Origin of the sequence: Neolewinella persica DSM 23188, assembly GCF_000373105.1 — a bacterium.
In the GTDB taxonomy this organism is placed as follows: Bacteria; Bacteroidota; Bacteroidia; order Chitinophagales; family Saprospiraceae; genus Neolewinella; species Neolewinella persica.
On record NZ_KB890450.1, the window covers coordinates 1 to 55666 of the forward strand.

Consider the following 55666-nt stretch of genomic DNA (forward strand, 5'->3'; position numbering starts at 1 on the left):
AACTCCATCCGGCCGCTGGCCCTGGGCCGGAAGAATTATTTATTTGCCGGATCCCATAAGGGCGCTCAACGGGCGGCGATGATGTACAGCTTTTTCGCCAGTTGCAAATATGCTGGCGTTAATCCTTGGGAATGGCTGGCTGACGTCTTAGGCAGGATCGGTGCTCATCCGGTTAATCGGTTGGAGGAGTTGTTGCCGGAGCGGTGGGCGGAAAAACAAGGCGGCGGCCTGTAGTTGCTCGGACGGTTACCAGCCTGGTAGACTACAACATCCGCGAAGCAAAGGGCATCTACCTCGATATCCGGATGATCGGCGGTATGTCTGGCAACGTAGCAGCGTAGGCTATGACGACCGAAGAACGGCAAGCAGCGATTGAGGTGGCCACTGAGCACCTCGACAGCATCGAAATCTATGTGGGCATGATCCGTCAACATTTGGATCCAATCGATCGGTACCTCACGCAGGCCCAGGAAGAACTCCGGGAACTGCAGTCAGCAGGTACCAGCTCAGAAGCGATCCCGCACCACGTCAAGGATAAGTGATTCCCTAAAGAAGTTAGCAACCCGTTTTTACCGAAGCGTTCGTGCCTATTTGGTGCGGGCGCTTTTTTGATTGGGTGGTATATCAAATGCAAAACTGAGTCAACTATCTTCAATTTTTTTTCCACTAAAAACGCGTATGTTTGGGAGAATAGATAGTTGCTATTTGCGCAAGTTGGTGGGTGTTGTGAAATTGCGCTCAATAACAATAAATAGCCACATGTCCATTCAATCGTAGCCCTTATTAACCACGACCTTCACTATAGGTCAAGCCCTCATTAAATACACATTCGATATGCTTCCAGATTATTCATTTGTTTTCAACTATTTTCAAAACAAGCTCCGCGATCTTAAGGACGAACACATGTTAAGCACCTTAAGCAACAACCCATGCTCCATAAAGACTAAGGATGACATTAAGAATTTTGTCAAAAAAATAGCAGAGGATCTATTCGAAGAGGAGGATTACTATTTCATCGAAAACGAAAACTCAGTAAATAGATTAGACTTTAATTATTGCGGCCAAGACATGTTTCTAGAGATAGATGAGAGATTCAATCACATCGAACTAGATTTCCATCAAACAATAAAGTTCATGGCATCCCTCTCAAATAAAATGCTTGCATCAGTAAACCCAACAGGGACAAATGTTGCAGGAGATATTGAAGACATGAGAGATGCCTGGTTTAAAGGTCTGCCAATTCATATTCCAGAAGTCAACTTTAGACATAGACATATGTCTGGTAGGTTTTTCAAGGAAGATGAACTCAAATCATTTTTCATCGTCGAAGGCAAAACATCACTATTTGATTATGAAAATGATTTAATCTTAGGAATTAATAAGTTTTTAGAAGAAAAAGGTTCTACTATCAGATATTCACCTGATCAAATTAAGGCTTATCAGGAAAATCATAAAGTGATTGGTGCCTTTCTAAATGGAGACTATTGCAAAACTATAAGAATAGAAGAACAAAGGATGATAGTCGGGAATGGGTTTGAAAATCAAATATTCCTGACTAGATACCTCGATAGAAATCCCAAAACCCGGGTTTTATTTAAAAAAGAAAATGACGATACTGGAATAGAAGTCAATTCCTTCGTTGAGTTTATTCACACTTTAGGTAAGAATACCTAAAAAACGCGTGCTTCCCCTACAGCTGGTATCGACTTTCCGCTCTCACTATTGAAAGAAAGCCCTATCAGCACTCATCTGCGCCAGCGAAATCCCCCCAGCCAGTATGTAACTCTTAAAAGTAGCCTCCCGCTTCCAGCCCCCCGCCTGCATGATCTCCGGCACCGGCATCCCGTCCAGAAGCATATTGGTAGCCGCGCTGCGCCGGGCCGTGTGCGTGGTCAACAGTGCCGACTTAGCCAGGTAGGGCTCACCGGGCGTGGCCTGATTAGCCACCAGGCCGGCCATGCTGGCAATGATCTTCAGTTTGCGGTTGGCTTCCTGGTTGGTGTCTCCAGAAAGATCGTAATCATGCTTTTTAAGGATGGCCATTGCTGCCGGCTTGATCGGGATGATGCTGATCGTACCCGTTTTCTCCGCAACGTTCCGGTAAAAGGACTTATCCCCGTGCTGTAGGACGTTGCTGCGGTGGATGGCGATACTGTCCCCGAATCTCAGCACCAGGTAATAAGAGATAAGGAAGCGATCGCGTTCTTTCTGCAGGTCTGGCCGGCTGGACAGATTAACGCTCTCCAGCTGCTTAATTTCCTCACGACTCAGGTAGATCTTATCCGTCGGGCGGATCCTTTCGGCGATAAAGCCTTTCGCCTTGAAACTGGTATTCGTATGCAGCTCCCGATCGAGGCCAATCCGCATAAACATCTTCAGGTGTTTGATGTGCTTGCCGGCACCGGCGCGGCCGCAGCCGTTGTCCTGGAGGTAAGCAATGAAGTTTCGGTAAAACTCCATGTTGACTTCCGTAAAAGAAATATCTTCCTTTCCCAGGTATGCGGCAAAAGCACGTAACCGTTTCAGATGGCTCCGGTATTGTTTCCAGGTGCTCTCCCCTACCGGCTGCTTACCGGCTTCGCATTCTTCCAGGTAGATCTCCACGAGCTGGAGCAGCGAGTTAGTAACACCCATCAGGCCTCCCAGGGCTTCGTTCTCCAGGCGGGTTAATATGGCATTGATCCGCTTGGCCAGTGGCGCGGTCGGCTTCAGCCGGCCCAGGTCATTGTCCCAATCACCAGGACGTGCATGGTGTGGCGTAGCAGCATAATTCTTGTCGCCTTCGTGGTAGGTGTAAATTTTGATGTTGCAGGTACCGTTCTTACGTGGACGGTGCGTCCAAAGCTTTGCGCGGGCGGTCATGGTCAGAAAAGATTTTTGAGGTCAGAAATATGTCTGAATCTAGCCCCAAAATATTTCATTTAACCACGATAAAAAACAAACCGTTTGTTTTATTGTAAAGAAAAAACACCCGCAAGCCCAATAGAACCGTATAAAACGCAAAAAGCCGCTCCAAAATGGAACGGCTTAAGCGGTCTGGACGGGACTCGAACCCGCGACCTCCGCCGTGACAGGGCGGCATTCTAACCAACTGAACTACCAGACCAGTAGTCTCAAACACCCAGAAAATCACTGCATTTCAGTGACCGTATTTCCAAATGCTGTGCAAATATAGAGGCATTCGGAGCACCCTTGCAAGCCTTAGGCAAAGAAAGAACCTCTTTTTTTTACGCTGCGGGGTTTAGTACGCTGAAAACCAGCAAAAAAGGAGGCAAAAAAAGTTTCAAAAAATATGAAAAAGAAGCCCCGACAGCGGGCTTGCTGCTGGGGCTTCTGGTTCAGGTTCTGCCTACTTCATCAAAACCAACCGCTGCGTATAAACGCTGCCTTCCACCCGCATGCGGGCGAAGTACATACCCGCAGGCACTGCAGACTGCTGCGCGTCCCAGTACCAGGAGTAAGTATTGTTGCCAGTGGGGCTGATCACATCACTGGTGATGACCCGACCGGAAAGGTCGAGGATCTCGACGCCGACACGGGTATTGACGGGCAGTTCGAAAGAAATCGTCGTACCAGCCGTGAAGGGGTTCGGCGTGGCCCGGACAGCGCTGAAGTCAGACGCATCCTGACTGGTTACGCTGGTGGGGAAACAGCCCGGGGGGGTAATCACCGTGAGCACCTGGGTACAAGTACTCGTGAGGCCGGCAGCGTCGGTCGCTGTCCAGACAATGTTTAATCCGTCGCTAATTCGGCGGGCGGTACCGCCCTCAAGCGTGGCAGTATTGGTCCCATTATTAAAAAGGGTCGCGGTACCGCAGTTGTCTGTAGCGACAGGATCAAAGGAAGCATCTGGGAAAATAAACGTGCAATCAGTTGCGGAGTCAACCTGCACCGTAATGTCCCTACAGGTAATCACGGGTGGCGTAATGTCATTGACGGTCACGTTAAACGTACACATGGAGCTCTTGCCCGACTCATCCGTAGCAGTTACCGTCACCGGCGTTTCGCCGACGGAGAAGGTGGAGCCGCTGTCCTGAGAGTAGGTGATCGTAACGGTGCTGGAACAATCATCCGTAGCTGATGCCTCGAAGGTAGCTACGCCCGAACAGTTGTCGTCTGCGTCGATCATGATGGGGTCCGGGCAAGAAACAACCGGAGCTTCCGTATCCTGGCAGACGATGGTGCCCGCAGAGAAAGAAACGTTATCAATGAACACCCTTTCGGTACCTGCATCAAAATCAGCCTGGAAGATCAGTTGAATAGGCTCGGTATAAGTTCCGGTGATGGTGTAATTAACGGTAGTCCATACCCCGGTCACCAAACCAGGTAGCCCGTTAGAGCCGTCACCAGCTGTCGAAAATATCTGTTCCAGCGGGGTAAACCCACGGGCTATGCCCGCTGCAAAGGCATCAGCTCCGGTACCTGATGCTTCGTAGGTGGTTGAATTAACAAAATAATCGAAGGAAACCACCACGTTAGTTAGCCCGGTAATGTCTACAGGCGTCAGGAAAACAACTACGGTACCGTCAGTATCCTCCAGTACCAAACCCTGATTACCGTCAGGGAAAGCAGCATCGCTATCGTTACTGACCCCTACAGCATCACCATCCGTCAGGCCGGCTTCGCCGCTTGTGCCCGTTCGGGTAGGAATAAATTGCGTGGTAAAACCAAGTTCCTGTGCCTTAAAAGAATGCGCTACCGCAGGCTGTCCCTGGTTGTTTATTAGTTCATGGATGGCTGCAGGATCTCCCGTATCAAAATAATCACCTGAAGAACCCAACGGCTCTTCAAAGCTGGTTCCCGGCGTGGCGTCAGGTATACAGTCTCCCGCAGCGTTCGTGGTTAGCGTCAGCGCAACCAGGTCGCCTGCAGTAGCACAGTCCCCTTCCCCACGCACGTAATAAGTAGCTCCTGAAACGGCACCATCAAAAAAGTCGTAGGAACTACCGGAAGTAGCCGCTATCTGGTTCGTACCCGCCGCATCGTCGTAGATGACCCACTGGGTAGCATTGTTTAGGTTTCCAGCAAAAGTCAGGCGAAAAGGAACACCCGGGCAGACACTTGCCGGGAACTGCCCAACGGTTGGGGCAGATGGCTCCACGCACATTGGCCAACCTGCTGTTACAGTCCCGGAAGAGAAGGAGATATTATCGATGGCCATTTCTTCGGACGCTGAGTTAGTATCGAATTCTACCACCAATTGCATCGTCTGGCCCGCCATGGCCGATAGATCGGCAGTAAGCGTTTGCCACATCTCGCTGTTTTCCATCGCATCATTAGCGGCAGTCAGGAGCGTAACCCTTGTGCCATCCGCCATATTGACCAGATAGATCTCTACCCGGTCATCCGCTCCGTCACTGTTTTCGTAGCTGGTATTGTGGATGATGTAGTCGATGGAAAACATTGTAGTAGCCTCCACTACCACCGGGTTGAACCGCAGGCTTGTCAGTCCGTCCGGGTCGTCCAGAATATAGACATTATTGTTGCCGCCAGTAGGTGGGTTAGCCACAAAATCGATGGCCAGGGTGCCCATGTCATTGTCCGGAGCACTGGGGACCGTTACGTCAATGGCGCCAAACAGTTCACCATCCGTAAGGCCAAGGCTTGGCATACGGGTTGGCGTGAAAACAACCTGGTAGCCCAGGGCAGAACCTGACGTAGCCGCATTAGGCGCCGTTTGCGGAGCCATATTATTGACTAATATATGCTGAACAGATCCCGATCCGCCATCTACATAGCTGGTGGTACCGATGGTGCTGGTGGAGAAATCCTGAGAGGCTTGTCCCATTGCAACGCCTGAGATGGCCATAAAAACCAAAGAGAACAGGCAGCATACTGTAGTCCGGAAATAAGTGTAAGTGTTTTTCATACCGAGTATAGAAGGGTGAAAACATCCTGTACGGGCAGCGCAAAAGAAGGAGAAACCTATGGGTTAGTGGTGGCCCACCGGTAAACTATTGCTCAAAACCCGATTGTTTTGGTGTAGAATGCCTTTAAAATTATTTACCCCTACAAGGTAACTCTAGCGGGAAAGACTTCAAAACCAATGTTCTCAACTGCAGCCGTTTTACTGGTGATCAGGCATTGAAACGGGGGGATTCCTCGGGAAAAACAGGTATTTTTACTTAGGGGTCGCTGTGCTCAGGTTGCAGGTTGCAAGTTGCAGGTTGCTGCGCTCCGTTGCAGGGGTTACCAGGTCGCTGTTGTTTTTATTTTATTCGAACGAAGTGAACTGCAACGTGCGGTAGCTGCAACGCACCGAAGGTGCTCTGCAACGGGAGCGCAAGCGACCTCTGCAACGGGAGCGAAGCGACCCTACTGCAGCGAAAACTTAACCGGCAGGTTATATCGTACCCGAACCGGCAGCCCACCCTGAATGCCGGGCTTAAAGCGGGCATCCTCCTTATTGATGGCGTTTACTGCTTTCAGGGCGGCTGCGGTACAGCCGCCGGCCACTTCCCTGGCCGCGGCAACGTCGGAAATGGAGCCGTCCTTTTCTACGGTAAACGAAACCACTACGGTGCCTTGGATACCGTTTTCGCGGGCCAGCGCCGGGTAATTTACGCGGGATTGAACGAAGGAGAGCAAGGCACGGTCAGAGCAGGTTTTCCGCTGATCGCCTTGCAGGTCGAAACATTCCTTACCGAAGACTGGCATGCGTTCGGCAAAGATGAGGGGCCCATCGTCGATAACGGGTTTCGGGGGCGGCGGTGGTGGTGGAGGGGGCGGGGTCGCAGGTGCAACGGGCGTTGGAGGTGCAAGGTTGGCAATGATCGGATCATCTGGCTCAATGTCCCGGGTTTGGAAAACTTCCGGTTCGATCTCCGGCTCGTCCACCGCCTCAATTACGGGTGGCGGTGGAGGCGGCGGCGGTGGCGGTTCGTGGAGAGTTATCGGGATGTCAACTTCGAATATATCGTCCTCTTCGACGATGTAGCCTAAGATCGCTCCTTCCGGAGTAAATTCCGTCCAGTTGATCGCCAGGATGCTGGCCATGATGGCCACACAAAGGGACAAACGGTGCAAAGGCCGGGTAAAACTGAAGGCAGCATGTTTTACCCGCTTGCCGTTCGTGATGGTCTCCGCACGGAGTCGGTTCCGGAGCGTAAGAATGGTCAGGCCGACCAGCAGGCACAGGCCGCCCAGCCCCAGCAGCACCGCAGTGCCGCTGAAAGTAAATATCAGCATAAAAGTAAAGGTTGTGGGAAGGCTGATTGATCAGCTTCCCGGTGGATAAGACCTCCGGCCGGTAGGTATATCCATTAGATGTAAACCGATAATGATTTGGTGGGTGGGCGTTCTTTTACCTTTGCTCCGTTGCCCTTTCCTTTGCACCTGCGACCGCGCCACATTCTATTCTGACCAGTTTTATTGCGCCTGCTGAAAATCAGAGATAGGGCTTCATCCTTTCCTCAATCTTCCTGCGGGGTATCACCCCACTGATGTGATCAACCACCTCCCGGTCTTTAAGAAAGATGGTGGAGGGGATCGCTGCGACCCCCAGATCAAGGCTCAAGTCTTGTTGTTGTTCGATGTCAACCCAGTGGACTTCAACGTCGGGATAATTATGCTGAACACGGTCCATAAACCCACGCAATATCTCCACGCTGCCCGCCCATTCCGCGAAGAATACGACAATAATCAAGTGGTCATCACTACTGTCTAACCAGGTAGTCAGTAGGTTACTTTTCTTGGAGTTGGGGTCAGACGAATGGTTCAAAATTCAATTGGAAAGGCTAAAAATAATGTATTCACGTTGGTGCAACGGAAGCCGAATCCCCAATGTTTAGCCTTACAGAAGAAATTTCAATCGTTATTTTTTCTTAGCCATAAAAACTCAATAGCTTATGATCAGGCTGGCGCCAGGGCTATCTTCCAATTGAACTTGATTGATGCTCAGGATCTTGCCCTAAAGTACCAGGGGTGTCACTGTCCTGGCTACCCGCTGAGCGAATCGTTGCCTCCATCGGAAACGACCTGGTTGGGCGTCCGGAAGGCACCTCTGATGGTTGCGGTACATTTTCCATAATATGAGCGGTGCCGCTCATTTTTACACCGTCAGGCTTTCGTGCGCGTCCCCTTCGAATAGCCCCTTCCAATATTTTACGGTCCGCTGCCAACTGGAGGTTAAATGTTGGCATTGATTTCTGGAGCACTTCTTCCAAAAGAAAGCACTTCTGCTGGAATTCGGTTTGGTACAAAGCCGCCGCTCCATGTTTCATTACCGCGGTGTCAGCAACACTGTATTCCTGTGACGCGTCAAGGAGGAAAACCAGTGGAGAGTGCGTATGAAGGTCCTTAATGTAGAATAGCAGGTCGATGTCCGTGAAGGAAGGCTGACCAAATCCCACCAGGATCAGGTTGTAATTCATCCACTTCAATCTAATCTCAAGTTTTTTCCTGCTATCGGCCCTGGTGATTATGCAGTTTGGTGCCCAGGTAAGACACTGATGCTTAAACAACTGAAAGTTGGCATCATCCTCTTCAAAGATGAGGACGTTAATTACTTTTCTCATGTAACTGTTTAAAACAGCGGCCTTAATGATTGAAATGCCGCTGACCGTTGAAAGTTGATGACTTTGCAACGAAAGGTAGATATGGACATTGAAGATAAGGTAACGAATACCTTACCCCCTTAATACTTTGTATGAAAATGCGCATGCGGGGCAATCAGAAACCGGACATAGACTAAGTTTGCCGAATGCAATCAGTCAAACTAGTTCCCCTTAAGAAATCGGGGGCTACTGGAATTATCCAACAACTTGCGAAGGAATTCGAACTTCCGACCCAAGTTGATTGCCTAAGGCATGAGGTCGTTTTACCGGATAGCTTTGCTACCGAAGGACGGTTTGTAGCTTACGAAGTAGACAAGAGCCTGGATGCATTGATCATTACGGGCAAATTCCCTAAGCCTATTGAGTTGTTACTTCAGGGGGAATTTCCTCCGCCCATTGCGTTTTATACCGTTGGCAAAGGTACCCTCAAGGTCAGTTCCAAAAGAACCTCCTTTGAAGTAAAGCCGCTACAAGGATCAATTCACGGTGGGAACATCAGCACCGCTGAAACCATCAGTATTCCCGGAAACGAAGACTTTCTGGCGATGATCATTTACCTGCACCGTGACCAGTTTTTCAACAACCTCGATTGCGAGCAAGTGAATCTTCCTTCGGAGCTTCACGAAGTTGTGGCTGGTTTAGCAGACGTAGATTCAGATTTCCTTTTTCAGGAAATTTTTCACCTGCCGGCAGTGAATGCCGTCACCGATATCCTGCTTCAGGAAAATACCGGAATGCTCAATTCTACCTTCGCCACGGCAAAAATCCATGAGACGCTGTTTTTACACCTCAATGAATATAAAAAGTCAGAAGCGAATAATAATAGCCGGTTCTATCGTCGTGAGGAACAGTTAAAAAGTATTCAGGATGCGGAAAGCATTCTGACCAGCAGCCTGCAGGAGCCCCCGACTATCCCGGAGTTGGCCCGTATGGTAGGCATTAACCAGCAAAGCCTGAAACAAGGGTTCCGCCAGGTTTACGGAGACAGCATCAATAAATACCTCACCGATAAGCGGTTGGAACAGGCAGGGATATTGATGCGCAGCGGAGAGATGCCCATAAATGAGGTTGCCAGTATCATAGGGTACAATAGCGCTGGATATTTTTCTAAACGATTTAAGAAAAAATACGGCGTTTCTCCCAAAGAATTTCGACAAGGGAAGCTTTAGCGTATGCCCATACTACTGGATATTTTTCGAAATTGAGGGGAGGACGCTCGCAGGACCTCATCAATTTTCGCCTCCGGCTCAATCAATGAGGACGCTACGAGGTCTAGTATCGGGCGACCAGGACCTTGTAGCGTCTCGTAACCAAAGCGGAGCGGAGGATTTTCGAGTCCTGCAAGCGTTCTGTTCGGGAAGATGTCCAGTAGTGTAGCGCATACCTCAATCATTACACGTATTTGCCCAGCGCCCGCAATAGTTTCGTTGTGCCGGTTTCGGGGCCAATGAACTCAAGTAGTTCATGATTTTTGAACATCAAAACAGATACCTCCTCCTTTACGCCCATTTTGGCAGCGAGTTTATAATTTTCGTTAATCGGCCTGAAGTCGGTTTGGAATTCTACCTGTAGCATATGCAACCGTTCCAGCACTTTACGGACTTCAACCAATTGATTTAAATCCTCAACATACCAAACCACAAACAAAAATTTTCTTTCGCTAATTCGGAGCCACTCTTTGAGAACAGCATCTTCGGGAGTTAGTATATTATCAGACACACACGGTACTTTTTTTGACAGTTTCGCCACACTACAGGTGGAACGGAGTCAAAAACGTGATGTTCATAAACCATTGACAATTAATTAATAAGGTATTCTACTTTCCTGATGTCCAGCTTCCTCATCTTCGAAACAAGTGTCCGGTCGTTAAGTCCCAGCAAAACTCCGGCCCCATGAGGGCCGGTGACCCGACCATCCGTTTTCCGGAGTGCTTTTATGATGTGTTGGCGTTGAGCCTCTTCGAAGGAAAGAAAAGCCTTCTTACCCGTCTCCATCCACTTATTGTTGGCTTCAAGAGGAATACTCAGCACTTCTGTCTGATTCAAGACGACGGCTCGTTCAATCAGGTTTTCCAGTTCTCTGATGTTACCAGGGAAGGAGTACCGTTTGAGGGCTTTAAGGTCCTGGCTATTAATCTTAGTGATATTCTTACGCTGCCTGCGGGCAAACTTGTGCGTAAAATGATCGACCAGAACCGGAATATCTTCCGGACGCTCCCGAAGCGGGAGGTTCACTATGGGAAAAACGTTTAACCGATAGTAAAGATCTGCCCGGAACGTTCCTTTCTGAACCATTTTCTGCAGGTTCCGGTTGGTAGCTGCAATTAGCCTGACGTCAACATTGATCGTTTCCGTCCCACCCAGGCGCTCGAATTCATCTTCCTGGAGAACCCGCAAAAGTTTAGATTGCAGTTCCAGCGGTAATTCTCCGACTTCATCGAGGAAAAGAGTGCCTTTGTGCGCCATTTCAAATCGCCCGCGCTTACGGGCATAAGCTCCGGTAAAGGCTCCTTTTTCGTGGCCGAACAATTCGCTTTCTATCAAATTTTCGGGTAAAGCTGCACAGTTGACTTTTATTAACGGCTCATCCGCACGCTCGCTAAGCTGGTGGATCGCCTGGGCCAGAAGTTCCTTACCCGTGCCTGTTTCACCCGTAATCAGTACGGTAGTGTCCACATCAGCTACCTGACCAACTTGTTTAAGCACTTTTTGGTACTTGGGGCTTACGGTAATAATGTTGTTGATATTGTAGTTGATACTAACCTGCTCGCGCAGAGAAGTATTTTCTTCTTTCAGGCGGCTGGACAATTGACTGATTTCCAGGTTAGCGGCTTCCAATTCATCTTTCCGATCGGCGATTGCGGTGATGTCTCTTCCCGTGATCATGTAGAAATGCTCGCGGCCCTGGCTAACTTTTATAATATTGAGGTTAAGCCAGTGCTCCGTGTTATCTGGTGCCGTTACCCGAACATCCATAACGCCTTCTTCTTCAATAACTTTACGGTCAAGCTGCGGCAAAAGCTTTCCGTACGATTTCCCTTTAACATCGATGCCCTTTTGGCCCACAAGTTCCAGTAAGGTGCTATTTACGTAATGTACCTTAAATGCTGCATCCAGCCAGAGCACACAGTCTACTGACATATCGAGCGCTTCCCTTGAAAGCAATAGCTGGAGGTCCCGTTTTTTCTTTTTGGTCAGATCCCGGAGGTAAACGCAAGTAAACTCTTCGCCTTCAAACGATAGATATTCTGTTCTGGAGGCCACCATGACCTGCTCTCCGGTGCTGGTCACCAATGCAACTTCATTTTCCAGCGCTTCCCCGCTTCTCAACCTTGCCCACACTTTTTTTCGGTAGTCCCCCGTAAGGTGTGGAAAGAAAACCTTAGCGTCGGCATCGATAACTTCCGTAGCCGGATATCCCGTACGCTCAAGAAAAGTAGTATTTGCGAAATGGATGTGCCCGTTGGATCGCGTCCAAATGATCATATCCCGCGAGTTATCTACGGTAAACTCGGTCAATAACTGCCGCCTTTCCTCCTGCAGTACCCCCGTTACGTTCCGGCAAAAGCCACAGGAAAATTCCTCCTCCCCAAACCGCAGGTAATTGACACTGGCATCGATTTCAACGATGCTTCCATCTTTAGCTTCCAGTTTCCAAAGAGAACGGTCGAATTTTTCTTTACGGAGCAGGCGCCACCAGGCGTCTTTGACTTCTTCGGTGAAATTAGAGTTAAAAACCTGTGCGGGCTTACCTACAATCTCCTCCCGGGAGAAGCCGAGTACATCTAAGACCATCTGGTTGGCATAGGATACTGTTCCGTCCGGACGGGTCCAGAAGATGAGTTCCTGGGCCTGGTCGATGGAGAAGGCGGCGAGTTCTCCGGAAACAGCGTCCTGATCATCGGTCCCGATCACATCGTTCTGCTGCCTGATCATCCCGAAAAGCCGGGTTACGTGCAGGTCGTTCCCGGTTGAATGTGCAAAGAAACGAAGGTTTTGTGATCCGTTATCGTCTTCAAAATGGATCAGTTCGTTGAAACTATTTTGCTCTGCAAGTAACCATTTTATTTTTTTACGCAGCCGTTTCCAATCCGAAGGAAGTAGTTTTTCCTCCAAGAATCTGGTAATTTCTAAAGCTCCCCCACCCTCATGTAAATTGGTGATTTTGCGAAGATGAGGGGAGAGGTAAAGTTGGTCGTCGACCCGGTTGTAGGTCCAGAATCCAACTTCCCCTTTTTTGCTAAGCAGTTCGAGGTCGGCTTCATCGATCACCCTGTCCAGTTGGTCCTTGAGGTTGAGGAGAAAAACATCCGTTCCCGCCTGGGTGATTTCAACTTTTACCGGCCGAAGTAATTCGTCAGCAGTAAGAATATCAGTGTGATAGCGCAACAGGCCGTCAGCCAGCAATTTTTGCACCTCTTTTCTCCAGCCAATCAGGGTCAATTGGCCATCGAGGCCGGCCCAGTACTGGCCGATTACTTCTTCGTGTGAAAGTTTGAACAGCCTGGCTGCTGCCAGGTTAAGCGCCAATACCTTGCTACTTGACGCTATAAGCATAAAGGGTTCAGCCAGCTGGCCGAACGTGGCATCAAAATCAAAGGGGATGGCGGTTTTGTCCACGATAGCTGTTAAATAGATGTGCTGTTGAGGAAGGTACAACAATAGTACCAAAATAATTTGGGAACTTAACTAGTAGCCCCAAGACTTAAGAAATATGCCTGGCCCATCGATTTGTCAAATTCATTGGCCAGCAGAACCTCATGATTTTTTCGTATTGATGGTAAGGATTCTGTAAAAATCTCCTGACGGGAGCCACCTTCGTGGCTACCGTTCAGGAGTCCCATACCTGCCTCTCAGCAAAGTTTTGCAAAGGTGCCTTACCAGGGTCAGAGAAGTCCGTTTATTCTGAAACATTACTAGCACTATCGGAAACAAAGAGCTGAAGGTGTTCATTCTTTGCTCCCACATCCGACTTTTGCACCTGCGACCGCGCCTTATAGTAGTGAAGGAAAGAATTGGTGAATGGTGGAATAGCTGCCGCACTCGTGGTCACTTCGTTCGTTCAATAACCAACAAATTATTTAACTACCCGTAGTCCTCCAGCGTAGCGTCGCGAACGGAACTTGCGGCAGCTATTCTCTTATTCTCTCATTCCCTATTCACTTTCGGGCGCGGCCGCAGGTGCAAAAAAGGTTAACACAGCAAAGTACCAACCTTCCCTCATTCTGCGTTATCTTTCGCACATGAAGTGGTTCTTTCTAATCCTGATCCTTGCCCCTTTTTGGGGAACGGCGCAGCCCGCAGCACCAGCAAACTACGGTCAGGCCGTAGTCACCACCAAGTTGGTCCCGGAGGACGCCTATCCAAGTTACCCCGATTACGTTGGGATGATGCACCAACTGGCAGATCAATATCCCGACCGCTGTGTGCTCGAAAATTGGGGGGATCTTCCCTCCGGTCGGCAAATATTAGCCCTTCGGATTACGGACAATGTTCCTACTGCCACTGGTCGGCCACAAGTACTGTTTACCGCAGCCATGCACGGTGATGAAACTGCTGGCTACTGGCTGCTGCTCCGCCTTGCGGAGCACCTGCTAACCGAAGAAACCACTGGTCTGCTGGCCCACGTCGAAGTTTTCATCAACCCAATGGCTAATCCTGATGGTGCCTTCCGACGGAGCGATAGCTCGCTCGATGGGGCCACCCGCGGCAACGCCGCCGGCGTTGACCTTAACCGCAACTACCCGGATCCCGACGATGGTCCTCACCCCGACGGGTTCGACTACCAACCAGAAACCAATATTTTCATCAAAGCAGCCCGGGAACATAGTTTTGACCTCTCCCTGAACCTCCACGGTGGTGCCGAAGTATTCAATTACCCCTGGGATACCTACCGCAACCGGCACCCGGACACGGAGTGGTGGCGACGCATCAGCCGGGACTTTGCCAGCAGAGCTCAAACCGCCAGCTTACGGGACAACTACTTCCAGGATCGCCATAACGGCATCACCAATGGTCATGACTGGTACCCCATCTCGGGCTCCCGACAAGACTACATGAATTACTACCATCGCTGCCGGGAAGCTACCCTGGAAGTGAGTAACCGCAAGCAATTTCCTGCCGCCCGGCTACCCGAGCTATGGCGCTTCGTTAGCCCAGCTATCATGGGGTACCTCAGCGAAGCACGTTATGGCTTGCACGGTTTCGCCCGTGACCGGGACTCCGGTCGGCCAATCGGTGCCCAGGTTTCCGTGCCCGGCCACGACAAAGACAATTCCGATATTTTTGCCTCCTCTAATTACGGGAACTTCCACCGGTACCTCGCCGAAGGTGAATACCAGATCCTCTTCTCCGCCCCCGGCTATGTGCCGCAGTGGCGCAACGTCGCCATTAAGGACGGGAAGCGAACCGATATTATGGTTGAGATGGAACGGTTAGAGGTTTCACGGAAACGGTAGGCTTCAGGCAAGAAAATTGCCGCAGGCAAGAAAGCCATGTTTTTCCGGCATTGTTTCAAAAAGAATACCCAATACGAACAGAGTGAACGGCCTCGCGCGGTAGCTGCAACCTGCAACGCGCCGGAGGCGCACTGCAACGGGAGCGTAAGCGACCTCTGCTACACGAACGAAGTGAGTCTAAACGCGTTACCTTCGCACCAACCAAATAAAATACCATGTCGAACGCCATTTTCAACATCGCCGTGCCCTATAACGAGCCGGTGATGAACTACGCTCCGGGCAGCCCGGAAAAAAAGGCCCTGCTTTCCGCACTCCACGCCGCCAAATCAAAACAGATAGAATTGCCTGCCTACATAAACGGCAAAAAGGTACTGGAAGGCGAGAAGGTCAGCGTCCACCCACCCCACGAACATGGGCACACCCTTGGTCATTTCTACCGGGGGACCAAAGAGCATGTTCACCAGGCCATTGACGCAGCCCTTGCCGCAAAGGAAAGCTGGGCGGCTACACCGTGGCACGAACGTGCCGCCGTATTCTTGCGGGCAGCGGACCTGCTTGCCGGCCCCTACCGGGCACGCATGAACGCCGCCACCATGCTGGCACAGAGCAAAAATGCTTACCAGGCAGAGATCGATGCCGTCGCTGAAATGTGCGACTTCTTCCGCTTCAATGCCTATTTCCTGCAGGAAATTTACCGGGAGCAACCACTCATCAGCCCGAAGACCATCTGGAACAAACTGGAGTATCGTCCGCTGGAAGGATTCGTCCTTGCCATTACGCCGTTCAACTTTACCAGTATCGCGGCAAACCTTTGTGCCGCGCCCGCGCTTTGCGGAAACACGGTGGTGTGGAAGCCTTCGGAAACGCAGATTTACAGTGCGGTGGTGATCATGGACCTCTTTGAAGAAGCCGGACTACCTCCCGGCGTCATCAACCTTATATATACCGACGGTCCGGAAGTAGGTGACATTGTGTTTAAGCACCGCGAATTTGCGGGGCTTCACTTCACCGGAAGTACCAAGGTATTCCAGCACCTCTGGAAAGAGATCGGGATGAACATCGACAAATACCGCAGCTACCCCCGCGTAGTCGGTGAAACTGGTGGTAAGGACTTCATCATCGCTCATGCCGATGCGGACCCCGTGCAAGTGGCCGTAGCTTGCCTGCGCGGATCGTTTGAGTTTCAGGGCCAGAAGTGTTCGGCGTCCAGCCGGGCATACATCGCTTCCAGCCTCTGGCCAGCCGTAAAGGAACGTTTAATAGACGATCTGAAAACTGTAACAATGGGCTCAGTGGAAGACTTTGGTAACTTCGTTAATGCCGTTATCGATGAGCGTTCCTTCGACAAAATCGCCGCCTACATTGACGGGGAGAAGAAGAACCCTAAGGCGGAAATCATCTCCGGCGGCAACTACGACAAATCTGAGGGCTACTTCATTGAGCCTACGGTCATCGTTACCACGGACCCCAAATCGACCACCATGTGTGAGGAGATCTTCGGCCCGGTACTGACCATTTACGTTTACGAAGACGACCAGTGGGAAGAAACACTTAAGTTGGTGGACAGCACCAGCCCATACGCCCTCACCGGTGCGGTATTTGCTACCGACCGCAATCTGATCGACCAGGCAACAAAGGCACTGGCCAATGCAGCCGGCAACTTCTACGTTAACGATAAGCCAACTGGTGCAGTCGTGGGTCAGCAGCCATTTGGCGGCGCTCGTGGCTCCGGGACCAACGATAAGGCCGGCTCTGCCCTGAACCTGACCCGCTGGATCTCTCCTCGTTTAATCAAGGAGAACTTCAATGCGCCGGTGGATTACCGGTACCCTTTCCTGGGGGAGTGAATTGGCGAGTTGGTGAGTCACTGAGTTGCTACCGCTGGTTCCGTTCGCGGCGCTTCGCTTGCTCACCTTTGAAGGGAAAGGGGAAAAGAAGAAAAGGGAGTAAGGCTTTGGGGCCTTGCTCCTTTTTCTATTGGGATTATTCCCCGGTACTTGTACCGGTAAGTAACTCCCTTGAAATTCCGGCACAAGTGCCGGGGAACAAAGCCCATTGCACCAAAACTCCCATTCATTAATTATTTCCGATCTTCCCCGCAAAGTCGAAAAGTATGAAGAAAGATCAAAAGCAAAGAACCGCCTACTGGCGGGAGAATCTCCGTTACCTCATCCTGCTACTGATCGTTTGGTTCGTCGTCAGCTTTGGCTGCGGCATTCTTTTTGTGGACCAGCTCAACAACTACTACGTCGGCGGTGCGAAGATGGGCTTTTGGTTTGCTCAGCAGGGATCGATCTACGTTTTTGTGATCTTGATTTTTATTTACGTTTGGCTGATGAATCGGTTGGATAAGAAATACCATTTTGAGGAGTGAGAGAGCGAGTCACTGAAGGAGAGAGTCACTGAGTTGCTTCCGCGCATATCACTCATTTCGCTGCGCTCATTCGCCTTAGGTGAGCAAGCGAAGCGCAGCGAATGGTAATTGCGGCAGCAACTCAGCGACTCACCAACTCAACGACTCACTCCCTGCCTCATGCGGTAGCAACTCAGCGACTCAATAACTCACCAACTCACTATGACAGTACAAACCTGGACTTTCCTAATAGTAGGCCTGACTTTCGCCCTCTACATCGCCATCGCCATCTGGGCCCGGGCAGGCTCTACCCACGAGTTCTATACCGCCGGAGGCGGCGTCCACCCACTGGCCAACGGCATGGCCACGGCAGCTGACTGGATGAGTGCAGCCTCGTTTATCTCCATGGCTGGCATCATCAGCTTTGCTGGATACGACGGATCAGTTTACCTTATGGGCTGGACCGGAGGGTACGTCTTACTGGCCCTGTTGCTGGCGCCGTATTTGCGGAAGTTCGGAAAGTTTACGGTACCCGATTTCATCGGTGACCGCTACTACAGTAATACGGCCAGAACAGTGGCCGTGATTTGTGCCATTGTGGTGAGTTTCACTTACGTAGCCGGGCAAATGCGGGGTGTGGGATTGGTCTTTAGCCGGTTTTTGGAAGTCGACATCAACATGGGGGTCTACATCGGTACCGCCATTGTTTTCTTTTATGCCATCATTGGTGGAATGAAGGGCATCACTTACACCCAGGTGGCGCAATATTGTGTCCTGATCTTTGCCTTCATGGTGCCCGCCATTTTCATTTCGTTAAACATGACCGGCAACGTGATTCCTCAACTTGGTTTCATTAGTGACGTGAATGACGGCAGCGGAATGTCCCTGCTCGGAAAGCTGGACGGATTACACCGGGACCTGGGTTTTGCGGAGTATACTGACGGCAGCAAATCGATGATTGATGTATTTGCCATCACCTTCGCTTTGATGGTCGGTACTGCGGGTTTACCCCACGTTATCGTTCGCTTCTTTACGGTACCAAAAGTGAAGGATGCACGCATTTCTGCCGGCTGGGCCCTGTTATTCATCGCCATCCTGTACACCACCGCGCCGGCCATTGCGGCCTTTGCCCGAACCAATCTGATCGATACGATGCAGGGCAAGGAATACACTGCCATGCCAGAGTGGTTCAAGAAATGGGAGGACACCGGCCTGATTGCCTGGACGGACAAAAATGGCGACGGGGCCATCAATTATGCGCCAGGGGCCGCTGTAGAAGGAAAGCCCGTTTTAGCAACAACAGCGGACGGAGAACTTCAACGGGGGCAATTCGGGCAGGTGATCTTTGCCAATGCGCCTACCACAACGACGAACGAAGTCTACATTGACAACGATATTATGGTACTGGCCAATCCCGAAATTGCCGGTTTACCTAATTGGGTGATTGCTTTGGTCGCAGCCGGTGGGCTGGCCGCCGCCTTGAGCACCGCTGCCGGGTTGTTACTGGTCATTTCCACGGCAGTGAGCCGGGACCTGATGAAGATGCAGATCAAGCCTAACATGAGTGAAAAAGAGGAACTCTGGTGGGCCAGGGGCGGGGCCGCAGGTGCAGTGATCGTAGCTGCTTACTTCGGTGTTAACCCGCCGGGCTTTGTTGCGGCGACAGTTGCGCTGGCCTTCGGGTTGGCAGCAGCAAGTTTCTTCCCCGCCATTACCCTGGGCATCTTTGATAAGCGAATGAACCGGGAAGGGGCGATTTCCGGAATGGTGGTCGGTATCCTACTCATGTTCGGGTATATGGCGGTGTACAAACTGGGCTGGTTTATGGACGAAGTGCCACCAAAGTCAAGCTGGTGGTTTGGCATCTCTCCGGAAGGTTTTGGTTCGGTGGCCATGGTCGTCAACCTGGTCGTTTCCATTGTGGTGAGCCGGATGACACCAGCGCCGCCGCAGGCGGTGCAGGACATTGTTGAGGACATCCGAATTCCACAGGGGGCTGGGGAGGCACATGATCATTGAGGAAGCGAATTGATCAAAACGTGTTTTTAATGGCGGGCAGGGCTTATCAACTGCTACATTTTACACTGATTAACCTCAGTAGACGCCGTACAAATAGCACTATATTGCATTCCCCCTTCTTAGTATCATTAAAGCTCAGTCATGAAATGCCTCTTAGCCCTTATCCTATTTACCCTCTCCAATATTTGTCTGGCTCAAACACCTGAAATTTTGTGGACAGGCACCACCACCGTTGATATCGCGACCGGCCACAAGCCATTAGCGGACCAACGCATCAAGTGGGTAGCTTATCGCTCCCCGCAAACCAACCAGGCCAAAGTAACCGATGTAGAGGATAATTCGATCGGGATGCTGTTGTTCCTCGCATTTCAGGAGGGCAGACTTCCTGGCTTCAGAGACAAGGAGCTGCAAGAACGACTTACGGTACAATCTCTCAACGAATCTGTTGAGGCAGACACCATTATTCTCGTAGATCCTGTATCGAATGAAACGAACATCCGCTTGATTCATCCCGAGATTAACCCAGCCAATTTTGAAAACCTTCGGTTTTACTTGCGGTTAACCTTCCTCTCTGACGGATCCCTCCAGCAACAGCTGACGGCAGTGGCGATTATCGGAAATATATTCACTGATTCCGAGTATGTCATATATTTTTCACCCGAGACCCTTCCAGGAGCCATTGACTTTACCGAATCCGGCTGGAATGCCGTTATTCGCACTTCGGTGGAAATTCCTTTCACCGACCTACGCCCTACCGCAAGCAATCAAGTATCCCTCTTCGAAACAATTTCGGAGATCAATGGTCTTCTACTCCGTACAAACGGCCAGGATTTCAGTAACATAATGGATTGGGGACAAATTTCAGAGATAGACATTCAATCAATCCAGGGTGGAACTGATACCATCCCGACCATAGACCCCGTTACTTACGCCATCAATTACGAAATGATCACACGAGAGCCTTTACTTGAAGCAACCGATGTGCTTCGGTTGTATCATTATTGGGCCTGGAACGACGGAGCTGTCCGACTGGTATTTAGCCCCATTGGTTACGCGCCTGTTACTACTGAAAGGAACGAGGAAGGGATAGGACTTTACAGGAGGCCGATAATTAACTGGGCTGCGCCTTGGTATCGGGGCATAAAATAGTGGACTGATTCTTAAATTTCCTGATTCCTGCCGTACGAACGGGGCTTGCCACCGTCCGTATCGGCGCCCTGAAAACGTATTATTCGTTCGCTAAGCGAACGGCAAATGCCACCTCACCTGCGGGGACAAGCCCCGCCCCTGTTAGACTACCCCTTGATTAACGGAATTTCTGAATCAATCCATTAGTAGCATTACCCATCAAATTTCAATCATATGAAAACTATATTACTATCCTTATTCAGTCTTTTACTATTCGCGAGTTGTACCGCCCAAACCAACAAGGTTATGGTAAAGGAAGAGGCCGGCGACTTGAAACTGACCGTCAACGGAAAGGACTTCATGATCAACGGGATGAACTGGGATTATTTCCCGATCGGCACAAATTACGAATACAGCCTGTGGGCGCAGCCTGAAGACCTAATCATTGCGGCGTTGGACGAAGAGATGGGCCTGCTGAAAAACATGGGGGTAAATGCTGTTCGTCAATACACCGGGGTTCCGGCCAAGTGGATCACCTACATTTATGAGAAGCATGGCATTTACACCATGCTCAATCATTCGTTTGGCCGCTACGGGCTAACGCTCGACGGTGCCTGGGTGGCAAATACTGAATATGCAGATCCCCGTACCCGAAAAATCCTGATGGAGGAAGTACAGATGCTCGCTCGCGACTACCAGAACACACCAGGCTTACTGATGTATTTGCTGGGCAATGAGAACAACTATGGCTTGTCGTGGGAAGGTGCTGAAACGGAGGACATTCCTGTGGAAGACCAAAAGACGACCATCCGGGCAAAGGCCATGTACAAGCTTTTCAATGAAGCTGCGGTAGCAATGAAGGGCATTGACCAATCTCACCCAGTAGCAATTTGTAACGGAGATTTGGCTTACCTCGACCTTATTGTCACGGAGTGCCCGGACGTAGACATCCTCGGTACCAACATGTATCGTGGTGCATCTTTCGGAGATGCCTTTGAACGGGTAAAAAAGGAATATGGGAAGCCGCTGATGTTTACGGAGTTTGGGGCTGATGCTTTTAACGTCAAAACACAAAGTGAAGACCAGTTGTCTCAGGCTTATTACATGGTGGAAAACTGGCGGGAGATCTACGCCAATGCCGCCGGAATGGGTAAAGCCGGGAATTCTTTGGGTGGGTTTACCTTCCAGTTCAGTGATGGCTGGTGGAAATTTGGCCAAACCTACAGCCTTGACGTACACGACAATAATGCCTCCTGGGGCAACGGAGGTTACGATCGTGACTTTACCAAGGGCACCAATAATATGAACGAGGAGTGGTTTGGTATTGCAGGCAAGGGGCCAACCAATGAAAAAGGATTGTACAAACTGTCTCCAAGGGCAGCTTACTTTGCTCTTCAGGAAGCGCATCAGTTTGATCCATTTAGTAAGGGTGCTTCACCTCAAAAACTGGAACACCATTTTGATGGCATCCAGCTAAAGAATGCTGTAATGAAAGCAAGTGGAGACAAAAGAGAGTAATCAGGGATGAACCCTTTCTTTGCTTTTCAGGTCCTGTCTCTGCACCTGCGTCCGCGCCCACCCCTGAAGCGGGACTAAGGAAGTGTGCTCTGCGGATTCGATACAATCAACTTCAATCAGACCATAATTCCAGCATAAATTTTACTTCCCGGCTACAAACATATTTTCGTTTACCATGTATCATAATTAGTTTTGTGTCTCAACGCTGTTCATCGATAGTACGTAGACGTATAATCGATAGCAATTGATAACATTCAACCGGTCTTGCAATTATTCTTTGTGAATCCTGATTTTTCTCAGGTCACCCATTATACAAGTCGATCATATGAAATCCTTACTACTATCACTGCTTTGTACCTTTTCGTTTGCGATTTTGTCCGCCCAGGCCGCCCAGGTTTCGGTAGAAGAGAGCGGAGGCGACATGAAACTTACCGTAAACGGAAAAGATTTCATGATAAATGGAATGAACTGGGATTATTTCCCCATCGGCACTACTGTCTCCTACAGCTTATGGCAGCAACCGGATGACATCATCCGGGCGGCGCTGGACGAAGAGATGTCCTTACTGAAAAATATGGGGGTCAATGCTGTCCGTATGTACACGGGAGTCCAGGCTAAGTGGATTACCTACATCTACGAGAAGTACGGTATTTATACGATGCTTAACCACTCCTTCGGGAGATACGGCCTGACTATCGATGGTGGTTGGATGCCGAATACGGAGTATTCTGACCCGAGGGTAGATGCTTATTTAATGAAAGAGGCCACAGATTTGGCCCGTAGTTATAAGGATACGCCAGGGCTGTTGATGTACCTGCTGGGTAACGAAAACAACTATGGCCTCTCCTGGGGAGGAGCGGAAACTGAGGACATACCACTGGAGGACCGCAAGACATTCATCCGTGCCCGGGCCATGTATAAGTTGTTTAATAAAGCGACCAAAGCGATGAAAGCCATTGACAAGTCGCATCCCGTAGCGATGTGTAATGGTGACCTCCTTTACCTTGATATTGTGGTTGAAGAGTGCCCGGATGTAGACATCTACGGCACAAATATGTACCGGGGTGTTTCGTTCGGTGACGCATTTGACCGCGTTAGAAACGAGTACGGCAAGCCGTTCATGTTTACAGAGTTCGGCGCTGATGCCTTTAACGCCCTTTCCAACCGTGAGGACCAGGTTAACCAGGCCTACTACATGGTGAACAACTGGGAAGAGATTTACGCGAATGCTGCGGGCATGGGAAAGGCGGGTAACTCCATTGGTGGTTTCACCTTCCAATTCAGTGACGGTTGGTGGAAATATGGCCAGACGGATGAACTGGACGTACACAACAATACGGCCTCCTGGGGTAGTGGCGGTTATACGCATGATTTCGTTGAGGGCGAAAACAACATGAACGAAGAGTGGTTTGGCATTATGGCCAAAGGGCCCACGAACGAAAGAGGCTTATACAGCCTCTACCCCCGCGCGGCTTACTACGCGCTACAGGAAGCGCACCGGTATGACCCATACGCTGCGGGTGCCAGCCAGCAAACCCTGGAAAGTTACTTCGACGGTATCCAACTAATGGACGCTGCGCTGAAAGCACGCGGCGACAAGGCCGCGCTGGAGAGTGCCACGGCTGGTAAGATTCAACTGAGTCGCCTAAGCGCAGAGCTGACAACCTTTAATACCGGCGGTAGTCTGGTGGCAACGCCAGAAGACGATAATCCGCTCGACAACAGCTTCCCGAACCAGCAGGGTTTTGACCACATGCAGTCCTTCTTTGTGGGGGTATCGGCCAATCCGAATCCCAGTCTGCGGGCTAACGTGGAATTTAACATTCTGGGTAACGTTGCCCAGAACCCGATCAACGAAGTATTCTACGAGAACCGGGGCCGGCCGATCACCTTTAATACAACGAACGGACCGGTGACCCAGGCGGACGCTAACCGGGTAGCGGTTTACCGGGCCGAAGTTGACTGGAACCACGACAAGTTCGACATGAAGGCCTTTTACCGGACGGGGCACTATCACTGGCAATACGAAGGTGACTTTTTTGGCTTGTACCCCGAGGCCAACTATGGTCCGAACATCGATATTTACAACGGTAACGCTCCTTTAGGTGTAGAATTCGAAGGCAAGAAAGAACTCGAGGGTTTAAGCCTTGCGATGGGCCCAGAACTTTGGTGGGGAGCCAACCCCGCAGTACTGGTAAAATACCAGCGGGAACTGATGGGAATGGAAGTAACCGGTCTTTTCCATGAAGACCTGGAAGAGCGGGGGCAAACGGAAAGTTCCTTCGCGATTCCGCAGCCGCGCACGCGGCGGGCGACGTTTCAAATAGAAAAAAAAATGGGGTCTTTTGGCCTTCAGCTTGGTGGTATGTGGGGCGGATCTCCGCTGAACGGCAGAGAATTCCAACTTACCGGAGGGGAAGACGGGGACAACACCGTTTATAAAGACGAGGTTAAATCCTCCGACAACTGGGGCGGCAAGATCAAAATGACCTTCTCTAAGGGGCCAATTAACTGGTACGGACAGGCGGCAGCCATGGGCTTAGTGGCCAATGGCGGAGCAGACGCCACGCTTACCTTCACCGGATGGAAACTAAAGGACAGTGGCAGCGGTAACCAGTATAACTTCCTCACAGGTTTCACCTACCTGGTCGGGGATTTACAGATCGCTCCCAACTTCCTGTGGCAGCGTCCGATCGAAGGTCCGATACCGGGCGACGTAAACGCCCCTGGCCGTCCCCGTAATATTCTTACCGATCCTTTCTCCGTTCGTGCAAACCGGGAAACCGTTGCCGGTGAGATCCTCTTTACGTTTGACCCCACCCCAGCCACCTTTATGTACCAGTGGGACAACGACCGGGCAGAAGACGCCAAATTCGCTATGAATGCCGGCTTCGTATTCCGTCACCTCCCCACCACGCAGGACGCTGCCATTGGTATTTTACCAGATGGGCGGACTTTCTTCCCCTTCCCGGGCGCAGCACCCGCAGCCGATCTTTGGGAGGCGCACGCCAGAATTGTATCGAAGCAAAGCCCTGAACTTGGCATTATCGCAAACATTTACACGGGTACCGCCCAGGCTAACGGCAGCGATGCCCGTAAGATTCAGCGCTTTGGTACCGACCTGCGCATGATCTACAAGCGTATGAAACTGGTCTCGGCGATCAAACTGAACGATTGGGGGCCCTTTGACTACCACCGTGACTTTAACCTAACCTTCCCAACCCAACTATCCCTGGACCTCTCCACTACCCTGGGCACACCACAATGGTTCAATTTACCAGAAACCAAGATCGGCCTGATGGGTATTTTCCGAACGCTTGATCAGTTCTCCCCGCGTTATTGCCCTTCGCGGACAACCATGGCGGACGGAAGCATAATGTGTAACCCTACAGCCATTGGATTTGACGACGGCAACGAGTGGGAAATACGCACTTACCTCCACGTCAACATCTTCAAGTAACCCAGGAAAACTAACCAACAATGACTAAGTTACTCAACAACTTCAGTAAGTTTATTCTAGCCGTATTGCTCATTTTTTCCACAAGCTGTGAGCGGGATTTGGATGATCTGGAGCCAGCCACTTTCCCTACATCTGCGGATGTTTTTATCGATGGTTTTGTTGGTGGCCTGAACTATGCCGCCTTCGGCGGTTCTGATGTCACCGCTTTTGATACAGACACGGAGATAAAATACGCCGGCACCACCTCCATGCGCTTTTCCGTACCTGACTTTGAAGACCCCGCAGGCGCTTACGCCGGTGGCGCCTTCTTTTTAGACTCCGGGAGAGATTTAACCGGCTACAATGTCCTGACCTTTTGGGCAAGAGCCTCTCAACCTGCTAATATTGATATCGTCGGTATTGGAAACGATCTGGGAGACAATGAATACATAGCCTCACTGTCCGGGCTTGCGGTAAACACGAACTGGAAAAAGTATTATATCCCCATTCCAGACCCTTCAAAGCTGACACAGGAACGTGGCATGTTTTTCTACTCCGAAGGTCCGGAAAACGGACGTGGCTATACCTTCTGGATTGATAATGTCACTTTTGAAAACCTGGGAACCGTCGTACCCGTCAGTTCCGGCATTTTCAATGGTGAGGACCGGATACTGACGGTAGAAACCGGAAACGTTTTCAATGCAGATGGCTTTGCTGTCTTTAACCTGCCTTCAGGTGTTGATCAGCGCATGAGTGTAGCCCCTTCCTATTTCAACTTCAGTTCTTCAAATCCCGCAGTAGCCAGTGTGGATTTAAACGGCCGGGTTACTGTATTGAGTGAAGGCGAGGCTGTAATTACTGCTTCCCTGGGAGACGAGGCCTCGATTGGCTCCCTTACGCTCACCTCTTCCGGTCAGGCGAACTTGCCAACAACGGCGGCGCCGACGCCGGAAATCCCCGCAGACGACGTAATTTCCATTTACAGTAATGCCTACACGAATGTACCCGTTGATTTCTACAACGGCTTCTGGGAGAATTCCACCACACAATCAGAAGACATACAGGTGGCAGGTGATGACGTCATCCGCTACAGCCAACTGAATTTTGTCGGCATACAATTTACCGCACCAGTCATCAATGCAACGGCGATGAACAGGGTCCACCTGGATATTTGGACTCCTGACCCGACCGGCGCACCGGCGACTTTTAAAATACTGCTCTTTGACGTCGGTCCTGACCGATCGTTTGGTACCAGTGATGACTCGGAGCATGAGGTTACAATTACCAGTCCGACGCTGCAAACCGGCTCCTGGGTAAGTATTGACCTGCCCTTGACGGATTTCCCCGGCCTTACGGCCCGAAATAACCTGGCACAGGTTGTCCTATCCGGAGATCTCGCCAATGTGTACATGGATAACCTCTACCTCTATGACGATGGTAATGGCGGCGGCGGTGGCAATGATGACGAGCCAGCCATGGCAGCACCAACTCCCACCAGAAACGGCACCGACGTAATCTCGCTCTTCAGCGACGCTTATGACGACGTACCGGTGGATACCTGGCGTACCGATTGGTCGGTGGCCTCCTTTACGGACATCAACGTAGCGGGTAACGCTACAAAGCGTTATTCCGATCTCAGCTTTGTTGGGATCGAAACGGTCATGAACCAGGTTGACATTACCGGCATGACGCACTTTAACCTTGACGTCTGGTCACCCAACGCTACGCTGTTCAAAGTTAAGTTAGTAGACTTCGGTGCGAACGGTGTATTCGATGAAAATGGTGGTGATGACGTAGAGCACGAAGTTATCTTCACTTCACCTGCCACCAACCAGTGGATCAACTATGAAATTCCATTAAGTGACTTTACGGGACTGACCACGCGGGGAAACATTGCGCAATACGTCCTGTCTGCTGAGCCAGTAGGCGCAGCAACGATATTTGTGGATAATCTTTACTTCTACAACGATGACGGAGGTTCCGGAGGCGGAGATGAACCAACGGTAGCTGCACCAACGCCAGTTAATCCGGCAGCTAACGTTATCTCTTTGTTCAGCGATGCCTACACTGACGTTACCGTTGACACCTACCGAACCGATTGGTCAGTAGGCGATCTGGAAGAGGTTATGGTAGCCGGGAATGCCACCAAGAAGTACACCAACCTCAGCTTTGTAGGGATCGAAACCGTGGCCAACACCATCGATGCCACGGCTATGACCCACTTCCGGGTCGACATTTGGTCGGCAGATGCGACCACTTTCAAGATCAAGTTGGTCGATTTTGGTGCTAACGGCGTATTCGATGAAAACGGTGGTGATGACGTAGAGCACGAAATCACCTTCACCGCGCCGGCCACCAGAGAATGGATCAGCTATGACCTCCCCCTGAGTGACTTCACTGGCCTGACGACTCGTGCCAACATGGCGCAGTACATCCTCGTAGCAGAGCCTACCGGAAGCGCAACGATATATATGGATAACATGTATTTCCGTAACTAACCCTCTCCAAACCGGGCAGCTCATCGGAGTGGTCGCACCGCTGGTCAAACTACTTTGATGAGCTACCTCAACAACGAACGGCTAATGGTCACGCTTTGACTTAGCCATAAATTAAAGTCGCATGCAAACTATCAAGTATTTCAGGTTTTCTCCCTTGCTCAAGTTACTCCTGGCCTTTTTGGTCATCGCCGGATTTACGGCTTGTGAGGAGGACAAAACCCAAAACCTTGAAGCCCGAAACTGGAGTCTTACCTGGAGCGATGAATTTGACGGAGCGGCCGGCCAGGGAATTGATGCCACGAAATGGACCTACGACATTGGCACGGGCGACAACGGCTGGGGCAACCAGGAACTTCAGTACTACACTGATGAAGCGGAGAACGTCTCCTTGGACGGCGACGGTAATCTTGTGATTACTGCGCGACGGGAAGCATTTGGCGGCTCCCCCTTCACTTCTGCCCGCATCAAAACACAGGACCTCTTCGAACAGACCTACGGTCGTTTTGAAGCAAGAATGAAAACGCCATACGGCCCGGGGATGTGGCCGGCCTTCTGGTTATTGGGGGCTAATATTGACGAAGTCAACTGGCCGCAATGCGGAGAGATCGACGTAATGGAATTGCGTGGGCAGCAACCTGATAAGATTGCCGGAAGCGTACATGGCCCGGGGTACTCCGGCGGCAATGCTATAACTTCTGACTTTACGCTGGAGAACAGCCGCTTTGACCAGGAGTACCACCTCTTTGCCATCGAGTGGGGAGAAGACTACATTAACTACTTCGTAGATGATTTCCTCTTCAACCGGATTACCCCAGAGGATGTAACTGGGGAGTGGGTATTTGACCAGCCATTTTTCATGATATTGAACCTTGCAGTAGGCGGAAACTATGTTGGGTTCCCCACCAGCCAGACGCCGTTTCCCCAAACAATTGTGGTAGACTACATCAGGGTTTACCAGGAGCAGAACTAGGCTTAGAATGCTTGTCTTTGCCGAAGCTTTTATATCTTGACGGAGCTAAGCATCGCTATGAGATTATCCTACCTCCCACCCTGCCATTCCACTTTCCTTACACCTGCGCACCGTCGCCCAAGCACCTTTCAATGGCCAGGAATGCCCACATGACGGGGAAATACCCATACATCTACTATACAACCACATAAAAGGAGGTTGAAAACACATTCCATCACAATACACTGAATGTAAACAACTTACCACCGAAGCCCTGGTTCATTCCCACCCTCACTTCCCGCTTGTGTAGTAGTTGTAGTCAACCATCAAACCGACATCAATAGATAACTTTGGGCCAAACATGAATTTAACTTCCTTTAAGTTTCATGTTATTTCACGAATCTTACGCATATCGCAGTCAGAGGCTACCCAGACGATAAAATAGTAGAAAAATTTATGCCAGAAATTCAACAGGTTAAACTTGCAGGAGAGCGTTATTTCAAACTAACGGACAACGACGAGATGCGTCCTTTTTTCATGAGCATCGTCAGTGACGCCAATCACTGGATGTTTATTTCCAGTAATGGCGGGTTAACCGCTGGACGGAAGGATGCCGAGTATGCCCTTTTTCCCTACTATACGGATGATAAAATCACCGAATCAGCGGAGATTACCGGCAGCAAATCCATCTTCCGGGTTCATAGAAACGGAGAAGCCGTTACCTGGGAGCCGTTCTCCTACCGGTATGAAGGCCAATTTAAGGTCAGCCGGAACCTGTATAAAAGCGTCTACGGCAACAAGATCATTTTCGAAGAAATCAACCATGATCTGAACCTTAGTTACCAGTATGAGTGGAGTTCCAGTAACCGCTACGGTTTCGTGCGGCGATCGGCCCTGAAAAATCATGCTAATAGTCCCGTTGCCGTTTCGATGTTAGACGGTTTACAAAACATCGTGCCATTCGGTGTGGGCAGTGAATTGCAGAACAGATCGAGTAACCTGGTGGATGCTTATAAGAGAAGCGAATTAGACCAAAAGAGCGGATTGGGCATCTTTGCGCTCAGTGCGATCATTGTCGACAAGGCTGAACCAAGTGAAGCCCTGAAGGCAAACATTGCGTGGTCCGTTGGTCTTAACTCCCCTACTTACCTGCTCTCCTCTCTGCAACTTAATACCTTTCGGAACGGCGGAGCGATCACTCCGGAAGCTGACGTTAAAGGTGAAAAAGGCGCCTATTTCGTACATAAAGAGATGACTCTAGCTGCTCAGTCAGCCCAGGAATGGATGATTGTAGCGAACGTAAACCAGGACCATGCTGCCGTTGCTGACCTCATCCATCAACTTCAGACACCGGACGCGCTGGTAGCGCGTTTGGAGCAAGATATTGAGGAGGGGACACAAAAACTAATCGGCCTCAGTGCCGCCGCTGATGGCTTACAACTGACGGCGGACGATGGCCGGAATACTCGCCATTACTCGAACGTGTTGTTCAACATCATGCGGGGAGGAATCTTCGACCACAATTACGATATTGAGAAGGGAGACTTCATTGCCTACCTGGTTAATGGGAACAAGCAGGTCAGCGCAGCGAATTTATCGCTCGTCAATGAATTGCCCGAAACCTTCACCCTTGGTGAATTAAAGACACTTGCCGGGCAATCCAGCGATCCGGATTTCCAACGCCTTTGCCTGGAATACCTGCCGTTAAAATTCAGTCGGCGCCACGGTGACCCAAGCCGCCCCTGGAACCGATTTTCGATCAATACCCACAGTGAGGTCGACGGCTCCAAGATCCTCGATTACCAGGGCAACTGGCGGGACATCTTCCAGAACTGGGAGGCCCTTGCACACAGCTACCCGGACTTTATGGAGGGCATGATCCTCAAGTTCCTGAACGCCACCACTTTTGATGGCTACAACCCTTACCGGGTGACCAAAGGCGGATTCGACTGGGAAACCATCGAAGAAGATGACCCATGGTCCTACATTGGCTATTGGGGCGATCACCAGATCATTTACCTCCTCAAGTTTCTGGAATTCATCGAGAAGCACCAACCGGGTGCTTTGGGGCAGTTGTTTGACCGGGACTTCCTGGTCTACGCAAATGTTCCCTACAAAATAAAGCCCTACCAGGAGCTACTGAAGAACCCTAAAGATACCATTGACTTTGACCGGGAACTTGACGAAGAGATTCGTCACCGCAGGGAAAAAGAAGGTGCCGACGGTGCGCTGCTGCTGAACCGTGCGGGAGAAGTCCACCGGGTTAACTTCATTGAGAAGATCCTGGCTACCGTTTTGGCGAAGATTTCCAACTTCATCCCAGAAGGCGGCATCTGGATGAATACCCAGCGCCCGGAATGGAACGACGCCAACAACGCCCTGGTGGGTAATGGCGTGTCTATGGTTACGCTCTATTATTTGCGGCGGTTCTTATCTTTCTTTGATGGGCTCATCGGCGACTCTTCAGCCGGAGAGCACCCGGTTTCTGAAGAGGTAAAAGCGCTGTTCGACAACATCCTGGCGGGACTGACCAGGTACGAACCTTTGCTGTCCTCCACCATCAACGACCAGGAGCGCAAGCAAGTACTGGACGCTCTGGGAACCGCAGCAAGTGATTTCCGTGCGGAGGTTTATGACAATTCCTTTAGTGGTAATAAAGCCGGGATCACCAGCGAAGAAATTCGTCGCTTTTTGAAGGTAAGCCTTGCCTTCGTAGATCACACCATTCGCGCAAACAAGCGGACGGATAACCTGTACCATGCTTACAACCTCCTATCAGTAGAAGGTGATGGCGTCGCTATCTCCTACCTTAGTGAGATGCTGGAAGGACAAGTTGCGGTACTCAGTGCCGGCGCGCTGTCTCCGCAGGAGTCACTGAAAGTAATGGATGCGCTAAAGAGCAGCAAATTGTACCGAAAAGACCAGTACAGCTACATCCTTTACCCGAACAAAGACCTGCCCGGTTTCCTGCAGAAGAACAACATACCGGCGGCCTCGGTCGCTTCATCGGCCCTGTTGAAAAAACTGGTCGCTGATGGAGACACACGGATCGTTGTGAAAGACATCAACGGCGTATTTCACTTCAACGGAAACTTCAAAAACAATAATGACCTGAAGGCAGCGCTTAAGGCACTTGCCTCTACGGCTTACGGTGACCTGGTGAAGCAGGACTCCGCCCACGTTCAAAAGGTATTCGAAGAGGTATTCAACCACAAAGAGTTTACCGGCAGGTCGGGCACCTTCTTCGGATACGAAGGCCTGGGCTCCATTTACTGGCACATGGTGTCTAAGCTGCAGCTGGCCGTACAGGAATGCTATTTGCAGGCCATTGATGGCAAAGCGGATACAGCGACTACCAGTGGCTTACTGAAGCATTACTACGAAGTATACGAGGGCATCGGAATAAACAAGTCTCCAACACTTTACGGCGCCTTCCCAACGGATCCGTACTCACACACTCCGGCAGGCAAAGGCGCACAGCAACCCGGCATGACGGGGCAGGTTAAGGAAGACATCCTCAGCCGATTCGGAGAGCTTGGCGTGTTTGTTGGTGAAGGACAGTTGTATTTTGCGCCATCGTTATTGCGGAAGCTGGAATTCCTCGATGAACCAGGTGAATTCCATTACGTCGATGTCCAGGGAACTCCTCAGACGATGACCATTGAAAAAGGTGCGCTGAGTTTTACGTACTGCCAGGTTCCGATAGTGTATCAACTGAGTGATAAGGAGGAGACAAAAGTCTTTTTCAATGACGGCCGGCACAAAAGCTTTACGGGTCGGAAATTGGACCGGCAGACCAGTGAAATGGTTTTCGAACGAAGTGGAAAAGTGCAGCGTATTCAGGTGAGTATTAGCCCAGAAGGATTAAAATAACCAGGGGCTTATCCACAAGCCTGTACAAAACAGTTACCAATGCGACATTTCCGTTTTGGCTTAATTCTATTGTCAATTATTACGCTGATGAACGCCTGTTCTTCAGAAAAGCGATCACCTATGGAGGCAAATAATCCAACAGCTGCCGAAATCCTTGGAAATCCGGAATACCGGGCCATCTCTTACGGAGGCTATCGGGCCACATCTCGTGACACACAGCCGACCCTGGAGCAATTGAAGGAGGATATGCAGTTACTCTCCGCGATAGGAGTAAAGATCATTCGAACCTATAACGTGCAGCTGGCCCAGGCTCCAAATATACTGGCCGTGATTCGGGAGCTGAAGGAAGAGGATCCGACCTTCGAGATGTACGTCATGCTCGGCGCGTGGATTGATTGCAAAAACGCCTGGACGGACCAGCCCGTGGACCACAACGTGGAAAGTGAAAAGAACGCGGCGGAGATTGACCGGGCGGTTGCGCTCGCTAAAAAGTACCCGGATATTGTCAAGGTCATTGCCGTGGGCAATGAGGCCATGGTAAAATGGGCGGCTACCTATTACGTGCAACCGGGCGTAATCCTGAAATGGGTCAACCACTTACAGCAGCTTAAGCAAGCTGGCGAGCTGCCGGGTGACCTTTGGATAACGAGTTCAGACAACTTCGCTTCCTGGGGCGGTGGCGATGGAGAATACCACGTCAGGGACCTGGAGGAACTGATTAAATCGGTAGATTACATCTCTCTGCACACCTACCCCATGCATGATACGCACTACAATCCACAGTTTTGGAAGGCGCGGCCGCAGGAGCAGGGAAAGGATAAAAAGGCAATGATCGACGCCGCCATGCTTCGTTCTCAGCAGTACGCCATCAGTCAATTCGACTCGGTCGCTTCCTACGTCAAAAGCCTGGGAGTTGACAAACCGTTGCACATCGGAGAAACCGGCTGGGCCAGCAGTGCCAACGAGCTTTACGGAGACGAAGGCTCACGCGCCACCGACGAGTACAAACAGCACCTCTATCATCAACACATGCGAACGTGGACGGACAAGAACAACATCTCTTGTTTTTTCTTCGAAGCATTCGACGAACCCTGGAAAGACGCGAACAACCCCGGTGGTTCGGAGAACCACTTCGGATTGATCGGTCTGAAAGGACAAGCTAAACGGGCACTTTGGGATAAGGTCGATGCTGGTGTCTTCGATGGTTTGACCAGAGACGGCCAGCCCATTACCAAATCATTCGACGGGGATGAAGCTAAACTTTTGGAGACAGTTTTACCACCACCCATTGCTGAGAAGGTTACTAACTAATCAGAACTTTAATATTATGAGAATACTGAAACCGCTTACCATATTGACCGTACTTGCGATGATGGGTTGCCAACCAACTACCGATAGCAACACCGAAGACAGCAATAAATCAGAATGGACTATTTCGGTGGTGGAAACATCTGCCGGAGGCAATAAGCTTAAGTCAGTAACTGATTTCCAGCAAAAGGAGGCCCCTTCAGCTATAGCGTTGATGCCCGGGGAAGTCTTCCAAACAATGACTGGTTTTGGCGGCTCCTTTACCGAGGCATCTGCATATCTGCTCAACGAGTTGGGCGAGGAGAACCGAAAGAAAATTATTGAGGCCTATTTTGGGGAAAGCGGTGCCAAATACTCCCTGACCAGAACACACATAAACTCTTGTGATTTCTCCTTGGGCAACTATTCCTATGCACCAGTAGCGGGAGATAAGGAATTGGCCAATTTCTCCATCAAAGAAGACGAAGGAGACCTGATTCCAATGATCCAGGAGGCGATGAAGGTTTCGAAAGATGGCTTTAAGATCATTGCCTCCCCCTGGACGGCTCCGCCCTGGATGAAAGATAATAATGATTGGCGTGGTGGGAAACTACGCCCTGAGTATTACGATACCTGGGCCTTATTCTTTTCGAAGTACCTTAACGCATACAAGGAAAAAGGAATCGACATCTGGGGCGTGACCGTAGAGAATGAGCCGCTTGGTAATGACAACAACTGGGAGAGCATGCACTACACCCCCGATGAGATGACCAATTTCGTACAGCACCACCTGGGGCCGAAGTTGGAAGCAGATGGTCATGAGGTCAAAATTCTTGGGTATGATCAAAACCGGGGAGAAGAGATGAAGGATTGGATCAACTCCATGTACGCCAATGAGGCCACCGCTAAATACTTTGACGGTACGGCGGTGCATTGGTACGCCAGTACCTACGACTACTTCGGTGAAACGCTGACGCTTGCCCATGAAACGGCTCCGGACAAGCACATAATTCAAACGGAAGGCTGCGTGGATGCTCAGGTTCCGGTCTGGCAAGACGACAACTGGTACTGGAGCAAAGAAGCGACCGATTGGGGATGGGACTGGGCTCCGGAAAAACAAAAGCACTTGCACCCTAAGTATGTCCCGGTCTACCGCTACGCCCGGGATATGATCGGCTGTATGAACAACTGGGTCGACGGCTGGGTAGATTGGAACATGGTGCTCGACCGTGAGGGCGGACCTAACTGGTTCAAAAACTGGTGCGTTGCTCCCGTCATCGTTGACCCCGAGGCCGATGAAATATATCTTACGCCACTTTACTATACCATGGCACACTTCAGTAAGTACATTCGCCCGGGCGCACAGCGTATCGGCTTTAAGCATACTGATGAAGAGCTGATGGTGACAGCAGCACGGAATCCGGATGGCAGTATTGCCCTGGTTGTCCTTAACCAAACGGAAAAAGAAAAGACCTTCAGCGTTACGCTGGGTAAGCAGGAAAGAACGATAAGCATAAGCCCCAAGGCCCTTCAGACCATTTTAGTCGATAACGTTTAACACAACCCATCAGCGGTAAAAATTCAGATCATGCCTCAAGTCGATATTGCAGTAAGTAACAAAGTCCCCTTTGGCCAAAAAGTAGCCTTTGGCCTGGGCATGTTTGCCAACCAGATGTTCCCCGCTGTCTTGGGCATTTTCATGGTGGTGTTGGTTCAGGACCTCGGGTTTCCTGGTTGGATGTGGGGGGTGATCTACTTCTTCCCCCGGGTTTTTGACTCCATCACGGATCCCATCATGGGCTTCATTTCCGACAATACCCGCTCTAAATGGGGCAGAAGGCGTCAGTACGTTCTTTTAGGAGGCGTAATCATGGGCTTTGCCTTCATCTTCATGTGGCAACTCTTTTTGGAAAACTCTTTAGAGTTTAATTTCTGGTATTTCTTCTTCGGGTCAATAGTTTTTTACCTGGGACTCACCATATTCAGTGTTCCGTACGTAGCCATGGGATATGAAATGAGCGACGATTTCCATGAGCGGACCAGCATCATGGCTACTGCTCAATGGATCGGGCAATGGGCCTGGGTCATCGCGCCCTGGTTTTGGATTATTATGTATGACCCAGCGTGGTTTCCCTCAGCCGAAGTGGCCACCAGAACACTTGCTGTTTGGGTAGCTATTCCGTGTGCCATTTGTGCCATTATTCCAGCGATCTTCATTAAAAGCGAGTCTACGCTTGATCGGGATGATTATGAACCATTGACTTTATCAAACATTGGAGGTAGTGTAACGAAAATATTTGGCGGCTTCGTAGATGCATTTAAGATAAAGTATTTCCGCCAACTATGCTTTTCTACTTTTCTAATTTTCAACTCTTTCAATACGGTAGCCGCGCTAACGTTTTTTGTAATCGTTTACAAATTGTTCAATGGCGATGCTGCGGCCACTGGAGTTTGGGTCGTGCTTTTTGGTAGTATAGGCGCCTTGTGTACAACGTTTATTGTGATTCCTATCGTTGCCTGGATGTCGAAGGTCATCGGTAAACACAAGACATTTTTAATAGCACAAAGCATTTCGCTAATCGGCTATATACTGATGTGGTTCTTGTTTGTCCCCGGTAAACCCTGGCTTTACATCATTGCACTACCCTTCTTTTCTTTCGGAATCGGTAGCTTATTTACCATCATGATGTCCATGACCGCCGACGTGATTGACATCGACGAGCTTAATACCGGGAAGCGCCGGGAAGGCATCTTCGGCGCCATCTACTGGTGGATGGTCAAATTCGGCTTTGCGATTGCGGGTGGACTTAGCGGTCTGATGATCGCAGTGGTAGGATTCGATGCTGCGCTTCCTACGACCGACCAGCAAAGTGCCGTGGATGGCCTCCATGCCTTCTTTTGCTTTTTCCCTATGGCCGGAACTGTTCTCGCGATACTCATTATGTGGTCCTATGATTTGACCGAGGAGAAAGCAAATGAAATCAGAGCTGCCATCAATAAGAATAAGGATGGGCTCAAAGAATCAACGATCTAAGCGCGTATTTAAACCTTACAAAGGGAAAAGTCCTGAAGTAGCGTAAACCCAAACAAGTCTCACCAAAAGGTCAATAAACAATGTCATTCAAAGCAGGCAAAAAACTCTCCCTTTCCGGTATCAACTTCAGCGGGAAGTCTGAAGCAGCTATCGCGGAGCTATTTACAAAAACGCTCGAAGACGGCATGCACGGCGTATGCATGAGCCCCTACGAAGAAGGGCAGGAACCCGGTGATACCCTCACCGAAGTGCAAATCAGAAGAAGGCTGACAATACTTCAGCCCTACACTAAATGGATCCGCTCCTTTTCCTGTACGGAAGGCAATGAATTGGTGGCTAAAGTCGCACGCGAGCTGGGCATTAAAACGATGGTTGGTGCCTGGTTGGGCAGCGACGAGGAGAAGAACGAAAAGGAAATTGCCGGGCTCATCCAGTTGGCCAAAGATGGCTACGTTGACATTGCTGCCGTTGGCAATGAAGTGTTGTATCGGGGCGACCTGAGCGAAGCGGCACTACTGGCTCATATCCGGGAGGTGCGCGATGCCATTCCCGTCAACATCCCCGTAGGTTACGTAGACGCCTATTATGAGTTTACGGACCACCCCAACATCGTCGATGCCTGCGACGTGATCCTGGCCAACTGCTACCCCTACTGGGAGAAATGCAGCTACGAGTACTCCCTGGTCTATATGAAGCAGATGTACCAAAAGGCGATACAGGCTGCCCAGGGAAAAAAGGTCATCATCACCGAAACCGGCTGGCCAAGCGAAGGAGAAGGGTTGGAGGCCGCTATGCCTTCGGCGGAGAACGCCATGAAGTACTTCATCAACGCACAGCAGTGGTCGGCGGCAGCCGATATTGAGCTGTTCTATTTCTCCTCCTTCGACGAGTCCTGGAAAGTTGGCGCAGAAGGTGACGTTGGCGCTTATTGGGGGTTGTGGGACAAGGAGGAAAAGCTTAAATATGTGTAGTAGGGCCTCTTACTTGATTCTTTACTTCCTCGGAAAAGCAGGTGATTGAAAGTGAGCCTTTGGGCGGGGACGCAGGTGCGGGGGAAGGGATAAAAGGAGCGGGGTTCGAAACGAATACGAGGGGATGAATCCCCTCGCTAAGCCGGACGACTCTCCAGGGCTGAGCGGGATTGCCCTACCCTGCTCTTTCATGATTGTCCCACCAATTCCATTTAGGTTTACCCTAATTCTTCCCTTATTTTTTGGATGGCGTTCCTAATAGTTTCATCAATGGACGGATCGAAGTCATTCCCCCGGCCGATAAGTCCTCTCCGCCCGTTTCTCCACATCCTCCCGGTAAAAAGCGACGTCCTTAAACGCCGCATCAACATAGCGTTGCCCCTGGTCGAAGAAGTGGGGAGAGGCAGGATTACTATTTTGCCCGCCGGCCAGCATACTTTTGGCTTTGACTTTATCCCCAAACTCCACTACAGCGACGAAGCTGTTGCCGGAGGAACCGTACAACCTTTTCGTACCATTTCGCGCTCTGGAGCCGTAAGACGCCAGGGCACCCCAGTTGGCGGAAGCCAGCCCGACGGGCAGGCTCGGCTGCGCATCGTCAAACCGGGACTCAATGGCCCCGTCCAGCCGCTGGAGGCGGTTTATTTCTCCCCAGGGCGTATTCCAATCGCCAAAATGCGCCGTAAGGGTATCCACCGCTTCGGCGAAAAGGGACAGGCGTTCCGCGGGTGGTGCCTCCTGGCCAAAATACCGGACCTGTTCCATCCGGTTCAACCCCGCCGGAGCCTCCCCTTTGCGCTGGCAAACCGTCCCGTAATAATGTGCCAGAGACATGGCGACCGACTCCGCCGAAGTTCGGTAGTCCCATCCGCGTAAAGCAGAGATAGGACCGGCCAGCGCCGGATTTTTTGGTTTCGATTCGTCATAGGCTTTGACCAGTCCCGGAATCAAATCTTCAAAAGCCGGCAGGTACGGATCATACGCCATTTCAAGCAGGTTATCGAGCGTGTAGCCACTACGGCCTTCCAGTAAGCTAAGGGCGTGGACACCCCGGTAATTCTCCCGGTTGCGAGACATGTACCGAGGGTAATCTGCTTGCTTAGGGCTGTTGGCGCCGGTAGCGGTGAAGGGTGTGGAGTTGCAGTTTTGAATCCAGCCGTTCTCCGGGTTGACGATCGTTATGGCTTCCTCCACCGGGTGCAAGCCCTGCCAGGCGGTGGCGGGGTTACTGCCGTCTACCGGCTGGGTGTAGTCAAAGGAGGTATCCCGGACCGGGATGAAGTTGCCGTGGTAATAGGCGATGTTGCCAGAAGCATCGGCGTAAACGGTATTATTGGAGGAGTTGGTCCGCATATCCATCATCTTCCAGAATTCATCGTGGTTATTCAGCGTGGTGCGGGTGTAGGACTGGATCAGCGCATCTACCGGTTCCCACATCATGGCACTGGCGACCCACTTGTCGCCCTCCAGGTGAGTAATGGGTCCGTGCTGGGTGCGGTAGAGCGGAAAGCTTTTCTCCAGCAGCTGCTCCCCTTCGCGGTAGCGCAGGGTGACTTGCTGCGTCTCCACCGGAAGCCATTCCTCGCCGTATTTATACATTTTCTTGCCGTCGCGCTCTTCGATGGTTTCGAGGAATTCGTCCCGTACGTCAGTATAGGTAGAGGTGTGCATCCAGCCCGTCTTCTCATTGAAGCCCTGGTAGATAAAGAACTGGCCCCAGGTAACGGCACCGTAAGCATTGAGTCCTGCCTCGCTCACCATGTGTACCTCGCCCCGAAAGTAGAAGGAGGTGTGGGGATTGATGAGCAACATCGCGTTGCCGGATTCGGTGAGTTTCCCAGCGATGGCGATGCCGTTGGATCCCCGGGGCTCTTCCGGGGGCGCGGGAAAGGCGGATTCGTGGTCGGGCCCACCCATGGAAAGCGCGGCTTTGTCTTCGTAGAAAGCCCGGATGCGGCGGGTGGAGATCCCCTCGATATCGCCGCCAATGGAGCCCTCACTGAAGTACATCGGCATCCAGGGCTCGAAGTGGGTCAGTAGTTGTGGCTTGACGTCCGGGTGGGTTTTCAGGTAATAGTTGATGCCGTCGGCAAAGGCGACACACAGTTCCTTGAGCCAGGCCGGGCTGCTCTCGTAGGTAGCGATGGCTTCTTCCCGGGTCATGAAGAGCTTGGCGCGCAGGTCACTGTACAATGCCTCTTCGCCCTCGACCTCGGCCAGGCGGCCGGTGGCCCAAATGTAGTTGCGCTCCACCCTCGGAAAGTCGTCCTCACACTGGGCGTAAAGCAGGCCGAAGACCGCGTCAGCGTCCGTTTTACCGTAAATGTGGGGCACACCGTAGTCGTCGCGCATGATGGTGGTATTCTCCACGTGGGTCGTCCAGCGCTCCGTTTCGGTGGCAACGGGTTCTGTACGACAAGACAGTAGAATCGGCAACAGCAGAAGGAGGAACCATTTATGCACGTGTGGGGTATTTTGGGTAGAAGTTATGGCCGCAGGAAAAGCGATTTGCAAGGGGGGGGAAAGCCCAAAAATGCTTTTGCTGCCGTGGTTAGCCAAAGGTAGGAAATGCGGGGCATAGTGGCTTGGGCGGTCGTCCGACCAATTCTTTTAGCCTGGCGTAGCCGGCTAAAAGTTGGTCTGACGACTAGGGGAATAAATGGGAAGAAGTGGCGCGCACGCAGGGTGCAAGGTTAGGGATAGAAGAGCCAGGGACGGCGGTTGCGGCCCTAAGCAATGGCATCATTAACCACCTTCTGAGCTTCTTCCTGCAGCTGCTTCAAATGTTCTGCGCCTTTAAAGCTTTCAGCATAAATCTTATAGATATTCTCTGTCCCGGATGGTCGGGCGGCAAACCAGCCATTAGCCGTCTCCACCTTTAAGCCTCCGATGGCTGCGCCATTACCCGGAGCATTAGTTAAAATATTGGTGACTTTCTCTCCTGCGAGCTCAGAAGAAGTGATCTGTTCTGCAGACAGTTTTTTCAGTTTATCCTTTTGCTCAGGCGTAGCCGGAGCATCAATCCGATCGTACACCGGTTCGCCAAATTCTTTGGTAAAGCCCTGGTAGATTTCAGCCGGATCTTTACCCGTTCTCGCCGTAATTTCTCCGGCAAGCAGGGCAGCAATGATGCCGTCTTTGTCTGTAGACCAGACCTTGCCTTCCCTATTCAAAAAGGAGGCCCCGGCGCTCTCCTCTCCGCCAAAGCCAAGGCTTCCATCGTAGAGGCCATCCACAAACCACTTGAACCCTACCGGCACTTCCACCAGCTTACGCCCCAGTTTTTTGGCAACACGGTCAATCATTTGGCTGCTGACCAGGGTTTTACCAATCCCTGTTCCTGCTCCCCACTGAGGTCTGTTCTGAAACAAATAGTCGATGGCTACGGCCAAATAGTGATTCGGTTGCATAAGCCCGGCGCTTTGGGTCACTATGCCATGACGATCATGATCCGTATCGCAAGCAAATGCCACCGGATATTTATCTTTCAATTGAATAAGCCTTTGCATGGCATAGCTGGAGGATGGGTCCATTCTGATTTTCCCGTCCCAGTCCAAAGACATAAAACTGAACGTATGGTCTACTGAATCATCCACTACCGTAAGGTTCAGCTTGTACCGGTCAGCGATTCGTTGCCAATATTTTACGCCCGCACCACCAAGAGGATCTACCCCCATCTTAATTCCCGATTCCCTGAGTAAATCGGTATCAATTACCTGGCTTAGGTCAGCAGTGTAAGCTTCCAGGAAATCATATCGTTTCGTAGTGGAAGCACTCAATGCTCTGGAAAGTGGAATCCTTTTAACCGCCTGAAGTTTGTTCTCTAATAGCTCATTCGCCCTGGATTCAATCCAGGAAGTTACTGATCCCTCTGCGGGTCCACCATTGGTCATATTGTATTTGAATCCCCCGTCTTCCGGAGGATTATGAGATGGCGTAATAACGATTCCGTCGGCCAGGCCGGTTGTCCTTCCTTTATTATACTCCAGTATGGCATGGCTTACAGCAGGCGTTGGGGTATACTCATCATTGGAAGCGATCATGGTGACCACACCATTTGCGGCCAGTACCTCCAGGGCTGTCGCCTGTGCAGGCGTAGATAACGCATGGGAATCAATCCCCACAAAAACAGGTCCGTTTATGCCTTGCTTTTCCCGGTAATTACAAATAGCCTGGGTTGTTGCCAGGATATGCTGTTCGTTAAAGGAGTTACTTAACGAGGATCCCCGATGACCAGACGTTCCGAAAGACACCCGCTGTTCTCGCTTAGACGGATCGGGGTCTTGCTTGAAATAACTCGTAATTAGTTGGGGAACATTAACCAGCTGGTTCTTAGCCGCTGTTTTTCCTGCGTTTGGATGGATTGACATAGGTTACTTTTTAGCAAAAAACACGATCTGGCTTCTACTCCCTCTTTAAGAAGGCTTCTTTGGGGGCCGTTACCGAAAGTTAATTTTTGCCGGTTTTCATAGCTAAAATGGAAGCAGATAGTCGCAGCTGCGCTGGACATCTTATGGTGACAATGATACGAAGAAGTGGAGACTAATCCAGCCCCGAAAACATCCACTCGAAGCCAGAGGCATCGATTACTACTGAGCCGAAGGCCTTAGTCTTAGGCTTGAATGGGCGCTGGTACAAACCATCGTTTAGAGGAGCAAGGTGCTTAATTGCCTGTGTGGCGACAACTCCCGCGTTAAAAGTTAGGTCTCTTATTGAAATGGTTAACATACATTACCTGAGGTATGTAAAACAAATTGCACAGGCCAAAGTCGTCAGACCAACTTTTATCCGGCTACGCCAAGCTAAAAGAATTGGTCGGACGACCGTCCAAGCCATTGTTAGCCGTCCGACGACTACTAAGTTAGCATCTAGGTGCAGTTTGTTATCCATTCATCTGAAGGTCGAAATAACGAACCCAATTTGGCCCTCCCACCCCACTATGCGAAACCTTTTCACCTCACCACACTCCCCCAAAACCTTACCCATGCACAAACTTATTCTCTTCCTAGTGCTGCCCCTTTTACTGTCAGCCTGTAACCAAAACCAGCCAACCGCCGACCCACCAGTCAACAAAACCGAACTCGCCCGGGAAGCCCTGACCGCCCAACTGGATTCCATCCAACAGAACGGAAAAATCCCCGGCTTCGCCGTGGGCATCGCTAACGCTGATGGTACCCTTTATGCCAAGGGCTTCGGTTACGCCGACATCGCCACCAAAAAGCCGTACACCGAGCATACGGTCCAACCGATTGCCTCCGTCTCTAAAACGTTGATCGGCATCGCCCTGATGAAAGCCAGGGAAATGGGTAAACTGAAGCTCGACGACCCGATTCAGCAGTACCTGCCCTTCCAGGTCGGCAATCCCAACCACCCCGACCAGGTCATCACGATCTGGCACCTGGCCACCCATACCTCTGGCATTAATGATACCGACGAATACATGAATCGGTCCTGGATCATTCGTCCCGGTCAGGACCTGACCGGCATCAGCACTGACTACCCCGAGCAACGCCTCAACCCAACTGAAGCCGACATCCCGTTGGAGCAATACCTGAAGGGCTATCTGGAGGTAGGTGGCGATTATTACCTGCCGGAGAACTATACCGAATTTGCTGCGGGAGAACGTTATAATTACTCCAACATCGGTGCTACAGTAGCCGCCTTAGTGATCGAAAAGGCGACGGGCCAGGCCTACGACGCCTTCACCCGGGAGCACATTTTAGCCCCCCTGAAAATGAACGACACGGGCTGGGCGCTGGAGGAAATTGACCCATCGCAACATGCAACGTTGTACCGCAACGATGATTCGGTGCTTCCGCTGTATTCCGCCATTACCTATCCCGATGGCATGCTGCTCTCCTCCAGTAACGACATGGCGAAATACCTGACGGAACTGATCAAAGGCTTTTCCGGAACGGGTACGCTGCTCAGCCAGGAAAGCTATGAAGAACTATTTACCGTACAGCTCGACGAAAGCCACCAGGAAGACCGAAATCCGGACAATCCGTACGACGAAGATTACGACCCCGCCATTTTCATGGGCCACAGCGCGCTTGGCTACGTGGGGCATTCGGGCGGAGACGCCGGCGTGGCCACCTGGATGTTCATCAACAAAAAAACGAAGACCGGCCGGTACATCGTCATCAACACCGACATGGGGAACGACGAGCGGGCCCGCGAGCTGGAATACTACGCTGCCTGGGATGCTTTGGAGGCGTTTTTGGATGGGCTGGATGATGAGTAGTGGGTAGTCGGTAGTGCCCGTCACCCATGGCAAGCCTGCATTACCCACTTTTGGAAACCTAAGAAAAGAGGTTTGCTTATCGGATGTGGGGTGGTTATAATTTCAATTCAGGAGGCTTTCGATGAAGCGCTCGTCGGCCGAGGAATTCCGACCATCTACGACCTCTCGGCCGACGAGTCAGGCCCTGCGGGCTGCCTCGGCGGACGGGCGGTCTTAACCCTATGAGCAAAACTCTAACCACCCAATATCGGATGAAAAAAGCGGCGCAAGCCCTCCACCGTTCTTTGCACCTGCGGCCCCGCCCAAAAAACACTTAGGCCTGTCCATCCGCCTCCGTAAGCAAGCGCGAATCGATCACGAAGCGCAAGCCCAAAGGAATCTCCGCCGAAAAGCTGGAGCCCCGCCCTTCCGTCACGTCGAGGGTAAGGTGGGTATGCTTCCAGTAATCGTATTGGAATTTGGACATGTAATACGGGCAGCCGTGGACTTCCCCCAGCAACTCATCGTTGTCGTCAATGTAGAACTCTCCGTCCGGAAAGCACATGGGGGAAGAGCCGTCGCAGCAACCGCCACTCTGGTGAAAAATGAGCGCGCCGTGCTTGGCGCGCAGGCGATCAATTACTTCGCGGGCGGCGTCGGTGATGTCTACTTTGGGCATGGTTGGGTTATTTAGTTTTTGTGGAGACCGCTCGTCCGCCGAGGCGGCCTGTAGGGCCTGACTCGTCGGCCGAGTGGTCGTAGCTCGAAATCCCTCGGCGGACGAGTCAGCTCCTGCGTCGCGCCTCGGCCGACGAGCGATTCGTCCAGATGTAAAATATAAACCGGTCAGCACACAAAAGCGCACTGACCGGCTAAGAAAAACACTAGGAACAGTCAGCGCCTAGAAGAATCCAAGCTTATCCTTGCTGTAGCTGATGAGCATGTTCTTCGTCTGGCGGTAGTGGTCGAGCATCATCTTGTGGTTCTCACGGCCGATGCCTGACTTCTTGTAGCCGCCGAACGGGGCGTGCGCGGGGTAGTCGTGGTAGCAGTTGACCCAGACGCGGCCCGCTTTGATCTTGCGGGCGATGCCGTAAGCTTCGTGCGTGTCGCGGGTCCAGAGGCCCGCACCTAGTCCGTAGAGGGTGTCGTTGGCGATCTCGATGGCCTCCGCTTCGTCTTTGAAAGTAGTGATGCACACTACGGGACCGAAGATCTCCTCCTGGAAGACGCGCATTTTGTTGTTCCCCTTCAGGACGGTCGGTTTGATGTAGTAGCCGCCGGAGAGTTCATCGACGTAAGCCGCTTCCCCACCGGTGAGGACCTCACAGCCTTCTTCTTTACCGATTTTGATGTACTTGAGGATCTTCTCGTACTGGTCGCTGCTCGCCTGAGCACCCATCATGGTGGAAGGATCCAACGGGTGGCCCATTTTGATCGCTTCGACGCGCTCGATGAAGCGCTCGACGAATTTGTCGTAGATGGACTCATCGACAAGAATGCGGCTCGGGCAGGTACAGACCTCGCCCTGGTTGAGGGCGAACATGGCGGCACCTTCGAGACACTTGTCGAAGAACGCATCGTCGGCGTCCATAACACTCTTCATGAACACGTTCGGGCTCTTACCGCCAAGCTCCAGCGTAACGGGAATGATGTTTTTACTGGCATACTGCATGATCAGCTGGCCGGTGGTGGTTTCACCGGTGAAGGCGACCTTGCAAATGTCGGGGTGGCTGGCCAGCGGCTTGCCGGCCTCAATACCGAAACCGTTGACGATGTTCAGTACACCTGCGGGCAGGATGTCTTCAATCAGTTCCATCAGGATCAGGATGCCGACGGGCGTCTGCTCGGCGGGCTTCAGCACGATGCAGTTACCGGCAGCAAGGGCGGGGGCGATCTTCCAGGTGGCCATCAGGATGGGGAAGTTCCAGGGGATGATCTGTCCGACTACGCCAAGCGGCTCCCAGACGTTCATGGAGACGGTGCTGCTGTTGAGCTCAGATACTCCACCCTCTTCGCCGCGGATAACGCCGGCGAAGTAGCGGAAGTGGTCGACGGCCAGCGGCATGTCTGCCGCGCGGGTTTCGCGGATGGATTTACCGTTGTCCCAGGTTTCGGCGCGGGCCAACACTTCGAGGTTGTCCTCCATTACCTGGGCAATTTTGAGCAGCAGGTTGCTGCGCTCGGTGGCAGAGGTATTGTTCCAGTGATCGGCGGCCTTCCAGGCCGCAGCCACGGCCTTGTCGATGTCCTCCTTGGTGGAACGGGGGATGCGGGTAAAGGACTTACCGTCTACGGGCGAAGTATTGTCGAAGTATTCGCCGTTGGTCGGTGCGGTCCACTTTCCGCCAATGTAGTTTTCGTACTGGTCTTTAAATTTGGGTACCGCCAGCATTTCGGCGGTGGTAGTTGCTGTGTTACTCATGATCGAATTGGTTTTTTTATTGGTTTGTAAGAAAGGTTGAGATGATTCGGTTTTGGGCGGAGGGCAAAGTCTTCGCTCGTCGGCCGAGACGGGAGAGAAACGACCTGGCTCGTCCGCCGAGGGGAGGCTTTGCGATTATTTGCGAACGGCTCCTGGATCTTAAATCGTCGGAAGATCTTTTGTCCGACGACTTTAGCGATTAACCTCCTCCGAAGAGAGGATTTATAGTCATTTGCCAACCGCTTCCTCGGCGGACGAGTCAGCTCCTGCGTCGCGCCTCGGCCGACGAGCAAGCTTGAATCCAAAGATATTCCCCAACTTTCTCATCTCCTTGCACGATCCCACCAACTACTTGAACAATAGACGCATTCTTTTGTAGGTTACCATAATAACGGAACATTATACGGTCATATTTCCTAATTTTAAGGCAACCTTCCGATAACCGAGACCACATGCTACAGCTCACCGCCGATCGCCTCTCCCCCAAGCACCTGCATACGCTGGTGGAGAATCGTACGACCTTCAGCCTCGAATCCGCTGCCCTGAATCTGTTCGAGACACATGAGCGGGCGGAAGCCGTCCACCTTCGTTTTGACACGCCGGTGCTGGCCACCATGATCAAGGGCCGCAAGGTGATGCACCTGCGCAAACAGCAGGGCTTCAATTTCCTGCCCGGCGAATCCATCATGATGCCACCGGAAGAACTGATGGTGATCGACTTCCCGGATGCGCAGGAAGGTCGCCCCACCAAATGCCTGGCCCTGGAGATCGATCCTCACCTGATCGCCAAAGTGAGCCAGGGCATGAACGAAAAACGGCCGCGCTCCGACGGTTTTACCTGGGGACAAGCCAACAAAAACCTCCACTTCGCCAACGACCCCGCCATCACCCAACTGATCCAGCGCATGGTTTACCTGTGCGCGGAGGACCACCCGTCGAAAGACGTTTTCCTGGGCATGTCGCTTCAGGAACTGATCATTCGCTTACTGGAAATGGAATCCCGGCAGCAACACGTCAAGGACCTCGAAGCGCGCGCCACCAGCCAGCCGATTACCGCCGCCGTTGCCTACATTCTGGCACACCTGGACGAGCGGCTGACGGTGGAATGCCTCAGCAAACTCGCCTACATGAGTGAATCCAGTTTCTTTCGGGCTTTCCGCAACGAGATGGGGATGTCCCCGGTAGAATTTATCAACGAGGAGAGAATTAAACTCGGGGCAAAATTACTGCGACAGGGCAAGCACAGTATTCAGGAAGTAGCCATGCGCTGTGGCTTCAACAGCGCCAGCTACTTTACCCGCGTGTTTAAGCGAAGGCTAGGGGTACAACCTACTAATTTCCGGTAGCCGCTGGTAGCCGCCGGACGGTAGGGGGAGAAAGAGTTGTTATTTTTTATTTCGGAACCTTTTGGTAAAATCACAGTTAGAGTGGCAGATCAAAACTTGATTACCAAATGAAGCATTTATTTTCTCTACTCCTTCTATCCTTCCTATTCGTGGCCTGCGGTGATACTGCCCCTGCCACCGAGGAGGAAACTACTACCATGCCAGAGGCTGACAAAGCAGCCGAAGATGCCATGGAAATGGCCAAGCCTGACCCCCTGCTACAGGGTACGATTGATGCCGTCACTTCCGCCGGTGGAGACCTGCTGGCACTTTCCCCCGGTGCTGCCGTAGGCAACATTGACAGCTGGATCACCAAGCTTGGAACCATGAGTGGCACTGACGCCATTGTCGGTGACCTGAAATCACTCAAGACCGAACTTACGGCGGAGAGCATTGACGGAACAAAGGTGTCCGGACTGCTCTCTTCACTGGCCACCCAAACCCGTAGCCTGGAAGATAAGGCTCCCGCCCTGGGAACTTTAGCTACCGTACTCCAGGCAGCTGCCGATAAACTGGCTGGCAAGTAAGTATCACTTAGGGACGCGAACAAAATAAAGTGACACTCCTGAGTGTATTATTTAATTCGCGTTCCTTAGTTGCTGTACGTTAATTTTTTCGACCGTTAGTGCGTTAGTTTTGCTGGTAGAAATACCGCTAACTGACACACTAGCGGTCGAACTAATTTTAGGGACATCCTAAAATACCGTTTCCTGCGACAGCCTAAAATATATTCATCACGAAGTGGTTTGGGACTTCGTCCAGGGCAACCAATGCGTATTCGCTGCGTGAAATTATGGCGGGAATGACGGTTTTCCAAGGACCCAGGGTTGCACCGGCCAAAATCGCTCCGCTCCCTTGCCCGGATCGGGCTACAAGCCTACGGTATACACACATCTTTACATGGTCCCTCGCAGTTCGGTTTTACGCCCCCGAGGAACTTTTGGCCGACTGCGTCAGGCCAAAAGATGCCTAGGAGGAGAAAATCACTACGTTTTTGTCTTGACCAGAGGCGTTTTCTCCTCCGAGGCGTCGAGCTGGCGCAGCCGCGAGCTCCTCGGAGGTGTAAAACGACGGTCGGGATCACTAATGTAAACTTGTGTATATCCCGTAGGCTACAAACCCTCAACCATTCTTTGCACCTGCGGCCCCGCCAAAAAAACAAAGCTATTCACTACCTTCCCCCTACCAGAGAATTTGACAACCCGACAACTCGATAACCAGACAACCCGATAACTCGACAACTCGACAACTCGATAAAACATGCTCCCAACCCAAATAACCTCCTTCGAACACTACCAATCCGAATACGCCCGCTCCGTCAAAGACCCCGAAGGCTTCTGGGCCGACCAGGCGAGTACCTTTGAATGGCGCAAACCGTGGGACAAAGTGCTGGAGTGGGATTTCGACGGCCCCAGCGTAAAATGGTTCCAGGGCGGTAAACTGAACATCACCGAAAACTGCCTCGACCGCCACCTCGCCGAGCGCGGCGACCAAACCGCCCTACTCTACGAGCCCAACGAACCCGGCGATCCGGCGCGGCACATCACGTACAATGAACTGCACAGGGAGGTCTGCAAAACGGGCAACGCCCTGCGCGAACTCGGTATCGGAAAGGGCGACCGCGTCTGCTTCTACATGCCGATGGTGGCCGAACTGGCCATTTGCGTACTGGCCTGTGCGCGCATTGGGGCCATCCACTCCGTCGTCTTTGCAGGCTTCTCTGCACAGGCATTGGCCGACCGGGTCAACGACGCAGATTGCAAGATGATCATCTGCTCCGATTACAACAAACGCGGGGCTAAAAACATCCCCGTCAAGGAAGTTGTGGACGAAGCCATGGCCATCGGTTGCCCCTCCGTGGAGACCGTGCTGGTACACAAAAACACCGGTGAGGACATTGCCTGGGACAACAGCTACGACGTGTGGTACCACCAGCGCGTCAAGGACCAATCCGTGAACTGCCCCGCAGAAGAAATGGACGCCGAAGACGTGCTGTTCATCCTCTACACCTCCGGCAGCACGGGCAAGCCCAAGGGCGTGGTCCACACCATCGGCGGGTACATGACCTTCACCGCCTACAGCTTCCTCAACGTGTTCCAGTACCAGCCCGGCGACGTGTACTGGTGTACGGCCGACATCGGCTGGATTACCGGCCACAGCTACATCCTCTACGGGCCGCTGCTCTGCGGCGCGACCTCCCTGATGTTTGAGGGCGTACCGACCTACCCCGACGCTGGTCGGTTCTGGGAAGTTTGTGCGAAGCACAAAGTCAACCAATTCTACACCGCTCCCACGGCCATCCGTGCGCTGATGGCCAAGGGCGAGCACTTCGTGGAAGGGCACGACCTGAGTGACCTGAAGGTGATCGGCTCGGTCGGCGAACCCATCAACGAGGAAGCCTGGGAATGGTATAAAAAGCACATTGGCAAGGATACCGTCCCGGTGGTCGACACCTGGTGGCAGACTGAGACCGGCGGTATGATGATCACTGGTGTAGGCGGGCACAGTCCGCAGAAACCGACCTTTGCCGGCTATCCCCTGCCGGGCATTCAGCCGTGTCTGGTCGACAAAGACACCATGGAGGAAGCAACGACCAATCCTGCCGCCGGCCTGTTGGCCATCAAGTTCCCGTGGCCCAGCATGCTCCGCACCACCTGGGGCGACCACGTGCGCTGCAAGAACACTTACTTCATGACCGTCCCCAACATGTACTTCACCGGCGACGGGGCGCGGCGTGACGAGAACGGCATGTACCGCATCATCGGCCGGGTCGACGACGTGATCAACGTATCGGGCCACCGCATGGGTACGGCCGAGGTGGAGAATGCCATCGATGAGCATCCGCTGGTGGTCGAGTCTGCCGTCGTCGGTTATCCGCACGACATCAAAGGCCAGGGCATTTACGCCTACGTTATTGTGGGCGAGGGCGCAGGTGCAGACGACGCTTTAAGGGCAGAGATTGTAGCCGTCGTTCGCAAGGAAATTGGACCGATTGCTAAGCCGGATAAGATTCAGTTTGTTTCGGAGCTGCCTAAGACGCGGTCTGGGAAGATTATGCGTAGGATACTTCGGAAGGTTGCTGCTGGGGAGGGGGATTCTTTGGGGGACGTTTCTACTTTGCTTAATCCTGAGGTTGTTGAGGAGGTTATTTTGGGGAAGTTGTAGGGGGGTATTATTTTTGGATCGCTGGTTTAAATGGATTAATGCGGATTGGGATGGGGCTTATCTGTGTTAATCTGTGTAATCCGTTGTCATCTGTGATTCTAGAATGTGCTTGCGCTGGGGGTTGGGTTGCGTAATTGCTAGGCATTTCTAGCATATTTTACAACATGGTTGTTGGGTAATTGCTTGATATGTTGTGTGAACATGCAATTGTGGGCTGGTGGTTTTAGTTGGGAATGGGTAATTATTGTGGAATTTTGAGGTATTTTGGGGTTCAGAGATAGTTGGCATATGCGCAATGCGTATATGAGGTTGCCAGGCGCAAACAAAAAAACTAATAGTCTCTAAAAAACCAACAATTTAGACAATTTTGTTATCTTTGAAGAATGGATGCATTTAATATTTTCCGGATAAATTGTTGGCTTGAAGATTTAGAAGGTGAGAACTATGAAAACTCAATTATAGCTATAGTCCTCGAGGCTCTGATAGCAAAGGATAACGAAGCTCAATCAAGATTGGGCCTATTTATGTTTGTGACTAACAGAATGGGCATCAAAGTTCCTTTCGATAAATTTAATCAATTCTTAGAAAGGGACAAGAAACTTCTTATCGAGCCATTAAAGGATGACATGTTAGTCTCAATCCATCCAGATAAGCTAGAAGAAATTTATGAGCGAATAGATAAATATTCAATAGAGAAGCATGTTAATAAATTTATAACTAATAATAAAGTTGAAGACAAATACAAAAAATCTATATACGATATTCTTTTAAAGAGTGTCTATATTAATATAAATACTTTTGTTACTGACGATTTAAAAAGTTTGATTAGTGAAGATGTGAAAAGGCATTTTGAGCCAGATGAAATTGATTTGTTCAACCAGTTCCTAGCATATGATGATGCAGATAAAAACAGATCAATTTATTCACTTTTCAGCAAGTCAATTGAATTTGCTATTCTAACTTCAGGAAGAGGTGTATCTTCAATCGGAGGAGAAATATTTAAAGGGAAAGAGTATTTTCTAGATGCCAATATTGTCATACGTGCGATCGGTGTTGACGGTGATGAGAGAAAAGAAAGTATCGTGAATGTTCTGGATTCATGTTTAAATTCTGGAATTATATTTAAGATATCTCGGGTTACTAAAAAGGAAATAGATGAAATAATTGAGACTAAGAATAAACAAATTAAGCGTAAAACGACAAGAGCAGCAGAACAAATTCTGCTTCCAATTTTGGACGATTTACCATTCAATAATTCCTTTGAAACGGATTACCTAAAAAAAAGAAAATCAAATCAAGTATCATCTCCTAATAGGTATAAATTGCACTTGTATGAAGAACTAGAAAAGTTTTATTCAAAATACGCTATTTCCATTGAGAAAATTGCGGGATTAAGAAGTAAAGAATTTACAGATTATTCCAACTTTCTTTATGTTCAGAAAACAGAATCTTATGGAAAGAAAAGTTATCAGCGAGCCGCATCTCTAGTTGATGCAAAAAACATCTTGCATGTAAGATCTATTCGTAGCAGCAACAACTACAACTATAAAGATGTTAAATCTTTCTATTTAACTACAGATGCTTCATTAAATGAAATTGTAGCCTCAGAAAACATGTCTAGAATTAGTGAAACAATACTACCATCACAATTATTTATTGTACATAACTCATTTACTAAAAAAGAGGCCGTCGAAGACTACAATGACTTTGTAAAATTTATTAAGTTAAGGAGATCTAGCTTCAAATTTCCAGGTCAAGACATATTTAGATACTTAGCACAAGTAAAGCCTATTACATCTAATCCCGTCGATGTAAAAAATAGTATAATCGCATACTGTAACTACAGATATGAGAATAGAGATAAATTTAGATTGAAAACCTTAGAAATTATTCCATTAGAAGACTTCACTAAATCTCACTTTGAAGAAGTCCTTGCTGATAAGAGATTAGATGCTTCAAAATACCTTGATGCTCGTACTAAGGCTATAAAAAAATTAGACGATTCAGATGTACTAGCTAATTATATCACATATGCAATTGAATTTTTGATTCTTGTTCTCATAAGTGTAACTGTATATTACATGAGTAAAAATGCTGCTTCCTCATTGATCGTCACAGCATTAATTGTTTTACTCAGAGTTATTATATTTTTCTTTAGAAAGGACTTCTCTTTAAGAAACACAATCAGGTTTATAATTTTTCGATTTTTATCAAATAGAAGTCCATTTTGTAAAGTTTATCCTGACGATGAAGAGTACATGAATCAGATAATTTTAAGGCAAAAGTAAATGCGCCTAAAATTTAGTGGTCAAATCCAACGGAGCGAAGCGAAGCCTGGAGTAGACGTCGTGTTGAACTACCCCGCCTACACAACCATTGTTATGGGTATTGAGCCGAGGCGTATAAGCCTGATATCGAAACCTGACAATATTGAATCATCCTTGTATATTAATCCAACAATTTGCTCTAAATATCTATTAAATGCTATACAAAGACCCACCAGAGGTGGACTATTTTCCAGTCGACACACTTGGAAGCCATAAATTTTCTGACGAGAAAGAAAACTGGATGTTTTTCACCGATTTAGATGAGCACATAGTTGAAAACCTATACTTCGAGGTAAATGTTTTCTTCAACAACTTCAAGAGAAAGCCAGGAGCCGTTGCTATTCTAGAATGGAAGTACTCTAGGTGGATGAACTATAATCCAATCCCTCATATCTCAATGAGAGATGCATTAGACTATGTTGTAAGGCAAGTGTTATTGACATCATTGGAATCAAAAGGCTACGGAGTTTCTTTGAGCAATTATTTTGAAAGTGATATGGATTATCGAATGATGGATGTCGATTATAATCCTAATTTCGATGAGGATGAATTCGATGACAGGGATTTCGACCTCTCTTATTCTGATAGAGAGATAAGTATAATTTTGAGATATGAAGATAATGACAGGTATGATCATACATTTTTAGAACTATATAAAATTACTAGTTCTTTACTCAAGAAACTAATAGCTGATGTAAACACATATTCAGAATTCATGATGAAATCTAGAAAATATTTCCTTGAAAGGACTGTTAGTTTAAAAGATTTTACAATTCCCTACTTAATTGCACAGTTAAGAAATGCTAAGACCAATGATCAAAAAGGAAAATCCTTAGAAGAATTGTGTGCGTTCTTCTTACAAAAGATATCAGGCTTTACGGTTAAAGAAAGAATCATCACTTCAAATGAGGAGATAGACATAGTAGTTTACAATGGATCTGAATTATCGCCTTGGAAATCAGAAAGCAATTTTATTTTGGCTGAATGTAAAAATTGGACGAAGAAAGTTGGAAAAAATGAATATGTCGTCTTCAGAGATAAGTTAGTCAATCGAAGTGGCAGAGCAGAGATAGGAATTTTCATTTCGACCTCTGGTTACACAAAAGGGTTTTACAAAGCTAGGATTAGAAATTCGAGAGACAGAATCATAATATTAGATATAACTACTGACGAAATTATTGAATGTCTCGAAAATGGAATTCAGGCGCCTTCAGATTTTTTGGAGCAAAGATTTATTGAGACCTCAATGGAATGAAAATGGGGAGCATTACATAAAGTGCATCAATAGTTATTCCTAAGATTGAAAAATCAAGAGATAAGGATTAGAAAGCTATGTTCCCCGTACTTGGTGGAGCGTAGTGTACGCTTCCCATTAGACGCCACCACGATTTAGTAGAAAGATAACCTTATCTTACTCACCCTCTAAATCGCGCCAACATGCGGAAAAGTAAATTCACAAAGTCTCAGAAACTTGAGGTCCTGGCCAAATGGGATGCCGGGGCAAAAATCGACGACCTGTGTCGAGAGTATCAGATCAGTACAGCTACGCTTGTAACCGTCCGAGCAACCCCATCTTGCCCACCCCCAATCCGCACCAGAGCTTTGCCCCGAACCAAAGCAGTAAGCTATGCGCCACCCCCCCGCAGCCATCCGTCAATTCCTCCTCGAGCAATCGCTTAGCGGTCAGACCGTCGCCGACTTCTGCGATGACCACGAACTAAAGGTGCCGACCTTCTACTCTTGGAAGAAGAAATACGGGCAAGCGCAGGTGCCCGTCGGGGAAGGATTTTGCAAGATAACGGTAACCGTCCGAGCAACTACAGGCCGCCGCCTTGTTTTTCCGCCCACCGCTCCGGCAACAACTCCTCCAACCGATTAACCGGATGAGCACCGATCCTGCCTAAGACGTCAGCCAGCCATTCCCAAGGATTAACGCCAGCATATTTGCAACTGGCGAAAAAGCTGTACATCATCGCCGCCCGTTGAGCGCCCTTATGGGATCCGGCAAATAAATAATTCTTCCGGCCCAGGGCCAGCGGCCGGATGGAGTTTTCGATCAA

General features: G+C 50.4%; 39 protein-coding genes and 1 tRNA gene. 26 read left to right on the top strand and 14 right to left on the bottom strand.

From position 1 onward, the window contains the following. The 3 genes from B036_RS34475 to B036_RS0120605 all read left to right on the top strand — a co-directional run. Nucleotides 1–234: transposase domain-containing protein (locus tag B036_RS34475; protein WP_020570628.1), on the top strand; the 234-nt coding region annotated here is incomplete at its 5' end. A 110-nt stretch (nucleotides 235–344) separates the two neighbouring features. Next, the gene (locus B036_RS0120600; RefSeq protein WP_020570629.1) at nucleotides 345–542 is read left to right on the top strand and encodes a hypothetical protein; all 198 of its coding nucleotides are present in this window, start codon (nucleotides 345–347) and stop codon (nucleotides 540–542) included. 292 nt (nucleotides 543–834) lie between these two features. Continuing rightward, the gene (locus B036_RS0120605) at nucleotides 835–1674 is read left to right on the top strand and encodes a hypothetical protein (RefSeq protein ID WP_020570630.1); all 840 of its coding nucleotides are present in this window, start codon (nucleotides 835–837) and stop codon (nucleotides 1672–1674) included. Nucleotides 1675–1719: 45 nt separating this feature from the next. Here B036_RS0120605 and B036_RS0120610 read toward each other — a convergent pair whose 3' ends face one another. The 6 genes from B036_RS0120610 to B036_RS0120635 all read right to left on the bottom strand — a co-directional run bounded on the left by B036_RS0120610 (nucleotide 1720) and on the right by B036_RS0120635 (nucleotide 8585). Then, nucleotides 1720–2862 carry a site-specific integrase gene (locus B036_RS0120610; protein WP_020570631.1) on the bottom strand — a complete coding sequence of 381 codons (1143 nt, stop codon included), beginning with the start codon at nucleotides 2860–2862 and terminating at the stop codon, nucleotides 1720–1722. A gap of 170 nt (nucleotides 2863–3032) precedes the next feature. Next, nucleotides 3033–3106: transfer RNA gene (locus tag B036_RS0120615), tRNA-Asp, on the bottom strand. Between the two features lie 243 nt (nucleotides 3107–3349). Then, the gene (locus tag B036_RS0120620) at nucleotides 3350–5869 is read right to left on the bottom strand and encodes an HYR domain-containing protein (RefSeq protein ID WP_020570632.1); all 2520 of its coding nucleotides are present in this window, start codon (nucleotides 5867–5869) and stop codon (nucleotides 3350–3352) included. A 446-nt stretch (nucleotides 5870–6315) separates the two neighbouring features. After that, nucleotides 6316–7188: an energy transducer TonB gene (locus B036_RS32410; RefSeq protein ID WP_020570633.1), complete on the bottom strand. Its 873-nt coding sequence runs from the start codon at nucleotides 7186–7188 to the stop codon at nucleotides 6316–6318. Between the two features lie 199 nt (nucleotides 7189–7387). After that, nucleotides 7388–7720, bottom strand: coding sequence for a thioredoxin family protein (locus B036_RS0120630; RefSeq protein ID WP_020570634.1), 333 nt, complete (start codon nucleotides 7718–7720; stop codon nucleotides 7388–7390). Nucleotides 7721–7868: 148 nt separating this feature from the next. Continuing rightward, nucleotides 7869–8585: a hypothetical protein gene (locus tag B036_RS0120635; RefSeq protein WP_020570635.1), complete on the bottom strand. Its 717-nt coding sequence runs from the start codon at nucleotides 8583–8585 to the stop codon at nucleotides 7869–7871. A gap of 116 nt (nucleotides 8586–8701) precedes the next feature. Here B036_RS0120635 and B036_RS32415 point away from each other — a divergent pair, with 116 nt between their 5' ends. Next, nucleotides 8702–9724, top strand: a complete 1023-nt coding sequence (locus B036_RS32415) for a helix-turn-helix domain-containing protein (RefSeq protein WP_020570636.1) — start codon at nucleotides 8702–8704, stop codon at nucleotides 9722–9724. Nucleotides 9725–9947: 223 nt separating this feature from the next. On the opposite strand, the gene B036_RS30330 is transcribed toward B036_RS32415, so the two are convergent. Beyond that, a complete protein-coding gene (locus B036_RS30330) occupies nucleotides 9948–10274 on the bottom strand; it encodes a hypothetical protein (protein ID WP_026232182.1) in 327 nt (108 codons plus the stop codon). An 80-nt stretch (nucleotides 10275–10354) separates the two neighbouring features. After that, on the bottom strand, nucleotides 10355–13174 hold the full coding sequence (locus B036_RS32420) for a sigma 54-interacting transcriptional regulator (protein ID WP_157472273.1): 2820 nt from the start codon (nucleotides 13172–13174) through the stop codon (nucleotides 10355–10357). A 623-nt stretch (nucleotides 13175–13797) separates the two neighbouring features. Between B036_RS32420 and B036_RS30340 the strand changes: the two genes are divergently transcribed. The 14 genes from B036_RS30340 (at nucleotide 13798) to B036_RS0120725 (ending at nucleotide 38081) form a co-directional block, all read left to right on the top strand. Then, the gene (locus B036_RS30340) at nucleotides 13798–15012 is read left to right on the top strand and encodes a M14 family zinc carboxypeptidase (RefSeq protein WP_020570640.1); all 1215 of its coding nucleotides are present in this window, start codon (nucleotides 13798–13800) and stop codon (nucleotides 15010–15012) included. Between the two features lie 215 nt (nucleotides 15013–15227). Next, nucleotides 15228–16859, top strand: a complete 1632-nt coding sequence (pruA, locus tag B036_RS0120665; protein ID WP_020570641.1) for an L-glutamate gamma-semialdehyde dehydrogenase — start codon at nucleotides 15228–15230, stop codon at nucleotides 16857–16859. Between the two features lie 266 nt (nucleotides 16860–17125). Next, nucleotides 17126–17386, top strand: a complete 261-nt coding sequence (locus tag B036_RS0120670; RefSeq protein WP_020570642.1) for a DUF4212 domain-containing protein — start codon at nucleotides 17126–17128, stop codon at nucleotides 17384–17386. 201 nt (nucleotides 17387–17587) lie between these two features. Continuing rightward, nucleotides 17588–19384 carry a sodium:solute symporter family protein gene (locus B036_RS0120675; protein WP_020570643.1) on the top strand — a complete coding sequence of 599 codons (1797 nt, stop codon included), beginning with the start codon at nucleotides 17588–17590 and terminating at the stop codon, nucleotides 19382–19384. 141 nt (nucleotides 19385–19525) lie between these two features. Next, a complete protein-coding gene (locus B036_RS0120680) occupies nucleotides 19526–20533 on the top strand; it encodes a hypothetical protein (protein WP_044103353.1) in 1008 nt (335 codons plus the stop codon). A gap of 213 nt (nucleotides 20534–20746) precedes the next feature. Further along, the gene (locus B036_RS0120685) at nucleotides 20747–22030 is read left to right on the top strand and encodes a glycoside hydrolase family 2 TIM barrel-domain containing protein (protein WP_083926273.1); all 1284 of its coding nucleotides are present in this window, start codon (nucleotides 20747–20749) and stop codon (nucleotides 22028–22030) included. A 325-nt stretch (nucleotides 22031–22355) separates the two neighbouring features. Then, nucleotides 22356–25490, top strand: coding sequence for a glycoside hydrolase family 2 TIM barrel-domain containing protein (locus tag B036_RS0120690; RefSeq protein WP_020570646.1), 3135 nt, complete (start codon nucleotides 22356–22358; stop codon nucleotides 25488–25490). Between the two features lie 20 nt (nucleotides 25491–25510). Then, a complete protein-coding gene (locus B036_RS32425; protein WP_020570647.1) occupies nucleotides 25511–27967 on the top strand; it encodes an Ig-like domain-containing protein in 2457 nt (818 codons plus the stop codon). A 121-nt stretch (nucleotides 27968–28088) separates the two neighbouring features. Then, entirely contained in the window at nucleotides 28089–28937 is an 849-nt protein-coding gene (locus B036_RS0120700) for a glycoside hydrolase family 16 protein (protein WP_020570648.1), read from the top strand. 435 nt (nucleotides 28938–29372) lie between these two features. Continuing rightward, a complete protein-coding gene (locus tag B036_RS0120705; RefSeq protein WP_020570649.1) occupies nucleotides 29373–32789 on the top strand; it encodes a hypothetical protein in 3417 nt (1138 codons plus the stop codon). Nucleotides 32790–32876: 87 nt separating this feature from the next. Then, nucleotides 32877–34100 carry a glycoside hydrolase family 17 protein gene (locus B036_RS0120710; protein ID WP_044103356.1) on the top strand — a complete coding sequence of 408 codons (1224 nt, stop codon included), beginning with the start codon at nucleotides 32877–32879 and terminating at the stop codon, nucleotides 34098–34100. Nucleotides 34101–34161: 61 nt separating this feature from the next. After that, a complete protein-coding gene (locus B036_RS0120715; RefSeq protein ID WP_020570651.1) occupies nucleotides 34162–35634 on the top strand; it encodes a glycoside hydrolase family 30 protein in 1473 nt (490 codons plus the stop codon). A gap of 30 nt (nucleotides 35635–35664) precedes the next feature. After that, nucleotides 35665–37110 carry an MFS transporter gene (locus B036_RS0120720; RefSeq protein ID WP_020570652.1) on the top strand — a complete coding sequence of 482 codons (1446 nt, stop codon included), beginning with the start codon at nucleotides 35665–35667 and terminating at the stop codon, nucleotides 37108–37110. Between the two features lie 80 nt (nucleotides 37111–37190). After that, nucleotides 37191–38081, top strand: coding sequence for a glycoside hydrolase family 17 protein (locus B036_RS0120725; RefSeq protein WP_020570653.1), 891 nt, complete (start codon nucleotides 37191–37193; stop codon nucleotides 38079–38081). A 285-nt stretch (nucleotides 38082–38366) separates the two neighbouring features. Here the strand turns inward: B036_RS0120725 and B036_RS0120730 are convergent, their stop codons facing one another. The 3 genes from B036_RS0120730 to B036_RS0120740 form a co-directional block, all read right to left on the bottom strand. Continuing rightward, nucleotides 38367–40544, bottom strand: a complete 2178-nt coding sequence (locus B036_RS0120730; protein WP_026232187.1) for an acylase — start codon at nucleotides 40542–40544, stop codon at nucleotides 38367–38369. Nucleotides 40545–40810: 266 nt separating this feature from the next. Then, on the bottom strand, nucleotides 40811–42451 hold the full coding sequence (gene pgm / locus B036_RS0120735; RefSeq protein ID WP_020570655.1) for a phosphoglucomutase (alpha-D-glucose-1,6-bisphosphate-dependent): 1641 nt from the start codon (nucleotides 42449–42451) through the stop codon (nucleotides 40811–40813). Between the two features lie 172 nt (nucleotides 42452–42623). After that, the gene (locus tag B036_RS0120740) at nucleotides 42624–42809 is read right to left on the bottom strand and encodes a hypothetical protein (protein ID WP_020570656.1); all 186 of its coding nucleotides are present in this window, start codon (nucleotides 42807–42809) and stop codon (nucleotides 42624–42626) included. 256 nt (nucleotides 42810–43065) lie between these two features. On the opposite strand from B036_RS0120740, the gene B036_RS0120745 reads away from it, so the two are divergent. Beyond that, entirely contained in the window at nucleotides 43066–44325 is a 1260-nt protein-coding gene (locus B036_RS0120745) for a serine hydrolase domain-containing protein (RefSeq protein WP_020570657.1), read from the top strand. 313 nt (nucleotides 44326–44638) lie between these two features. Here the strand turns inward: B036_RS0120745 and B036_RS0120750 are convergent, their stop codons facing one another. Beyond that, nucleotides 44639–44983: a DUF779 domain-containing protein gene (locus tag B036_RS0120750; protein ID WP_020570658.1), complete on the bottom strand. Its 345-nt coding sequence runs from the start codon at nucleotides 44981–44983 to the stop codon at nucleotides 44639–44641. A gap of 222 nt (nucleotides 44984–45205) precedes the next feature. Further along, nucleotides 45206–46729, bottom strand: coding sequence for an aldehyde dehydrogenase family protein (locus B036_RS0120755; protein ID WP_020570659.1), 1524 nt, complete (start codon nucleotides 46727–46729; stop codon nucleotides 45206–45208). A 452-nt stretch (nucleotides 46730–47181) separates the two neighbouring features. Between B036_RS0120755 and B036_RS0120760 the strand changes: the two genes are divergently transcribed. The 7 genes from B036_RS0120760 (at nucleotide 47182) to tnpA (ending at nucleotide 55485) form a co-directional block, all read left to right on the top strand. Further along, entirely contained in the window at nucleotides 47182–48075 is an 894-nt protein-coding gene (locus B036_RS0120760) for an AraC family transcriptional regulator (RefSeq protein ID WP_020570661.1), read from the top strand. A gap of 107 nt (nucleotides 48076–48182) precedes the next feature. Next, a complete protein-coding gene (locus tag B036_RS0120765) occupies nucleotides 48183–48641 on the top strand; it encodes a hypothetical protein (protein WP_020570662.1) in 459 nt (152 codons plus the stop codon). A gap of 733 nt (nucleotides 48642–49374) precedes the next feature. Then, nucleotides 49375–51279 carry an acetate--CoA ligase gene (gene acs / locus B036_RS0120770; RefSeq protein WP_020570663.1) on the top strand — a complete coding sequence of 635 codons (1905 nt, stop codon included), beginning with the start codon at nucleotides 49375–49377 and terminating at the stop codon, nucleotides 51277–51279. 383 nt (nucleotides 51280–51662) lie between these two features. Further along, nucleotides 51663–53567: a hypothetical protein gene (locus tag B036_RS0120775; protein ID WP_020570664.1), complete on the top strand. Its 1905-nt coding sequence runs from the start codon at nucleotides 51663–51665 to the stop codon at nucleotides 53565–53567. Nucleotides 53568–53760: 193 nt separating this feature from the next. After that, nucleotides 53761–54861, top strand: coding sequence for a restriction endonuclease (locus tag B036_RS0120780; protein ID WP_020570665.1), 1101 nt, complete (start codon nucleotides 53761–53763; stop codon nucleotides 54859–54861). A 182-nt stretch (nucleotides 54862–55043) separates the two neighbouring features. Further along, nucleotides 55044–55286, top strand: a complete 243-nt coding sequence (locus B036_RS34620; protein ID WP_406603398.1) for a transposase — start codon at nucleotides 55044–55046, stop codon at nucleotides 55284–55286. Further along, nucleotides 55234–55485, top strand: coding sequence for an IS66 family insertion sequence element accessory protein TnpA (tnpA, locus tag B036_RS34625; RefSeq protein WP_406603399.1), 252 nt, complete (start codon nucleotides 55234–55236; stop codon nucleotides 55483–55485). The genes B036_RS34620 and tnpA overlap by 53 nt, the downstream gene beginning before the upstream one ends. Here the strand turns inward: tnpA and B036_RS34630 are convergent. Next, nucleotides 55424–55666: transposase domain-containing protein (locus B036_RS34630; RefSeq protein WP_020570667.1), on the bottom strand; the 243-nt coding region annotated here is incomplete at its 5' end. The two genes, tnpA and B036_RS34630, sit on opposite strands and share 62 nt — an antisense overlap.

What these genes read in the sequence shown, in the direction of transcription:
- B036_RS0120600 (WP_020570629.1), top strand. Translation starts at nt 345, where the DNA reads ATGACGACCGAAGAACGGCAAGCAGCGATTGAGGTGGCCACTGAGCAC.
- B036_RS0120605 (WP_020570630.1), top strand. Translation starts at nt 835, where the DNA reads ATGCTTCCAGATTATTCATTTGTTTTCAACTATTTTCAAAACAAGCTC.
- B036_RS0120610 (WP_020570631.1), bottom strand. Translation starts at nt 2,862, where the DNA reads ATGACCGCCCGCGCAAAGCTTTGGACGCACCGTCCACGTAAGAACGGT.
- B036_RS0120620 (WP_020570632.1), bottom strand. Translation starts at nt 5,869, where the DNA reads ATGAAAAACACTTACACTTATTTCCGGACTACAGTATGCTGCCTGTTC.
- B036_RS32410 (WP_020570633.1), bottom strand. Translation starts at nt 7,188, where the DNA reads ATGCTGATATTTACTTTCAGCGGCACTGCGGTGCTGCTGGGGCTGGGC.
- B036_RS32415 (WP_020570636.1), top strand. Translation starts at nt 8,702, where the DNA reads ATGCAATCAGTCAAACTAGTTCCCCTTAAGAAATCGGGGGCTACTGGA.
- B036_RS30340 (WP_020570640.1), top strand. Translation starts at nt 13,798, where the DNA reads ATGAAGTGGTTCTTTCTAATCCTGATCCTTGCCCCTTTTTGGGGAACG.
- pruA (WP_020570641.1), top strand. Translation starts at nt 15,228, where the DNA reads ATGTCGAACGCCATTTTCAACATCGCCGTGCCCTATAACGAGCCGGTG.
- B036_RS0120670 (WP_020570642.1), top strand. Translation starts at nt 17,126, where the DNA reads ATGAAGAAAGATCAAAAGCAAAGAACCGCCTACTGGCGGGAGAATCTC.
- B036_RS0120675 (WP_020570643.1), top strand. Translation starts at nt 17,588, where the DNA reads ATGACAGTACAAACCTGGACTTTCCTAATAGTAGGCCTGACTTTCGCC.
- B036_RS0120680 (WP_044103353.1), top strand. Translation starts at nt 19,526, where the DNA reads ATGAAATGCCTCTTAGCCCTTATCCTATTTACCCTCTCCAATATTTGT.
- B036_RS0120685 (WP_083926273.1), top strand. Translation starts at nt 20,747, where the DNA reads ATGAAAACTATATTACTATCCTTATTCAGTCTTTTACTATTCGCGAGT.
- B036_RS0120690 (WP_020570646.1), top strand. Translation starts at nt 22,356, where the DNA reads ATGAAATCCTTACTACTATCACTGCTTTGTACCTTTTCGTTTGCGATT.
- B036_RS32425 (WP_020570647.1), top strand. Translation starts at nt 25,511, where the DNA reads ATGACTAAGTTACTCAACAACTTCAGTAAGTTTATTCTAGCCGTATTG.
- B036_RS0120700 (WP_020570648.1), top strand. Translation starts at nt 28,089, where the DNA reads ATGCAAACTATCAAGTATTTCAGGTTTTCTCCCTTGCTCAAGTTACTC.
- B036_RS0120705 (WP_020570649.1), top strand. Translation starts at nt 29,373, where the DNA reads ATGCCAGAAATTCAACAGGTTAAACTTGCAGGAGAGCGTTATTTCAAA.
- B036_RS0120710 (WP_044103356.1), top strand. Translation starts at nt 32,877, where the DNA reads ATGAACGCCTGTTCTTCAGAAAAGCGATCACCTATGGAGGCAAATAAT.
- B036_RS0120715 (WP_020570651.1), top strand. Translation starts at nt 34,162, where the DNA reads ATGGGTTGCCAACCAACTACCGATAGCAACACCGAAGACAGCAATAAA.
- B036_RS0120720 (WP_020570652.1), top strand. Translation starts at nt 35,665, where the DNA reads ATGCCTCAAGTCGATATTGCAGTAAGTAACAAAGTCCCCTTTGGCCAA.
- B036_RS0120725 (WP_020570653.1), top strand. Translation starts at nt 37,191, where the DNA reads ATGTCATTCAAAGCAGGCAAAAAACTCTCCCTTTCCGGTATCAACTTC.
- pgm (WP_020570655.1), bottom strand. Translation starts at nt 42,451, where the DNA reads ATGTCAATCCATCCAAACGCAGGAAAAACAGCGGCTAAGAACCAGCTG.
- B036_RS0120740 (WP_020570656.1), bottom strand. Translation starts at nt 42,809, where the DNA reads ATGTTAACCATTTCAATAAGAGACCTAACTTTTAACGCGGGAGTTGTC.
- B036_RS0120745 (WP_020570657.1), top strand. Translation starts at nt 43,066, where the DNA reads ATGCACAAACTTATTCTCTTCCTAGTGCTGCCCCTTTTACTGTCAGCC.
- B036_RS0120750 (WP_020570658.1), bottom strand. Translation starts at nt 44,983, where the DNA reads ATGCCCAAAGTAGACATCACCGACGCCGCCCGCGAAGTAATTGATCGC.
- B036_RS0120755 (WP_020570659.1), bottom strand. Translation starts at nt 46,729, where the DNA reads ATGAGTAACACAGCAACTACCACCGCCGAAATGCTGGCGGTACCCAAA.
- B036_RS0120760 (WP_020570661.1), top strand. Translation starts at nt 47,182, where the DNA reads ATGCTACAGCTCACCGCCGATCGCCTCTCCCCCAAGCACCTGCATACG.
- B036_RS0120765 (WP_020570662.1), top strand. Translation starts at nt 48,183, where the DNA reads ATGAAGCATTTATTTTCTCTACTCCTTCTATCCTTCCTATTCGTGGCC.
- acs (WP_020570663.1), top strand. Translation starts at nt 49,375, where the DNA reads ATGCTCCCAACCCAAATAACCTCCTTCGAACACTACCAATCCGAATAC.
- B036_RS0120775 (WP_020570664.1), top strand. Translation starts at nt 51,663, where the DNA reads ATGGATGCATTTAATATTTTCCGGATAAATTGTTGGCTTGAAGATTTA.
- B036_RS0120780 (WP_020570665.1), top strand. Translation starts at nt 53,761, where the DNA reads ATGCTATACAAAGACCCACCAGAGGTGGACTATTTTCCAGTCGACACA.
- B036_RS34620 (WP_406603398.1), top strand. Translation starts at nt 55,044, where the DNA reads ATGCGGAAAAGTAAATTCACAAAGTCTCAGAAACTTGAGGTCCTGGCC.
- tnpA (WP_406603399.1), top strand. Translation starts at nt 55,234, where the DNA reads ATGCGCCACCCCCCCGCAGCCATCCGTCAATTCCTCCTCGAGCAATCG.